The 57,671-nt window shown below is 68.2% G+C and carries 44 protein-coding genes, 1 tRNA gene, 3 rRNA genes, 2 pseudogenes and 1 riboswitch (2 of these 51 cut by a window edge); of the genes and pseudogenes, 27 read left to right on the plus strand and 23 right to left on the minus strand.

What is annotated here, in order from left to right:
• Positions 1-271 carry the final stretch of an MFS transporter gene (locus CDO52_RS02290; RefSeq protein ID WP_017621696.1) on the plus strand. It extends 1,196 nt beyond the left edge of the window, so the window shows 271 of its 1,467 coding nt (coding positions 1,197-1,467); the start codon falls outside the window, past its left edge; its stop codon occupies positions 269-271.
• 329 nt (positions 272-600) lie between these two features.
• Here the strand turns inward: CDO52_RS02290 and CDO52_RS02295 are convergent.
• A pseudogene (locus tag CDO52_RS02295) lies at positions 601-1,756 on the minus strand (IS30 family transposase).
• Positions 1,757-2,147: 391 nt separating this feature from the next.
• Between CDO52_RS02295 and CDO52_RS02300 the strand changes: the two are divergent.
• The 4 genes from CDO52_RS02300 (at position 2,148) to CDO52_RS02315 (ending at position 9,854) form a co-directional block, all read left to right on the plus strand.
• Complete coding sequence (locus CDO52_RS02300) at positions 2,148-2,705, plus strand: EF-hand domain-containing protein (RefSeq protein WP_017621697.1); 558 nt, start codon at positions 2,148-2,150, stop codon at positions 2,703-2,705.
• Positions 2,706-2,894: 189 nt separating this feature from the next.
• Entirely contained in the window at positions 2,895-4,259 is a 1,365-nt protein-coding gene (locus tag CDO52_RS02305; RefSeq protein ID WP_094932181.1) for an acyltransferase domain-containing protein, read from the plus strand.
• Between the two features lie 4 nt (positions 4,260-4,263).
• On the plus strand, positions 4,264-8,391 hold the full coding sequence (locus CDO52_RS02310) for an SDR family oxidoreductase (protein ID WP_020380416.1): 4,128 nt from the start codon (positions 4,264-4,266) through the stop codon (positions 8,389-8,391).
• Positions 8,388-9,854: an SDR family NAD(P)-dependent oxidoreductase gene (locus CDO52_RS02315; RefSeq protein ID WP_094932182.1), complete on the plus strand. Its 1,467-nt coding sequence runs from the start codon at positions 8,388-8,390 to the stop codon at positions 9,852-9,854. The genes CDO52_RS02310 and CDO52_RS02315 overlap by 4 nt, the downstream gene beginning before the upstream one ends.
• Here CDO52_RS02315 and CDO52_RS02320 read toward each other — a convergent pair.
• From CDO52_RS02320 to CDO52_RS29365, 3 genes are read right to left on the minus strand one after another with little or no spacing between them, the layout of a single operon-like run.
• The gene (locus CDO52_RS02320) at positions 9,805-11,097 is read right to left on the minus strand and encodes a thioester reductase domain-containing protein (RefSeq protein ID WP_157745384.1); all 1,293 of its coding nucleotides are present in this window, start codon (positions 11,095-11,097) and stop codon (positions 9,805-9,807) included. The two genes, CDO52_RS02315 and CDO52_RS02320, sit on opposite strands and share 50 nt — an antisense overlap.
• On the minus strand, positions 11,094-11,291 hold the full coding sequence (locus tag CDO52_RS27990) for a helix-turn-helix domain-containing protein (protein ID WP_017621700.1): 198 nt from the start codon (positions 11,289-11,291) through the stop codon (positions 11,094-11,096). The genes CDO52_RS02320 and CDO52_RS27990 overlap by 4 nt, the downstream gene beginning before the upstream one ends.
• A complete protein-coding gene (locus tag CDO52_RS29365) occupies positions 11,204-11,872 on the minus strand; it encodes an acyl-CoA thioesterase domain-containing protein (protein ID WP_394296743.1) in 669 nt (222 codons plus the stop codon). Before CDO52_RS29365 ends, CDO52_RS27990 begins: the two co-directional genes overlap by 88 nt.
• Before the next feature lie 325 nt (positions 11,873-12,197).
• On the opposite strand from CDO52_RS29365, the gene CDO52_RS27130 reads away from it, so the two are divergent.
• Both CDO52_RS27130 and CDO52_RS02330 read left to right on the plus strand, forming a co-directional pair.
• Positions 12,198-12,362, plus strand: a complete 165-nt coding sequence (locus CDO52_RS27130; RefSeq protein WP_017621701.1) for a hypothetical protein — start codon at positions 12,198-12,200, stop codon at positions 12,360-12,362.
• Positions 12,363-12,750: 388 nt separating this feature from the next.
• On the plus strand, positions 12,751-14,067 hold the full coding sequence (locus tag CDO52_RS02330; RefSeq protein ID WP_017621702.1) for a cryptochrome/photolyase family protein: 1,317 nt from the start codon (positions 12,751-12,753) through the stop codon (positions 14,065-14,067).
• Between the two features lie 84 nt (positions 14,068-14,151).
• Here CDO52_RS02330 and CDO52_RS02335 read toward each other — a convergent pair whose 3' ends face one another.
• Together CDO52_RS02335 and CDO52_RS02340 are read right to left on the minus strand one after the other, a co-directional pair.
• Positions 14,152-15,609, minus strand: a complete 1,458-nt coding sequence (locus CDO52_RS02335) for an SDR family oxidoreductase (RefSeq protein ID WP_017621703.1) — start codon at positions 15,607-15,609, stop codon at positions 14,152-14,154.
• A gap of 314 nt (positions 15,610-15,923) precedes the next feature.
• Entirely contained in the window at positions 15,924-16,523 is a 600-nt protein-coding gene (locus tag CDO52_RS02340) for a TetR/AcrR family transcriptional regulator (protein ID WP_017621704.1), read from the minus strand.
• A gap of 185 nt (positions 16,524-16,708) precedes the next feature.
• Here CDO52_RS02340 and CDO52_RS02345 point away from each other — a divergent pair, with 185 nt between their 5' ends.
• Positions 16,709-18,034 (plus strand): MFS transporter, encoded by a 1,326-nt coding sequence (locus CDO52_RS02345; RefSeq protein WP_017621705.1) that lies wholly within the window; start codon positions 16,709-16,711, stop codon positions 18,032-18,034.
• 90 nt (positions 18,035-18,124) lie between these two features.
• Here the strand turns inward: CDO52_RS02345 and wrbA are convergent, their stop codons facing one another.
• Positions 18,125-18,742: an NAD(P)H:quinone oxidoreductase gene (gene wrbA / locus CDO52_RS02350; protein ID WP_017621706.1), complete on the minus strand. Its 618-nt coding sequence runs from the start codon at positions 18,740-18,742 to the stop codon at positions 18,125-18,127.
• Between the two features lie 398 nt (positions 18,743-19,140).
• On the opposite strand from wrbA, the gene CDO52_RS02355 reads away from it, so the two are divergent.
• On the plus strand, positions 19,141-19,521 hold the full coding sequence (locus CDO52_RS02355) for a hypothetical protein (protein ID WP_017621707.1): 381 nt from the start codon (positions 19,141-19,143) through the stop codon (positions 19,519-19,521).
• 239 nt (positions 19,522-19,760) lie between these two features.
• Here CDO52_RS02355 and CDO52_RS02360 read toward each other — a convergent pair whose 3' ends face one another.
• Together CDO52_RS02360 and CDO52_RS02365 are read right to left on the minus strand one after the other, a co-directional pair.
• Positions 19,761-20,459 (minus strand): Crp/Fnr family transcriptional regulator, encoded by a 699-nt coding sequence (locus CDO52_RS02360; protein ID WP_017621708.1) that lies wholly within the window; start codon positions 20,457-20,459, stop codon positions 19,761-19,763.
• Positions 20,460-20,630: 171 nt separating this feature from the next.
• Positions 20,631-21,212, minus strand: a complete 582-nt coding sequence (locus tag CDO52_RS02365) for a hypothetical protein (protein WP_152471887.1) — start codon at positions 21,210-21,212, stop codon at positions 20,631-20,633.
• A gap of 73 nt (positions 21,213-21,285) precedes the next feature.
• Here CDO52_RS02365 and CDO52_RS02370 point away from each other — a divergent pair, with 73 nt between their 5' ends.
• From CDO52_RS02370 to CDO52_RS02390, 5 genes are all read left to right on the plus strand, one after another.
• Positions 21,286-22,791: a cellulase family glycosylhydrolase gene (locus CDO52_RS02370; protein ID WP_017621711.1), complete on the plus strand. Its 1,506-nt coding sequence runs from the start codon at positions 21,286-21,288 to the stop codon at positions 22,789-22,791.
• Positions 22,792-23,413: 622 nt separating this feature from the next.
• A 16S ribosomal RNA gene (locus CDO52_RS02375) occupies positions 23,414-24,941 on the plus strand.
• Between the two features lie 397 nt (positions 24,942-25,338).
• Positions 25,339-28,420, plus strand: a 23S ribosomal RNA gene (locus CDO52_RS02380).
• 170 nt (positions 28,421-28,590) lie between these two features.
• A 5S ribosomal RNA gene (gene rrf / locus CDO52_RS02385) occupies positions 28,591-28,706 on the plus strand.
• Together the 16S, 23S and 5S rRNA genes form the textbook arrangement of a ribosomal RNA operon.
• A gap of 136 nt (positions 28,707-28,842) precedes the next feature.
• The gene (locus CDO52_RS02390; RefSeq protein ID WP_152471913.1) at positions 28,843-29,670 is read left to right on the plus strand and encodes an STM3941 family protein; all 828 of its coding nucleotides are present in this window, start codon (positions 28,843-28,845) and stop codon (positions 29,668-29,670) included.
• 254 nt (positions 29,671-29,924) lie between these two features.
• Here CDO52_RS02390 and CDO52_RS02395 read toward each other — a convergent pair whose 3' ends face one another.
• The 4 genes from CDO52_RS02395 to CDO52_RS02410 form a co-directional block, all read right to left on the minus strand.
• Entirely contained in the window at positions 29,925-31,769 is a 1,845-nt protein-coding gene (locus CDO52_RS02395; protein ID WP_017621867.1) for a carbamoyltransferase family protein, read from the minus strand.
• 5 nt (positions 31,770-31,774) lie between these two features.
• Complete coding sequence (locus CDO52_RS02400; RefSeq protein WP_017621868.1) at positions 31,775-34,144, minus strand: iron-containing redox enzyme family protein; 2,370 nt, start codon at positions 34,142-34,144, stop codon at positions 31,775-31,777.
• Positions 34,145-34,296: 152 nt separating this feature from the next.
• Positions 34,297-35,349, minus strand: a complete 1,053-nt coding sequence (locus tag CDO52_RS02405) for an SGNH/GDSL hydrolase family protein (protein ID WP_017621869.1) — start codon at positions 35,347-35,349, stop codon at positions 34,297-34,299.
• Positions 35,350-35,572: 223 nt separating this feature from the next.
• Positions 35,573-36,172, minus strand: a complete 600-nt coding sequence (locus CDO52_RS02410; protein ID WP_051060951.1) for a helix-turn-helix domain-containing protein — start codon at positions 36,170-36,172, stop codon at positions 35,573-35,575.
• 80 nt (positions 36,173-36,252) lie between these two features.
• Here CDO52_RS02410 and CDO52_RS02415 point away from each other — a divergent pair, with 80 nt between their 5' ends.
• The 5 genes and pseudogenes from CDO52_RS02415 to CDO52_RS02440 all read left to right on the plus strand — a co-directional run bounded on the left by CDO52_RS02415 (position 36,253) and on the right by CDO52_RS02440 (position 40,561).
• Entirely contained in the window at positions 36,253-37,185 is a 933-nt protein-coding gene (locus CDO52_RS02415) for an NAD(P)/FAD-dependent oxidoreductase (RefSeq protein ID WP_017621871.1), read from the plus strand.
• On the plus strand, positions 37,185-38,099 hold the full coding sequence (locus CDO52_RS02420; protein ID WP_017621872.1) for a class I SAM-dependent methyltransferase: 915 nt from the start codon (positions 37,185-37,187) through the stop codon (positions 38,097-38,099). Before CDO52_RS02415 ends, CDO52_RS02420 begins: the two co-directional genes overlap by 1 nt.
• A 107-nt stretch (positions 38,100-38,206) precedes the next feature.
• Positions 38,207-39,158 (plus strand): annotated as a pseudogene (locus CDO52_RS02430) (helix-turn-helix transcriptional regulator).
• A 295-nt stretch (positions 39,159-39,453) separates the two neighbouring features.
• A complete protein-coding gene (locus CDO52_RS27995; protein WP_026126442.1) occupies positions 39,454-39,774 on the plus strand; it encodes a hypothetical protein in 321 nt (106 codons plus the stop codon).
• A 391-nt stretch (positions 39,775-40,165) separates the two neighbouring features.
• Positions 40,166-40,561 (plus strand): DUF6176 family protein, encoded by a 396-nt coding sequence (locus CDO52_RS02440; RefSeq protein WP_017621874.1) that lies wholly within the window; start codon positions 40,166-40,168, stop codon positions 40,559-40,561.
• 315 nt (positions 40,562-40,876) lie between these two features.
• Here the strand turns inward: CDO52_RS02440 and CDO52_RS02445 are convergent, their stop codons facing one another.
• Positions 40,877-41,185: a hypothetical protein gene (locus tag CDO52_RS02445; protein ID WP_017621876.1), complete on the minus strand. Its 309-nt coding sequence runs from the start codon at positions 41,183-41,185 to the stop codon at positions 40,877-40,879.
• Positions 41,186-41,332: 147 nt separating this feature from the next.
• Positions 41,333-41,398: riboswitch (guanidine-III (ykkC-III) riboswitch) on the plus strand.
• Positions 41,399-41,420: 22 nt separating this feature from the next.
• Here CDO52_RS02445 and CDO52_RS02450 point away from each other — a divergent pair.
• The 4 genes from CDO52_RS02450 to CDO52_RS02460 all read left to right on the plus strand — a co-directional run bounded on the left by CDO52_RS02450 (position 41,421) and on the right by CDO52_RS02460 (position 43,630).
• The gene (locus CDO52_RS02450; protein WP_017621877.1) at positions 41,421-41,735 is read left to right on the plus strand and encodes a DMT family transporter; all 315 of its coding nucleotides are present in this window, start codon (positions 41,421-41,423) and stop codon (positions 41,733-41,735) included.
• A gap of 347 nt (positions 41,736-42,082) precedes the next feature.
• A complete protein-coding gene (locus CDO52_RS02455; protein WP_083920158.1) occupies positions 42,083-42,916 on the plus strand; it encodes a helix-turn-helix domain-containing protein in 834 nt (277 codons plus the stop codon).
• A 343-nt stretch (positions 42,917-43,259) separates the two neighbouring features.
• Positions 43,260-43,382 carry a DLW-39 family protein gene (locus CDO52_RS28520; RefSeq protein WP_017595396.1) on the plus strand — a complete coding sequence of 41 codons (123 nt, stop codon included), beginning with the start codon at positions 43,260-43,262 and terminating at the stop codon, positions 43,380-43,382.
• Between the two features lie 175 nt (positions 43,383-43,557).
• Positions 43,558-43,630: transfer RNA gene (locus CDO52_RS02460), tRNA-Ala, on the plus strand.
• A 305-nt stretch (positions 43,631-43,935) separates the two neighbouring features.
• Here CDO52_RS02460 and CDO52_RS02465 read toward each other — a convergent pair.
• The gene (locus CDO52_RS02465) at positions 43,936-44,523 is read right to left on the minus strand and encodes a hypothetical protein (protein WP_152471915.1); all 588 of its coding nucleotides are present in this window, start codon (positions 44,521-44,523) and stop codon (positions 43,936-43,938) included.
• Positions 44,524-44,867: 344 nt separating this feature from the next.
• Between CDO52_RS02465 and CDO52_RS02470 the strand changes: the two genes are divergently transcribed.
• On the plus strand, positions 44,868-45,134 hold the full coding sequence (locus CDO52_RS02470; RefSeq protein WP_026126444.1) for a GntR family transcriptional regulator: 267 nt from the start codon (positions 44,868-44,870) through the stop codon (positions 45,132-45,134).
• 308 nt (positions 45,135-45,442) lie between these two features.
• A complete protein-coding gene (locus CDO52_RS02475) occupies positions 45,443-46,018 on the plus strand; it encodes a DUF1707 and DUF4870 domain-containing protein (RefSeq protein ID WP_051060953.1) in 576 nt (191 codons plus the stop codon).
• Between the two features lie 159 nt (positions 46,019-46,177).
• On the opposite strand, the gene CDO52_RS02480 is transcribed toward CDO52_RS02475, so the two are convergent.
• Positions 46,178-46,768: a hypothetical protein gene (locus CDO52_RS02480; protein ID WP_017621881.1), complete on the minus strand. Its 591-nt coding sequence runs from the start codon at positions 46,766-46,768 to the stop codon at positions 46,178-46,180.
• 313 nt (positions 46,769-47,081) lie between these two features.
• On the opposite strand from CDO52_RS02480, the gene CDO52_RS02485 reads away from it, so the two are divergent.
• Entirely contained in the window at positions 47,082-47,609 is a 528-nt protein-coding gene (locus CDO52_RS02485; RefSeq protein ID WP_017621882.1) for a peptidylprolyl isomerase, read from the plus strand.
• 10 nt (positions 47,610-47,619) lie between these two features.
• Complete coding sequence (locus CDO52_RS02490) at positions 47,620-48,480, plus strand: rhomboid family intramembrane serine protease (protein WP_026126446.1); 861 nt, start codon at positions 47,620-47,622, stop codon at positions 48,478-48,480.
• 223 nt (positions 48,481-48,703) lie between these two features.
• On the opposite strand, the gene CDO52_RS02495 is transcribed toward CDO52_RS02490, so the two are convergent.
• The 7 genes from CDO52_RS02495 to CDO52_RS02525 all read right to left on the minus strand — a co-directional run.
• On the minus strand, positions 48,704-48,958 hold the full coding sequence (locus CDO52_RS02495) for a cell division protein CrgA (protein WP_017621884.1): 255 nt from the start codon (positions 48,956-48,958) through the stop codon (positions 48,704-48,706).
• Positions 48,959-49,107: 149 nt separating this feature from the next.
• Positions 49,108-50,961, minus strand: a complete 1,854-nt coding sequence (pknB, locus tag CDO52_RS02500; protein WP_017621885.1) for a Stk1 family PASTA domain-containing Ser/Thr kinase — start codon at positions 50,959-50,961, stop codon at positions 49,108-49,110.
• A gap of 377 nt (positions 50,962-51,338) precedes the next feature.
• The gene (locus CDO52_RS02505) at positions 51,339-52,784 is read right to left on the minus strand and encodes a peptidoglycan D,D-transpeptidase FtsI family protein (protein ID WP_017621886.1); all 1,446 of its coding nucleotides are present in this window, start codon (positions 52,782-52,784) and stop codon (positions 51,339-51,341) included.
• Positions 52,781-54,127, minus strand: coding sequence for an FtsW/RodA/SpoVE family cell cycle protein (locus CDO52_RS02510; protein WP_094932789.1), 1,347 nt, complete (start codon positions 54,125-54,127; stop codon positions 52,781-52,783). The genes CDO52_RS02505 and CDO52_RS02510 overlap by 4 nt, the downstream gene beginning before the upstream one ends.
• 438 nt (positions 54,128-54,565) lie before the next feature.
• A complete protein-coding gene (locus CDO52_RS02515; protein WP_033302464.1) occupies positions 54,566-56,185 on the minus strand; it encodes a serine/threonine-protein kinase in 1,620 nt (539 codons plus the stop codon).
• Entirely contained in the window at positions 56,182-57,621 is a 1,440-nt protein-coding gene (locus CDO52_RS02520; RefSeq protein WP_017621915.1) for a peptidoglycan D,D-transpeptidase FtsI family protein, read from the minus strand. The genes CDO52_RS02515 and CDO52_RS02520 overlap by 4 nt, the downstream gene beginning before the upstream one ends.
• Positions 57,618-57,671: the 3' portion of an FtsW/RodA/SpoVE family cell cycle protein gene (locus CDO52_RS02525; RefSeq protein ID WP_094932184.1), read on the minus strand. 1,347 nt of this gene lie beyond the right edge of the window; 54 of the gene's 1,401 nt are visible here — the last part of the coding sequence; the start codon falls outside the window, past its right edge — the gene reads right to left on this strand; it ends in the stop codon at positions 57,618-57,620. Before CDO52_RS02525 ends, CDO52_RS02520 begins: the two co-directional genes overlap by 4 nt.

Genomic DNA, 57,671 nt, shown 5'->3' on the forward strand with positions numbered 1-57,671 from the left:
GGTCTCGCTGATGAGCACCGCCTTGTCCGGGGTGGAGCCGGCGGATGCGGGTGCGGCGTCCGGCGGCATCCTCACTGCGATCCAGGTCTCCGAGGCCGCCGGCGTGGCTGGTATCGGTGCGCTGTTCGCCGGCGTGGCTGTCGGTGGCGGCCAGGTGTACGGCTTCGCGGTTGCCTCCGTGGTGCTGACCGTGCTGTCGCTGCTGACGGCCGCGATGTTGAAGCTGCTGAGCAGCCCGCAGAAGGCGGCGGCCGCGGCCGACACGGCGTGACCCGGCGTCCGCACCGAGATGGCCCGCCGACGGGCCGTCCCGGGGCGGGCACGATGAAGCGGCGTGGCCGGGGTTGTTGGTGGCGCCTGTCGCCTGTCCCTCATCCGCCCTTTGGGGATCGCGCCGTCTCTGGTGGATTCGGAGGCGCAACGGTACGAGCAAGGCGCGGGCCATCGGTTGCGGACTGGTGGAACCAGGGGGCTCGCGCCCCCATGGACCCCCGGGCCCGCGTGGAATCTGGCGCGAACAATAACGCCAGCGAACTCCGCTCCCAGCTCAGAGGCCCCACGCGGTTGGGCGAATTCGAGGGGTCGTCGCAACACGTGAGGTCAGTTGCTCGCCGCGAGCAGCTTAGCCAGACGCTCGGCTGGGGTGTCCCAGTCGAGCGTCTTTCGCTGTTGGGAGTTGAGTTCGGCGGCGACGGCCTCCAGGTCCCCGCGCGTGTGCCCGGATAGGTCGGTGCCCTTCGGGAAGTACTGCCTGAGCAGACCGTTGGTGTTCTCGTTCGAGCCGCGCTGCCAGGGGCTGGCCGGGTCGCAGAAGAACACGGGTATGTCGGTGGCCGTGGTGAACTCGGTGTGCAGGTGCATCTCCGAGCCCTGATCCCAGGTCAGCGACCTACGGAGCTGCTTGGGCAGGGTGGAGGCCGCCTCGATCAGCGCGTTGCGGACCTGGGGCGGCCGGCGGCCGTGGGGCAGGTGGACCAGGGCCACGAAGCGCGTGGAGCGCTCGACCAGGGTGGCGATGGCCGACTTGTTCGCCTTGCCCAGGACCAGGTCGCCCTCCCAGTGGCCGGGCACGGCCCGGTCGGCTGCCTCGGGCGGGCGTTCGCTGATCATCACCATGTCCTTGGCCATGCGCGGCTGGCGTTTGTAGGCCTGGCGGCGCGGCCTGCGGTAGGCCCGGCCCGAGCGCAGGGTGCGTTCGATCTCGCGGCGCAGCTCCCCGCGGCCCTGGAAGGAGAGGGCCTGGTCGATGGTCTCGTGGCACACGTGCATCTCCGGGGAGTCGGGGAAGTCGCGTCGCAGCAGGCGGGAGATCTGCTCGGGGCTCCAGCGGCGGTGAAGGCGCTGCTGGATGTAGTCGCGCAGCGCGGGGTTGTTCTCGATCTTGCGGGGTTGGGGGCGCCGCTTGCGCTCATCGGCGCGGACCTGGGCGGCATGCGGCCCGTACCGGTAGGTCTTGGAGGCGGTGTAGTAGGAGCGGTTGCGGCGGACCTCGCGGCTGATGGTGGACGGACTCCTGCCCAGCTCGGCGGCGATGGCCCGCAGCGACACCTTCTCACGGAGCATGTCGGCGATGCGGACGCGCTCCTCGGGGCCGAGATAGGCGGAGGGCCTGAAGAGGGCCGCCCCCCGTTGCGGATGGGGGTGCGCCCTTCTTCAGGCCCTTGTGCGCTCGGCGTCCGTTGCGCCAGACCTTGCCGGTGCGCCGGTTGATGCCGACGTTCCGGCACGCCTCGGCGTTGCTGTAACCCTGCTCCATGAGCCGGAAGTATTCCTGCCGCTCACGGACCAGCTTCTTGCGGCCCTGCGGTAGCTGGCGCTCCTTGCGGATCTCGAAGCCGTCCATCGCATCCCTTCAGAGATGGTGTGTTGCGACGACCACTAGAACTCAAGTTGGCGCGCGGGGCCTTTCTTGGTGTCCGTACAGCGGCGAAATACTGCGATCGGCCTGGCTTTCGGTGGTGTTCACATCCCCGTGGATGGAGCCGCCCGAGATTCTGCAGCGCACGGATGGTCGCCGGGGTGTGCACCTCGGTGTCGGGGGCGTCGTGAACGCGGTCCGGGTGTTCTCCGTGGCGGTTGGGTGCGTTGGCGATACATTCTTCGGAGATCGTCGGACACCGCCCGCAATGATCCCCTAGCGTGGCCGCATGGACACACACTGTGCATCGCGTGAGCAGCGGTTGGACCGAGCATTTGGCCACCTCGACGTCGACGGCAACGGTTACGCCGAGCATGACGACCTGATCGCGTTGGCCGCCCGTCTGATGGCGGGGTTCCAGGAGACACCGGAGAGCGTCAAGGGGCGGTCGCTGCTCGACGGGTTCGAGACGTTCTGGCAGGCGCTCCTCGCCGCGATCGACCTTGATGGAGACCGGCGGATCAGCCCGGAGGAGTGGCGCCTCGGGATGGTGCGCGCGTTCGCCGACCAACCGGGCGACTTCGACCGCTGCTTCCGGCCTGCCGTGGTGGGTGCCCTGGCTTTGGCCGACACCGATGGGGACGGTGTCATCGACCCTGACGAGTGGCAGGTTTTCCAGCGTGCGTTCGGCACCTCCGAGGAGAACGCCGTGCTGTCGTTCGAGTGCCTGGACAGCGACGGCAACGGAACGCTCAGCGTCGATGAACTCGTCCAGTCCGCGCGGCAGTTCTACACCGGCGTTGACGAGGAGGCCGTCGGCAACTGGCTGTTCGGGCGCGTCGCGTAGCGACTGCTCACCGGTGCGGCCGAGGCGGAGCACTCCGCGGGGTGCTCCGCGGACTCGCCGACGAGGAATGAGGTCGGCTCCCGGTGCCGGATCCGCACCCGTCCGAGGTGCTGCGGGCGGGTGCTCTCGTGATGCCGCCAGTTCCTTCGCACGAACCACCCACCGAGCTGGATCTGAGGAAGCTGATACATGGATCGTGTCGCGTTCGTATGTCCTGGACAGGGGGCCTATTTCCGCCGAGCGGCCGAAGTGCTGTGGGACGCCGTTCCGGCCACCATCGAGGTGTTCGCGGAGATCGACCGCGTCGCCGCCGAGCTCGGGGAGGCACCCGTGCGGCCGGTCCTGTTCGGTACGGCCGCCTCCTCGATCGACGAGCTCGCCGAACAGTCTCCGGAGTCCCTGCAGCTCGCCCTGTACGGTCTCGCCGTCGCAGCCTTCCACGGGCTGCGCGAGCGCGGTGCGGTCCCGTGGGCGGTGATCGGGCACAGCATCGGCGAGATTCCGGCGCTGGTCTGCGCGGGCGCCTATACGGTCGCCGAGGGGGCCGAGATCTCCTGGCGCCGTGTCCGCGCGGTGCGGCGCCACGCCGGTGCGGGCACCATGCTGGCCATCGGTGCCGACGCCGAGGTGGCCGCGGCGCTGGTGCGCGCCGTCGACGATCCCCTGGCGGCCCTGGCGGTGCGCAGCGCTCCCCGGCAGAGCGTCGTCAGCGGTCCGCACGCCACCGTGACGACGATCGGGGAGCTGGCCGACTGGCTCGGCCGGTGGAACCGCCCGGTCGCCTCCCCCTTCGCGTTCCACAGCCCGCTGATGGCGGCGGCCGTGGAACCGTTCCGGTCCGACATCGAGCACATCCGGCAGAAGCCGCTGCGGACGGAGGTCTACTCCACCACGCTCGGGCGTCGGCTGACCGACGACGATCGGTTCGCCGATGTGCTGGCCTCGGGGCTGGTCCGGCGGTGCGATCTGCTGGGCGTCGTCCGCGAGGCGCACGCGCGCGGGGCGGGCGTGTTCGTCGAATGCGGCGCACGGGACATCCTGGCGCGCACCGTGCGCGAGATCGTGCCCGATGTGGCCACCGCCGCGTGCCTGGTTGAGAACGCCGACGCGGAGACCTCCCTGACCGCGGCCGCACGGACGGTCCGGCACTCCGGGCCCGGGACGGCCGCCTCCGGCACGACTCCCATCGAGAGGAACGACCGTCCGGAGCCCGCCGCCGATGCGCCGGAACGGCAGGACGCCCAACCGACGTCTGCCACGGCCGCCGCGCCTGCGGCGGACGCGGCGTCGGAGCCGCCCCCGACCGACCGCGCGTCGGTGCTCGCGGACGTCCGCGCGATGTACGCCACGGTCCTGGAGTATCCCGAAGAGGTCCTGGAAGAAGACGCCGACCTCGATGCCGACCTGGGGGTGGACTCGCTGAAGCAGACCGACCTCCTGGCTCGGGTGGCCAAGAAATACGGGTTCGCGCACCGGTCCACGGGGCTGCGGATGTCCGACTATCCGACCCTCGGCCGCATCGCCGACCTCGTCGCTGAGACGGGACGGGGCTGAGACCATGACCGACCGCAAGAACGACTTCGCCGGACGGCTCGTTCTGGTCACCGGCGGCGTGCGCGGGGCCGGAAAAGCGATGGCTGAGGAGTTCGCCCGCCGCGGAGCCGATCTGGTCCTCAACTACTTCCACGCCGTGGACGAGGCGGAGCAGACCAGGGAGGAGCTGACCGCGCTCGGTGCCCGGGTCCGGCTGATCCGGGCGTCGGTGGCCCGCCCCGAGCAGGTGGAGGCCATGTTCGAGACGGTCCGCACCGAGTACGGGCACCTCGACGTCCTGGTCAACAACGCTGCGGCCGGAGGGTTCGCGGAGCCGGAGGAGATCACCGAGCGCGACCTGGACCGCGCCTGGGCTACCAGCGTCAAGGGAAGTCTGTGGTGCTCCCGGCACGCCGCTCCCCTGATGGCGGCCCGCGGCACGGGAGCGATCGTGAACTGCTCCTCGATCGGGGTGAACCTGGTCCTGCGCCCCAGCTACCTCACCGTGGGGATCACCAAGGCCGCGGTCGAGTCGCTCACCCGCTACCTCGCCGCCGAGTACGCCTCCGACGGCATCCGGGTCAACACCGCGTCCGCCTCGCTGCTGGAGGGGCGGGCGATGACCCAGTTCCCCGACCACACCGAGTTCCAGCGGCAGATCACCGAGGGCGCCCCGCTGCGGCGCCTGCCCTCGGAGCGGGAGTACGCGGCCCTGGTCGCTTTCCTCGCCTCCGACGCCGCCTCCTGGATCACCGGGCAGGTGGTGACCGCTGACGGCGGTATCGGCCTGGGGAGCGGGATGCTCGGCGCGGGCTCCGGCGGACCGGCGGACGGTGCTGGGCGGGACCACCTCCCCGCCAGCAACCCCGAGTCGACGCAGGTCGCCCCGCCCGCCGTGGCTCTGACGCCGCGGCCGCAGGAGGACGAGGACGCCGTCGCCATCGTCGGCATGGGGGTGCTGACTCCCGGTGCCTCCGACACCGGTGCGCTGTGGCGCAGGCTCGTCGACGGGCGGCCGGCCTTCAGCGAGCCCGGGGACCGGTGGGACGCCGCATGCTTCTACGACGCCGATCCCACCGCCGAAGACCGCACCCACGCGAAGGTCACCGGGTTCGTCCACGGGACGGAGCCCGACCCCGATGCCGAGGCCGACTACGGGACCCGCTGGCTGCGCCAGGTGCTGCGCGAAGCCATGAACGGCTGGGCGCCCCGCGCGGGCGACCGGACCGCCTTCCTCCTCGGCCACAGCTCCACCGCCAGCGCGCACCTGGAAGAGGCGGTGGTGGCCCGCGGGTTCGCGCACCGGATGGCCGAGCATGGCGCGCCGCTGTCCGCGGACGAGCTGGCGGCGCTGGTGCGGTCGCACCTGCGTCTGGCCGGAGACCAGCCCGAGCGCTACCTGACGCACGTCATCGCCGCGGAGGCCTGCGCCGGGCTGCTGCCGGACGACACCGACCTCCTCACGGTCGACACCGCCTGCGCGTCGGCGCTGTACGCGGTGGACCTCGGCATGCGCGGTCTGCGCGAGGGCCGCTACGACGTCGCGGTCTGCGCGGGCGCCCACGTCTTCTCGGCTCGGGAGATGGTGCTGTTCGACACGGCCCGGACGATGTCGCGCACCGGCGATGTGCGGGCCTTCGACGTCGCCGCCGACGGGACGCTGTTCTCGGACGGTGCCGGGGTCGTCGTCCTCAAGAACCTGGCGCGGGCACGGGCCGACGGCGACGACATCCGGGGCGTCCTGCTGGGCGTGGGCTCCTCCAGTGACGGGAAGGGGCGCGCGATCTACGCGCCCAACCCCGGAGGCCAGGCGCGGGCGCTCCGCGGCGCCTTCGCCTCCAGCGGCGTCGACCCGCGTGACGTCGGCATGATCGTGGCGCACGCCACCGGTACGCCGGTAGGCGACGCCACCGAGCTCGCCACCCTCGCCGACCTCTACGCCGACAGCCCCGGATGCCCCGTGGTGTCGAACAAGTCCGTGGTCGGGCACCTCGCCTATGGCGCGGGAATCGTCTCGCTCGTGCACGCCCTGCTCGCGATGAAGCACGAGCGGATCCCCGCGCAGCACCGGTTCACCGAGCAGCCCAAGGACAGCCCCCTGGCGGACGGGCCGCTCACCGTACCGACCACCGACACGCCCTGGCCGCGGCGGGCCGACCGGCCGCGCATCGCCGCGGTCTCGGCGTTCGGCTTCGGCGGCGCCAACGCCCATCTGCACGTAGCCGACGCCCCGGTGGCGGCGCCGAACCACGGTCGACGGACCGACGACGCCGAGACCGACGCCCACGCCGACACTGCCGCTGCCGCTCACGCTGACACCGTCCTGGTCGGCTGGAGCGCCGACCTGCCGGGCGACCCGTCGCGGGACGACGTGACCGACTGGCTCATGGGGAGCGGCCCGGCCCCGGCGGCCGACTTCGGGGACCGTCCCCTCGTACCGCCGCCCAGTCGGGTGCGGCTGCCACCGCCGACGCTGCGCGCGATCGACCGCAGCCAGGTGCTCGCGGTACGCGGCGTGGGCGCGCTGCGCGACACCCTCGGCCCGGCGTGGGACCGGTTGCGTGAGCGCATGGGCGTGTTCGCCGCGAACGCCGGACCGACGCGGGCCGCGGTGATGTACGGCCTGCGGATCCGCCTGACCGACCTGGAACGCAACGTCGTCGCGGGGCGGCCGGAACTCGCCCAGCCGTTCGCTCGGCTCGCCGCCCAGGTGCGCGACCTGACCCCGACCGCCAGCGAGGACTCCGAACCCGGACTGCTGGCCAACATCATCTCCGGCCGCGTGGCCAACTACTACGACCTGCACGGTCCCAACCTGACCGTCGACACCGGCGACTCCGGCACGTTCGCGGCCGTCCGGACCGCAGCGGGCCATCTCCGCGACGGCGATGTGGATCTGGCCGTGGTGATCGGGGTCAACGGCAACGCCACGCCCGAGATGCGCTCGATCGTCGGCCGGGACCTGGCCGAGGGCGCGTTCTGCCTCGCGGTGACGCGGAGGGGCGTGGCCGAACGTGAGGGCCTGCCCGTCCTGGCGGTCCTCGGCGGCGAACCCGCGCCGAACAACGTGGACATGGCGGAGCTGGTCAGTCCCCTGCGTTCCGACGACCGCACGTACCTCGCGGCGGATTCGGCGATCGCGGTGCTGTCCGCCGCGCTGTCGGGACGGTCCGGCCTGATCAGTCGGCGCGACCCCTGGACCGGGCGCGTGTCCGGGCTGACGGTGCGATCCGCGATCGAGGCGCCGCGGTCGCCGGTGGTGCGCGAGGTCGCCTTCTCCCCGGAGCTCGACGACCATCTCCGCGTCCACACGTTCGCCGGCCGCCCCGCTGTTCCCGGAACGTTCCTGGTGGCGCACGCCGTGCTGGCGGCGGAGGAGCTCGTGCCTGGGCGAGTACCGACGGCCATCGAATCGGTGCGGTTCATCCGGTTCGTCCGCCCGGACCGCGGCGGCCTCTCCGGCGCTTTTCGGGTGACCGCGCGGGTGGCCGGCGGAACCGCCGCCTGCACCCGTGTGCGGGTCCGCGTCAGCGCGGACGTCACGGCGCCCAACGGAACCCTGCTGCAGGGCGATCGGACCCACGCCGAGATGGACGTGCTCATGGCCACCGAGCGGCCGACGGCGCCGGTCCGGCCGGAGGCGCCCGAGGAGGTCGGCGTTCCCGGCCTGGTGCCGCCCTACGTGGAGAACCCCGGGACCTGGATCCGCGGCCTCTTCGAGACGCTGGCGGACCCGCGCGTCCGTCCGAACGGCGTGTCGGCGCGTTTCCGGTTCACACCGGAACCCGGGTGCGAGCGGCTGCGCACATTCACCATCCCGGCGATGTTGCTGGACGGCATGCTCCAGGCGACCATGGTCCGCCCGGACACCGACCCGACGGCGCCGCTCCAGGCACCGCTGGGCATCGGGCGGGTCGCCCTCTACCATCCCGGCAACGACTTCGATCTGCCCGGAGACATCCGGGTGTTCTGTGACGGGCCGGGCGCCAGCGCCACGGGCGCCGAGGAGCGGACAGAGGACGGGCCCACGGCCACGTCCTGCACGGCGGTCGGCCCGGACGGCCGGGCGCTGGCCGAGATCAGCGGGGCGCGGCTGAGCGAGGTCGGGCAGGTCGCGCCCTCGTCCGCGCAGATGCGGGAGATGTCGGCGTGACCGAGGTCCACAACCTCGCCTTCGTCGACACGCCCCAGAGCCCCGGCGACCGTCGTCCGCTGGCGGCGGTCCCGCACCGGAGTGTGGTGCTGACCGACGATCCCGAACTCGCCGGACTGGTGCCGGGCGGGGACACCGAGGTCGCGGTGTGGGGCACGGACCTCGCACCGGCGAACGTCCCCGACACTGTGGCGGATCTCGGGTTCCGGCCCGCGCACCTGCGGGCCCTGCTCCGCCTTGACCGCGGAGCCGAGCCGACCGCCGCCCGCGCCTTGCACGATCTGACGTTCGCCGCGCTCCAGGGACTGCACGCGCGGCTGGAGTCGGTGGTGGTGCTGGTCGTCGGCGGTGTCGTCGATGGCCCGGACGGTGTCGTCCCCCGACCGGAAACGGGCCTGTTCGCGGGCCTGCTCCGGTCGGCGGCGCGGGAACTGCCCGATGCCTGGTGTGCGACCGTCCTGGCCGGAGACCTCCCGGCCGGGGACGCGCTGTCGCTGATGGCGGCGGAATCGACACGGCGGCAGGGGTGGTGGACGGTCGCTTACTCTGGTGGGCGCAGGTGGGAGCTGGCCATGCGTGCGCAGGAGCCGAGCCGGCCACCCGCCCTCCCCGCCCTGGGCGACGACGCGGTCGTGGTGGCCGTCGGCGGTGGGCGCGGTATCACCACGCACTGCCTGCGCGCCTTGATCCGACCGGGCCGCGGCCCGCACGTCTACCTCCTCGGCCGAACCGCCCCGCCCGCCGGGCCGACCGCGCCACCGCCGCCACTGGCCGACTTCCTGCGGGAACGACGGGTGACGCGTGGCCAAGCGCGCACCGCCGACCTGGTCGCCGAGCACCGCGCCCTGGTCCGCGCGGCCGAACTGCGCGCCACGCTCGACCGGCTCGGCGACCGGGCCCGCTACATCGCCTGCGACGTGGTCGATCCCGCGGCGGTCGCCGCCGCGGTGGAATCCGTCCTCGCCCGCCACGGCGGCGTGGACCTGCTCCTGTTCAGCGCCGGGGAGGTGGCCTCGGCGGCGCTGCCCGGCAAGGCTCCGGCCGACTTCAGGCGCGTCCGCGACACCAAGCTGATCGGCTACGCCAACCTGAAGCGGGCGCTCGCGGCCTGCCCGCCGCGTATCTGGTGCAACTTCAGCTCGATGTCGGCGCTCGTGGGAGTCGCGGGCGACACCGACTACGCGTCTGGCAGTGACTTCCTGCTCACCGCGGCGTGGTGGGCCAACCAGCGTGAGGGGCGCGACGAGTACAGCATCGCCTGGCCGGCGTGGGCCGAGGTCGGCATGGCCGCCGACCCGGCGGTCACGGCCGCCCTGCGCCGCCAGGGGGTCGAGGTCGGGCTCCACCCCGACGACGGCGCCGCCGTCTTCCGCCGACTGCTGGAGGCGGGCACACATCCGGCGACGGCACTGGTCAGCGCGGAGACGCAGGAGCGGGAACCGGTGGGAGCACGCCCCTGGTGACCAGGTGGTCGATCATGCGGGCGAAGAAGCCGCGATCCAGCGTTCGGAGTTCGAGTGCCACGCGGCCCCGGGTGGCGGACGAATCGACCCGGGGGATCCGGTGGTGCGGCTTGGTGGCCAGGAGGTGCTCGGCCACCTTCCAGACCGCCAGCATCACGAACGCGTCGGGCGAGTGCATCTCGTCGAACAGCAGTCGGCGCCATTCGGCCAGGCCGCAGCTGCGCAGCGGATAGCCGAGCGCACGGACGTGCTCGAAGACCTCCCCGAACGCCAGATGGTCGGCCTGCGTCAGGTGGAACGCCCGGTTCGCCGTGTCCGGCTGCCGTGAGAGCGCCACGACCATGCGGGCCGTGTCGTCGACGGTGCTCACCGTCGTGTCCCCGTCGCATTCGGGAGCCGCGCCCAACCGGATCACCGCCCGCAGCAGGCGGGCGACGAAGTCGTTGTCGGCGCAGCGGCCGGTGGCGCTGTGCCCCAGGATGATGCCGGGTCGGTAGAACGTCACGGGGGTGTTCCAGGCACGCGCGAGCGCTTCGGCCTCCGATTTGGTGCGCGTGTAGCCGATACCGCCCGCGTAGTCCGGCCGGACGGCGGTGGCCTCGTCGATGGCGTCCAGGCCTTCGGCACGCGCGTTGATGAACACGCCCTGCGTCGACACCAGATGCACCGGGATGCGACGGCCGTCATGTGTGGCCAGGGCGAGGACGGCGCGTGTCCCGTCGATATTCGTGGGCGCGAGTTCCGTGAAGTCCGCGGCGAGATTCACCGAAGCCGCGCAGTGGTAGATCGCCGTGATTCGATGGCAGAGCCGCGTATATTCGTCCGGTGAAAGTCCGAAATGAGGATCGAGCAGATTTCCGTGGACCACTTTCAACCGGTCGGAGCGCGGTAGGCCGATCCGATCCGAACCGGCGCGAAATCGCTGCTCGGCGCCGCTTCTGCTACGTCCTCGAACGAGGCAGAGCACGGTCGAGGATGTCTGGCGGAGTAGCTCGCCGGCGAGATAGCCGCCCAGAAAACCGGTCGCACCGGTCAGCAATACCTCATCGGGCATGTCCCGCAGTGTAGGTCGGAGCGCGCCGCGCTGTCCGGGTATTGGAGAAATTGCGAAAGCAGCACGAATTCTGGTAGCGGATGTCCGCCGCGCCCAATGCCGGTGCCCCCCATCACGGGTCTCGCGCGTGCTGTGGCGGAGGCGCGCGCCTGTGCGTGATGACGTCGACCGTCGGCGAATCCCGGTCACGCACATCGTCCGCGGAAGTGGCGAGCCAGTTCGACCCGCGAGGTCAGGTCGAGCTTCCGGAAGATGTGCCGCAGGTGGTAGTTGACCGTGTGCGGCGAGCGGGAGATCAACCTGGCCACCTGCGGGTTGGTCTTGCCCTCCGCCACCAGGAGCGCGACCCGGAGTTCCGCCTCGGTGAGCCGGTCCGCCTCCACCTCGCGTGTGTGCGGCGCGCGCGGCCACGGTCGCGAGGATCGGATGTGCCGGGTTTCGCGCTGCGAGGCGCTCGGCCGCCCGTACGACCGTTGAGGCGAGCGAGAACTCCCCGGCGGCGCGCGCGAGGTGGACCAGGCTCGCGGCGGCGCTGTGGTCCCCCACGAAGAGGAGGGGTGAGGTGGACAGGTCCCCGTGGCGCGCCGCGAGCAGGTCGATGGCGGCGTAAGGGTGCAGCCGCGCCAACGCCACCCGGAAGTCGCCCCATTCCTGGTGGACCGAAGGGCTCGCGGAGACGGTCGAGAGCGCCGGCCACGGCCTTGTATCTCCACATGCGGGCGAGCTCCACGGCTCTGTCGTGGTGCAGGAGTGTCCCGGACAGAAGATCCGTCCGATGCGTTGAGTGCTCCACCGAGGTCCGGACCGTAAGGTCATCCACCGGAATCTGCCCGAGCAGTTCGAATGCCACACGAGCCGGACGGAAATCCGGACGGTGGTGGTCGTTCAGCATTTGCGTCGGCAGCAGCGCGGAGGGAGGCCCGGCATGCTGTGCTTTCGCCTCCAGAGCCCGGCTGCCGACCACGTGCTGGCATACGTCGTGTCGTCGATTCGTTCATAGAACGAGTCGGCGACCAATGGCGCGTCCCCCCGGTTGCTTCACCGCGCTCCCCTTTTTCAACGAACCTTGCTGTGAGGCTAGTTCCGCTTTCTTGGCTGCGGAACTACTCGTTTGAGTAGGGCTGAGTGGGAGCTACTCGAACGAGTAGTTCCGTGTGCGGGATTTCTGTTAATTCACTGAGGTGATCCCGTGTGATGAACGTGGAGGTGCGCTGTCCGATCTCACCCAGCGGGAGCGGAGCAGGACGCGGGCGCTGGGTCTGCTACGCGACATCAGCCATGATCCGAGGGTGTCCGAGACCGACCGGCTGGAGGCCGCGACGGTGCTCTTCAAGAGCGATCGGGAACTGCGGGAACCGGCCCTGCGCTCTCTGCGGGAAATCGCGGTTTTGCTTGACCCCCTCGGGGCGAGGGTCAACGGGTTTGCTCCGCTCTGCGGTGACTTCCGGTTCTGACACCGCGATATCCCAGCGTCGCATGCGCCGGAGCTGACGGAATTACCGGACACTCTCATCTGGCGAGAGCGTCAGGTCTGAATGCTCTGAAAGTCTGCAAGGGTGAGCCCCAGGTTCAAGTCCTGGTACGCCCACACAGCTCAGAGGCCCCACGCGGTGACGTACGGGGCTTTCTTGGTGCCGTACCCCGGCCGCCTATGACAACCGGATCTCCTCCGGCGCTATCGACATCGCTGTGGACACCGTTTCCGCGCCTCTTCAACGCGTCCATGGGTGGCGGGGCGCGTCCGCCGCTCACCCGTCCTCGCAGGTGTGCCCGGCGGCGCTCGACATCCGAGCTTCCTGCGGCTGTACTGGGTACCATTCGGGCTGCGGAGCAGGAGTACGTATGCGTCCGATCATTGTCTTGTTCACTCGGGACCTGCGGGTTCGCGACCATCCGGCGCTGGCCGCGGCGGCTGACCGGGGTGCCCCTGTGGTGCCGCTGTTCGTCGTCGATCCCGCGATCACTTCCCGCGCCGCGCGCAACCGGATCGCGTATCTGTGCGAGGCTCTCGCCGGTCTTCGGGGCGCGCTCCGTGCGGTGGGCGGGGGGCTGGTCCTGCGCTGCGGCGATACGGTCCGCGAGGCGCTATGCCTCGCCCACGAGACAGGTGCCGGACGCATCCATCTGAGTGCCGATGTGAGCGCGCTCGCCGCCGCGCGTTCGGCGCGATTGCGCCGCGAGGCGGCCGCTGTTGGCGTCGAGGTCGCGGAGTTTCCCGGGGTGACGGTCGTTGCCCCGGGCGAGCTGGTCCCGGCGGGTGGTGACCACTACAAGGTCTTCACCCCCTTCTGGCGCGCATGGGAGGCGCACCGGTGGCGCGACGTGGTGGCAGCGCCGAGGCTCCTCAGCTTGCCCACGGGAGTCTCCGAAGGCGGCACTCCCGAGGACGCGCTTAAGGGCGCGGGCGTCGGCGAACTGTCCCCATCCCGGCAGCCCGGCGGCGAGCAGGAGGCACGGCGCCGACTGAGTGCGTGGCTCTCCAACGGGTGCTCCTCCTATGAGCGACTCCACGACGACCTCGCTGCGGCCGCCACCTCCCGGCTCAGCGCCGACCTGCGGTTCGGTTGCCTGTCCCCTGTGGAAACCGCGCGAGCCGCCCTTGAGCACCCCGGCGGCCGGTCCTGGGTCCGCCAACTCGCCTGGCGGGATTTCCACCACCAGGTCACCGCGGCCTTCCCCGGCATCGCCGTGCGCGATTACCGGCCGCGCGACGTGCGGTGGCGCGACGACGAAGACGCCCTCGAGGCGTGGCGCGGTGGCCGAACAGGCGTCCCGATCGTGGACGCGGGCATGCGCCAGCTCGTGGCGGAGGGGTTCATGCACAATCGCGCCCGCATGATCGCGGCGGCGTTCCTCACGCGGCACTTGCGCCTGCACTGGCGGCACGGCGCTGCCCACTTCCACGCGTTGCTCACCGACGGGGACGTCGCCGACAACTGCGGCAACTGGCAGTGGGTGGCCGGCACCGGAAACGACACCCGGCCCAACCGGAGATTCAACCTGCTGCGGCAGTCCAGGAGATTCGACCGGGACGGCGACTACATCCGGCGCCACGTCGCCGAGCTCGCCGGTCTCTCCGGTCCCGACATCCACGCACCTTGGCGGGCGCGGACCCCACCGGTCGACTATCCGATACCGCTGACGGACCTCGGGGAGTGAGCCGGGGACCAGGCAGCACCCCACACGCGGCCCGAGGAGCGAGGTTCGCGTGGGGGACGGCGAGCCGCCACCGCCAACCGGGCTTCAGTCCGCCGACTCGTCCGCCTCCGCCGCGGCGGCCATGTTGTCCGCCATCGCCCCGAAGACCACGCCATGGAACGGCGCAATGCCCCACCAGTAGGCCTGGCCCGCCAGCCCGCGGGGGTGGAACACCGCCCGCTGCCGCAGAACGGCGGACCGGTCGCCCGGCTCCACCCGCAGCTCCAGCCAGGCAAGACCAGGCAACCGCATCTCGGCGCGCAGCCGCAGCAGCCGACCGGGATCGATCTCCTCGACCCGCCAGAAGTCCACGGAGTCGCCCACCCGCAGCCGCTCCGGGTCCCGCCGTCCCCGGCGCAGCCCCACGCCCCCGACCAGACGGTCGAACCAACCGCGCGCCGCCCATGCCATCGGCCACGAGTACCACCCCCGTTCCCCTCCGATCCCCTCGATGACGCGCCACAATGCCTCGGGAGGGGCGTTGACCTCGCGTCGCCGCTCGTCCACGTAGAGGGAGCCGCCCGTCCAGCCCGGATCGGTGGGCAGCGGTTCGGACGGCGCGTTCGGCCAGCCCGCAGACGACCACCGCGTGTCGACCCTGGCCTCGCGGACGCGGCACAGGGCGAGCCGCACCGCCTCGTCAAACCCCAGGCGCTCGTGATCGTCGACCATGTCCGCCAGTTCGTCCTCTGCGCATACGACCTCGTTCCGCAGCGAGTCCACCAACGGCCGGGCGATGGAGCCGGGAACCGGGGTGACGAGTCCGACCCACAGGCTCGAGAGGCGGGGCGTGAGGACCGGCAGCGGGAGGATGACCCGCCTGCGGACGCCGGCGGCGCGCGCAAAGCGCTGGATCATCTCCGCATAGGTGAGGACATCGGGGCCTCCGATGTCGAAGGCGCGGTTGACGTCGGGAGGCAGCTGAGCCGACTCCACCAGCAGGCGCAGCACATCGCGCACGGCGATCGGTTGAACGCGGGTTCTCACCCAGCGGGGAGTCGTCATGATCGGCAGCCGCTCGGTGAGGTAGCGGAGCATTTCGAACGATGCCGAGCCTGACCCGATGATGACGGCAGCGCGCAGCACGGCCGTAGGAACCGGCGACTCGAGCAGGATCTGTCCGACCTTGTCCCGCGAGGCCAGGTGGGCCGACAACCGCTCGCCTCGTGGCGTGAGCCCGCCCAAATAGACGTTGCGGCACACTCCGGCGCGGGCGGCGGCGTCGGCGAAGTTGCGCGCCCCCTGCTCGTCACGTTCGCGGAAGTCCCCACCGCCCATCGAATGTATGAGGTAGTAGGCGGTGTCGATACCACTCAGCACGGGGTCGAGGCTTGCGGGATCGAGCACGTCGCCGGGGACCGCCTCGACCCTGCTCCGCCATGGCAGGTCCCGCAGCTTGCCGGGAGAGCGGGCCATGCATCGCACGTCGTGCCCGGCGTCGAGCAGCTCTGGGACCAGGCGCCCGCCGATATAGCCGGTCGCCCCTGTGACGAGTACGCGCATGCCGTCCCCCGTCCCGGCTTCCCCGGATGCTTGCGGCCCGGAGGATGCGCCGCCAGCGGCGCCGCCCGCCGCACTTCCTGCTCCCTGGCCGCGGATATACCCATTGGCCGCGCGGAACTACCCAGGCACCACAGTCTCCTCCCGCCCCGAGGGCAGCTGCGCGCGGAAGCCATGGCGCCGTGTGAATCTCACGCGGACTAACGGTCGTCCGTGGTTCTTCAAGCACTACGGGTGGCCGTTTCGGACACCTGTCGTGAGCGCGACGCGGCGCCTCTACCTGATGGGGGCGGTCGATGTGACGCGTCGGCGAGTGGTCAGTGCGCGACCACGAGGGCGGCGAGCAGGGATTGGGTGAGGCGGGCCCGGTATCCCTCGTCGACGGGGCCATTGGCGGTCAGGAGGCGGAAGAAGAGCGGGGCGCCGAGGAGGTCGGCTGCGAGGGTGCGGTCGAGGTCGGGTGAGAGTTCGCCGCGGGTGACGGCTCGGTCGAGGATGGCGTCGACGGTGGCGTGGAGGGGAACGTCGATGGCCGTGCGCATGGCCTCCGACAGCGCCGGGTTGTGACCGGCCTCGGCGAGGAGGTCGAGCAGGATGCGGCGGATCTGGGGGCGGTCGAGGATGCCGACGGATTCCGCGACCAGGGAGGCGACGTCGCCCCGGAGGGACCCGGTGTCCGCCGGTGCTGGAAGTTCGTCGCGGGCGGCGGTGGACACCAGGTCGATCAGCATCTGGTCCTTGGACGACCATCGCCGATACAGGGCGGCCTTGCCGACTCCCGCTCGCCGTGCGACGGCGTCCATGGACATGCGTGCGCAGCCGGTCTCGGCCAACTCCTCGAAGACCGCGCACCGGATCGTCGCGGTCACGCTTTCCCGCAGCAGGGCGCTTCCCCGCGGCTGGTTGGCTCTCGGCATAGGCGCAGGATATTCCAGAACGGAACCGTTGCGTTCCGAAGGTTTCGCGGTTACTGTCCGGTAGTTAAGAACGGAACCGATCCGTTCCGTGAGCACACGGAAGGGAACCGGATGAGACCCCCGCCCCCACACCGACCGTTCCCTCCCCCCGACCTCCCCGAGCACATCCCCGGGAGGCGGATGTGATGAGCGCACGCGCAGGTCCCCGCGGCGTCCTCACCCTTCTCGTCGTCTTCATGGTCATCAACTTCGCGGACAAGGCGGTCCTCGGACTGACCGCGGACTCGATCATGGAGGAGCTGCACCTCTCCGCCACCCAGTTCGGAACAGTGGCGGGCTCCTTCTATCTGCTGTTCAGCGTCTCGGCGCTGCTGGTGGGATTCATGGGCGACCGGATAGGGGCCCGACCGCTGCTCGCCGGGCTGGTGCTCGTCTGGTCGGTGGCCCAGCTGCCGATCCTGATCCCCACGGCCGGTTTCGGCTTCCTGCTGGCGACGCGTGTGCTTCTGGGCGCCGGAGAAGGCCCGGGCTTCCCGCTGGCCAACCACACCGCGTTCACCCATTTCCCCCCGGATCGGAGGTCGCTCCCCGCCGCGATGGTCACCATGGGCGGCGCCTTCGGCGCGATCGTCGGCGGTCCCCTGACGATCCTGATCTCCGAAGTGCTCGGCTGGCGCGCCGCGTTCGGTGCGCTCGGTGTGGCCGGACTGCTATGGCTGGTGGCCTGGCTCCGGTACGGCGGCAGCGGCCCCTATGGCGCCTCGGGAGAGACGCCGGCGGCCGCCGGGACACCGGCGGTGACCGGGGGGCCGTCGCAGGCATCGATGCCTGACCGCGTGCCCTACCTGCGCATTCTCACCACGGGAACGTGGATCGGCGCGACCTTCGCGACGGCGACCGTCCTGTGGGCCCTGGCGCTCGCGCTGGCGTGGATTCCTGTCTACTTGGAAGACGAGATCGGCCTCAACAAGGCCGGGCTGAGCCTGGCCATCGGCCTCCCCAGCCTGTGCGCGATCGTCCTCGTGCTCGTTGGCGGCGGTCTGGCGCAGCGGCTGATCAGCCGGGGCGTCTCCTACCGGGTCGCGCAGGGCGTGGTGGGAGGGACAGCCGTCACGGTGGGCGGCCTGTTCATGCTCGGGATGACCCGGGTCGAGGCGGTCCCGCTCGTCCTGCTGTGCTTCGGCGTCGGCTTCGCCATCGGCAATACGCAGACCCCGCTCTCCAACGCCGCGATCTCCCATGTGTGCCCGGAGCGCCAGCGAAGCGCCGTGCTCGGCGCGTCCTACGCGGCGGCCACGATGTCCAGCGTGCTCGCCCCATATGTCACCGGCCGGATCATCGACGCGGCGCCGTCCCAGGCTGTCGGCTTCTCCCTGTCCTTCGACCTCGCGGCGCTGCTGCTGCTCGCGGGCGGCCTGGCCGCCTTCCTCCTCATCCGGCCGGACCGAGACGCGGCGGCGCTGCGCCGACCAGCGGATCCGGAAGCGGAATCCGCCGGGTTGACGCGGTGAGCGGGATCCGCCGGACGTGCCAGGTGACCGGCGGATCCCGCTTCCTGCGAGTGCGCGTTGCGGGCGGTGCGGGACAGGACCTGAAGGGGACTAGAGGGACGCGTCGGCCTTCAGCGCACGCGCCACGCGGACGACGCGCTTGGCCTGCACCTGGGCGGCCGTGCGCGTGGTGTCGTCCACGGGGTTGTTGCCCTGGGCGTCCACGTGCGAGGTGCCATAGGGGTTGCCGTCGGCGAACTTGCTGGCGTCCGTGTAGCCGGGCGGGACGATGAATCCGCCGAAGTGGTAGAAGGTGTTCGACAGCGCGAGGAGGGTGGACTCCTGGCCGCCGTGCAGGGTGGCCGAGGAGGTGAAGGCGCTGTACACCTTGTCGGCGAGCTGCCCCTGCGCCCACTGCCCGCCGAGCGCGTCGATGAACTGCTTGAGCTGCGACGACACGTTCCCGAACCGGGTCGGCGAACCGAAAATGACCGCATCGGCCCACACGACGTCGTCGGCCGCGGCCTCGGACACGTCCTTGGTCGCCTCGACGTTGGCGGCCCAGGCCGGGTTGCTCTCGATGGCGGCGGCCGGGGCGAGCTCGGCCACCTTGCGCAGGCGCACCTCGGCGCCTTCCTTCTCCGCGGTCTCGGCGATCTCGCGAGCGATCTCGTAACCAGTGCCGGTCGACGAGTAGTAGATGACGCTCAGCTTCACGGTCTCGCTCATGGATGTGCCCCTTCTTGTGAACGTGGGAGTCGCGGTGCGACAAACTGTCTTCCTGGAAAGATAATTTGTATGTATCTATTTGGCCACCCCGAGCGGGCGGATGTGACGAGCATCATGGGTTCTACCTGCGCTGATGACGGTGCCTGGTGCGTCGGGTTCCGCGGCTGTCGCGCCCTTCCCCGGGGCCGCGACGGTCACGCAGAGAGGAGCGCGGAAAGCGGTGAAGCGCCGTCAGGGGAGCAGGCGAACCGGAGGGGTGGGGGTGGGCGTCATGTGTTTGGGAGGCGTGGCTGAGTTTCGGCGGCGTGATCCGACGGACGAGGGAGTCCGGACCGACGGACTCGGAGTAGGGAGGCACTGACGGCATGCGTGGACCCCGACCTGCAACCGCTATTGGAATGATCAGCCCTCTGGCGGCTGCGGCCCTGCTGGCCTCTTGTTCCGCTGAGACGCAGGAAGCGCACTACGACGATTTGGAGGAAGCGCGCGCGGAAGGCGCGGTGGATCAGGGCTGGATCCCCGAGTGGGTGCCCGAGGAGGCACGGAACATCCAGGAGATGCACGACCTCGACACCAACGCGCAGCTGCTGGCATTCACAGTCGGGTCCCGCACGATGCCGGAGCCCTGCGAGGAGCTGGCGGTCGATCCGGAAGGCCCGAGCTTGTCGGCCGACTGGTTCCCGCGGAGACCCGGATCTCTGACCAAGCAGTGCGGAGAATTCCACGCGGTGCTGAACGATGGCAGGATCCACGCCTGGACGAACGGGGGCGCCGGCTGACCGTGTGGGACGGTGTTGGGCGCGTCGAGGGAGGAGGGCGGTGAGCGTCGGCATCACGCCAACGCGACATCGCCGCAAGGTGGCATCGCGACATCGCGCCAAGCCGAGATCCCGGCAAACGGAGATCGCGACGAAGCGACAGGCCGTTCTGTCGACACATCATCTTGTTGATGCGGGACACGCTCAGCACACGCTCGGGGACCGCCGAGCCACGGAGAGAACCGCCACTCCCCCGCCTCTCACGCGACACCCGCCGGCGATCTGTGCCCGCCGTCGGCAAACGCGACGAGCCCCAGAGGGTCGATGACCACGACCTGCCCGCGCCGCAACCGCACCAGCCCGCAGTCGGCGAGTTCGCCGAGCGCCTTGGTGGTGCGCTCCCGCGTGGTGCCGGTCAGGCGGGCCAGTTGCTCATGCGTGAGTCGGATCTCCTGGCCCGAGTTGCCGGTGGGTGCGATGAGGGTGGACAGCGTCTTGGCCGTCCGCTCAGCCACAGACTTGCATGCCATGTCGACAAGGCGCTGTTCCAGCTGCGTGAGCCGTGCCCCCAGCTGTTCGGCGATGCGGGTGGCGATCCTGGGATCCGAGAGTAGAAGGCCGCGCACGTCGTCATGGCTCATCAGGTGGAGGACGCTCTCGTCCAGGGCCTCCGCCCAGGTGCCGCCCATGTGCAGCCCGAGCACCTCCATCTCGCCGAATATGGCGCCCGACCCCATGAGCCCCGTCGTCACCGTGCGCCCGTCGTCCGCCACCCGGTACAGCCGGACCCGGCCACGCTTCACGATGTACATCGTCTCGGCGCGGTCGCGTGGCGAGTAGATCGTCTCCCCGGCCGGTAGGGAACGCGTCGGTGCCTGCGCACCGATCGACGCCATCTCCGTGTCGGTGAGGTCTTGGAAGACGGCTACCTCAGATGAACACCAGTGATCGTGCGCCATCGTGCACCACGGCTCCTCGCTCGGCGCAGCCGTTCCAACATCGATCTTCCTTGACTTCACCTGCCCTGTCCAGGGCTGGTGACCAGGTGGAAGGGGGCGCGAGGAGGGTGTAGAGAAGGCGGCGGTTGGCGGAGATAGGGCGGCGCGGGATTCGGACGGGAGGTTCCGCCGTCACGCCGTCGGTGTCGTCGGCGCTGCTGGGGTCCGAGACGCGCCTCGACCAATGGCGACACCTGCGGCTATACCGGGTATCCACCCGAGCGCAGCCCCCCAGACGGTGCCGCTGAGCATGCCTACGACGACGATCGCGCCGTATCCGACGAGTCCGAAGCCCATCGTCGCGCCGACCGCGACCGCGCGGAGGGTGTTGGCGGTCACCGCCCCCAGAACGAATCCCACCCATGCCGACAGACCGGCGCGCACACGGCCGACTGCGGGGCGGCGCGTAAGGGCGCGTCGCGTCCAGGCACCGGTGACCGTGGTGAGCGCGACCACTGCGATGACCTCGATGGTGAGGGCGTCCCAGCCTTGTTCACCGAACGGGGTGACGCGCAGCCGGGGCAGGCCGAACGGGGCACCCAGCGTCGATGGAGCCACGAGCCAGGGGAATCGCGCCGTCAGCGCCGTTATCACCCATGTGCTTCCGAAGAGGAGGCAGATCCCGAGCGTGGCCACGACCGCGGCGGCGGTCGCCGATGCCGGGGAGGAGGAGAGGGAGACGGAGGGGAGGGGGATATTGCGAAACGATTTCACGTTCTGGATGATAGTGACCTACGTCTCATCGAGATAGCCCCCGCCTTCTCCACCCCACGAAGGATCGCCGTCCATGAAGCGTCCCCCCTGGCCCGTTCTCGCCCTCGTTCTGGTTCTGGTCGGAGGCTCCCTCGCCGTCGTGACCCGCCCTTCTCCCGAAGGTCCCCGCTACATCACCGACGATCAGGGGCGGGCGATCACCCTCCACGGTTTCAACACCGCGGGATCGACGAAGGGCGATCCGGACGCGATGCCGTGGATCGAGGAGCAGGACGTCGAGAGCGAGTACGAGCAGATGGGCACCAACTTCGTTCGATTCCTGCTGCAGTGGAGAGCGTTGGAACCGGAACCAGGCGAATACGACGAGGAGTACCTCGATGCCGTGGCCGAACGCGTCTCCTGGTACGCCGAGAGGGACTACCACGTGCTCCTGGATATGCACCAGGACTTGTGGGGCCAGGGGATAACGGAGGCGGGCAGGGTCGGCAACGGCGCACCGGAGTGGGGGACCCATACCGATGGCCTGCCGGTCGAGGAGCAGGAGCAATGGGAACTCGTCTACCTCGAACCCGGGACGATGCGCTCCTTCGACCACTTCTGGAACACCACCGGAGAGCATCCGGAGCTGATGGACCACTACGTGCGGGCCTGGCGCCACGTGGCCGATCGTTTCGCCGACGAGCCGGCGGTGCTCGGCTACGACCTGATGAACGAACCATGGGGCGGCACTCTTCAGGGTCCGGACTTCGAGAAGGGGCCGCTGGCCGAGCTCTACCGGCGCAGCATCACGGCCATCAGGGAGGTCGACAACGACTCCTGGATCTTCGTCGAACCGCAGGCCGTCGGGATCAACTGGGGTCTGCCGTCGGCACTCCCCCACCTCGACGACCCGCGCGAAGGCAAACCGCGCATCGTGTACGCACCGCACATCTACCCGCTGCCGATGGACATGGGCGAGTCGTATGGCGGGGATGAGAACGGAGGTGGGGATGGGCGAAGTGGCCGCGGTGAGTCAAGCCGCGTGTGGATCGACCGCAGCATCAGCCTCTGGCGAAGGAATGTCCTCGCGACCGCGGACCGGCTCGAGGCGCCGATCGTTCTCGGTGAGTTCGGCCTGGATACGAGCAGCCCGGGCGCGATGGAGTATGTCGAGCGGATGCTTGCGGTAACGGATGAGATCGGGGCGGGAAGGGCCTACTGGTCCAACGACCTCGACGGGTGGGGTCCGTGGGCGGGCCGTGCGGATGGGGGCGAAGAGCGGGCAGTGGTACCGGGTCCGCTCGTCGACGTGATGAATCGTCCCTATCCGCGGGCGATCGCGGGCGAGCCGCTGGCCGTGCACTACGACAGGCCCACCCAGACGCTGACCGTGTCGTTCGCGGAGAAGAACGACGGAAGCGTCACTGGGCCGACAGAAATCTACGTTCCGGAAGGCGGGTTTCCAGGGGGAGGCAGCATCACATCCAGCGATCCCGAAGGAAGCTGGTCAGGGGAGTGGGACGCTGATCGCAGGGTGTGGGAGGTTGAGTCAGCTCCCTACCTGCAGGAACATGAGCTGGTCGTATCGCCTGCCAACTAGGACGGCGGTAGCGCCGGATGCCCGCGAGGGTCGATGTGTCCCACATCACTTCGAATTTGGTTGGTTGAGTCGGAGGCGCGGACTACAGTGGTTCGGGTCGCCTTGAAGCAGCCGGTTCGTCCGGTGCTCGGGGCGGCGGTCTTCTTTCCGGTCGCACGCGGGCCTGGCCCGGTGGGAGCGGCCGCTCTTCGCACGGTTCGACGCACGGATTTCGCCTGGCATACTGGCGTGTGCCCGGACAGCAATTCCGTGTCGGAAATCGTGTGCGGGCGGGTTTTATCGGGAGAGCGAACGCGAAACCGCCGATTTGGCGGGGCCCGCAGCCACCTGATAAAGTGAAGACACAACAAAGCGGAACGCACCGCCTCAACAGAAAAGCCAGACCAGGCAAATGACAGGTCGGCTCGTATGGGATGAGCGGTTGTTTCTTGAGAACTCAACAGCGCGTGTTTGTTTTTCTTTCAGCCAAGTTTGTTTTGGCCCCTTTTGAGCACACGGAACCCTTGGTGGTTGCGGGGTGCTCGGGGTTCCTTTGATTGGCCATGATGCGAGTCATGGTCGGTCAGGGTTATCTCTTCCAGGTTTACCCGCCATGCTTCGGCACGGCCGGGTTGTTTGGCCTTTGATGGAGAGTTTGATCCTGGCTCAGGACGAACGCTGGCGGCGTGCTTAACACATGCAAGTCGAGCGGTAAGGCCCCTTCGGGGTACACGAGCGGCGAACGGGTGAGTAACACGTGAGCAACCTGCCCCTGACTCTGGATAAGCCGTGGAAACGCGGTCTAATACCGGATACGACACCCTGCCGCATGGCGGGGTGTGGAAAGTACTTGTCGGTTGGGGATGGGCTCGCGGCCTATCAGCTTGTTGGTGGGGTGAAGGCCTACCAAGGCGATTACGGGTAGCCGGCCTGAGAGGGCGACCGGCCACACTGGGACTGAGACACGGCCCAGACTCCTGCGGGAGGCAGCAGTGGGGAATCTTGCGCAATGGGCGAAAGCCTGACGCAGCGACGCCGCGTGGGGATGACGGCCTTCGGGTTGTAAACCTCTTTTACCACTCACGCAGGCCCGGGTTTTCTTGGGTTGACGGTAGGTGGGAATAAGGACCGGCTAACTACGTGCCAGCAGCCGCGGTAATACGTAGGGTCCGAGCGTTGTCCGGAATTATTGGGCGTAAAGAGCTCGTAGGCGGTGTGTCGCGTCTGCTGTGAAAGGCTGGGGCTTAACCCTGGTTTTGCAGTGGATACGGGCATGCTAGAGGTAGGTAGGGGAGACTGGAATTCCTGGTGTAGCGGTGAAATGCGCAGATATCAGGAGGAACACCGGTGGCGAAGGCGGGTCTCTGGGCCTTACCTGACGCTGAGGAGCGAAAGCGTGGGGAGCGAACAGGATTAGATACCCTGGTAGTCCACGCCGTAAACGTTGGGCGCTAGGTGTGGGGGCTTTCCACGGTTCCCGTGCCGTAGCTAACGCATTAAGCGCCCCGCCTGGGGAGTACGGCCGCAAGGCTAAAACTCAAAGGAATTGACGGGGCCCGCACAAGCGGCGGAGCATGTTGCTTAATTCGACGCAACGCGAAGAACCTTACCAAGGTTTGACATCACCGGTAAACCATCGGAGACGGTGGGTCCTTTTGGGATCGGTGACAGGTGGTGCATGGCTGTCGTCAGCTCGTGTCGTGAGATGTTGGGTTAAGTCCCGCAACGAGCGCAACCCTTGTTCCATGTTGCCAGCACGTGATGGTGGGGACTCATGGGAGACTGCCGGGTCAACTCGGAGGAAGGTGGGGATGACGTCAAGTCATCATGCCCCTTATGTCTTGGGCTGCAAACATGCTACAATGGCCGGTACAGTGGGCGTGCGATGCCGTGAGGTGGAGCGAATCCCTAAAAGCCGGTCTCAGTTCGGATTGGGGTCTGCAACTCGACCCATGAAGGTGGAGTCGCTAGTAATCGCGGATCAGCAGTGCCGCGGTGAATACGTTCCCGGGCCTTGTACACACCGCCCGTCACGTCATGAAAGTCGGCAACACCCGAAACCTGCGGCCTAACCAGCTTGCTGGGGGGAGTGGGTGAAGGTGGGGCTGGCGATTGGGACGAAGTCGTAACAAGGTAGCCGTACCGGAAGGTGCGGCTGGATCACCTCCTTTCTAAGGAGTCTTATGGGCTGGTCGTGACATCGGCTGTTGTGGTCGGTGGCGGTCGGCGGACTCGAAAGTGGACCCGCGTTGGTCGTCCTGGATTCGCTCCGGGTTGGCAGGCGTGGGATGGCTGAACTGAAGAACGAACTTCCGCACCTCGTCCTGGAAGAGGGGGTGCGGGCGCGCTGTTGGGTGTCTGAGGATGCAACCGCTGGTTGTGTTCCTGGGTGCCACCCTGACGAAGACCCGCGTGGTCGCCTCGTCTCGCTGGTGCTGGTCGGCTGTTTCTCGGTTGGCTGGTGGTGCAGCGGGTGAGGGGTTTGATCGCAGTGTGCGGTGTTGTGGTTGGGTGTGTGGCTGGTGTTTTGATTCGTGGATAGTGTGCGCGAGCATCTTGTATCTGTGGTGGCCAAGTTAGTGTGGCATACGGTGGATGCCTTGGCACCAGGCGCCGATGAAGGACGTGGGAGGCCGCGATAGGCCGCGGGGAGCTGTCAACCGAGCTGTGATCCGTGGGTGTCCGAATGGGGGAACCTAGCCCGAGTTGTGTCGGGTTGCCGCCGTCTGAATGTATAGGGCGGTTGGTGGTGACGCGGGAAGTGAAACATCTCAGTACCCGTAGGAAGAGAAAACAACAGTGATTCCCTGAGTAGTGGTGAGCGAAAGGGGATGGTGGCTAAACCGTGCGCGTGTGATAGACGGCAGTTGTTGCGTGTGCGGGGTTGTGGGATGTGCATGTTCGGGTCTGCCGGCCCGGAGCATTGATGCCGTAGCTAGTTGAAACCGTTGGGAAGCGGTACCGGAGTGGGTGAGAGTCCCGTAGATGAAGGTTACGGCTAAATGTTTGCATTTTCCCGAGTAGCGCGGAGCCCGAGGAATTCCGTGTGAATCTGGCAGGACCACCTGTCAAGCCTGAATACGTCCTGGTGACCGATAGTGCACAAGTACCGTGAGGGAAAGGTGAAAAGTGCCCGGTGAGGGGTCGTGAAATAGTACCTGAAACCGTGTGCTGTCAAGCCGTCAGAGCTCCTGCTTGCAGGGGTGATGGCGTGCCTTTTGAAGAATGAGCCTGCGAGTTATGGTGTGTGGCGAGGTTAACCCGGGTGGGGTAGCCGTAGCGAAAGCGAGTCTGAAGAGGGCGAACATAGTCGCATGCTGTAGACCCGAAGCGGGTGATCTACCCATGGCCAGGGTGAAGCGGCTGTAAGAGGTCGTGGAGGCCCGAACCCACCAGGGTTGAAAACCTGGGGATGAGCTGTGGGTAGGGGTGAAAGGCCAATCAAACTCCGTGATAGCTGGTTCTCCCGAAATGCATTTAGGTGCAGCGTCGTGTGTTGCTTGCCGGAGGTAGAGCGACTGGTTGGCTGATGGGCCCGACAAGGTTACTGAGGTCAGCTAAACTCCGAATGCCGGTTTAAGTTATAGCGCGGCAGTGAGACTGCGGGGATAAGCTTCGTAGTCGAGAGGGAAACAGCCCAGATCATCAGCTAAGGCCCCTAAGCGTGTGCTAAGTGGGAAAGGTTGTGGAGTTGCTGAGACAACCAGGAGGTTGGCTTAGAAGCAGCCATCCTTTAAAGAGTGCGTAATAGCTCACTGGTCAAGTGATTCTGCGCCGATAATGTAGCGGGGCTGAAGCACACCGCCGAAGCTGTGAAGCCCGGGCTTAGGTCCGGGTTGGTAGGGGAGCGTCGTGCGTCCGGTGAAGCCTCGGGGTGACCTAGGGGTGGAGGGTGTGCGAGTGAGAATGCAGGCATGAGTAGCGAAACACACGTGAGAAACGTGTGCGCCGATTGACTAAGGGTTCCTGGGGCAGGTTAATCCGCCCAGGGTGAGTCGGGGCCTAAGGCGAGGCCGACAGGCGTAGTCGATGGATAACGGGTTGATATTCCCGTACCCGTTCACACGCGCCCAGTACCGAGTCCTTTGATGCTAACCACCACTGAAGCGGTGGTGTGCCTTCGGGTGCGCTGTCGTGGAGGCGTGGGACCCAGGAGGGTAGTAGGTAAGTGATGGGGTGACGCAGGAGGGTAGCTCTACCGGGCGGTGGTTGTCCCGGATAAGCGTGTAGCCCGAGAGATAGGCAAATCCGTCTCTCGTTACATGGGTGAGGCGTGATGTCGAGCCGTTTGTGGTGAAGTGAGTGATCCCGTGCTGTCGAGAAAAGCCTCTAGCGAGTGTGTGGGCGGCCCGTACCCGAAACCGACGCAGGTGGTCTGGTAGAGAATACCGAGGCGTTCGGGTGAACCATGGTTAAGGAACTCGGCAAATTGTCCCCGTAACTTTGGGAGAAGGGGAGCCCTGTCTGGTGATGGCCTTTGCGGTCTGAGCTGGGTGGGGTCGCAGATACCAGGGGGAAGCGACTGTTTATTAAAAACACAGGTCCGTGCGAAGTCGTAAGACGCGGTATACGGACTGACGCCTGCCCGGTGCTGGAACGTTAAGAGGACCGGTTAGACGCGTTTACGTGTCGAGGCTGGGAATCTAAGCGCCAGTAAACGGCGGTGGTAACTATAACCATCCTAAGGTAGCGAAATTCCTTGTCGGGTAAGTTCCGACCTGCACGAATGGCGTAACGACTTCCCGCTGTCTCAACCATGGGCCCGGTGAAATTGCACTACGAGTAAAGATGCTCGTTTCGCGCAGCAGGACGGAAAGACCCCGGGACCTTCACTATAGCTTGACATTGGTGTTTGGGATGGTTTGTGTAGGATAGGTGGGAGCCGGTGAAGCCGCCACGCTAGTGGTGGTGGAGGCGTTGGTGAAATACCACTCTGGCTGTTTCGGGCATCTAACCCGCACCCGTGATCCGGGTGGGGACAGTGTCTGGTGGGTAGTTTAACTGGGGCGGTTGCCTCCTAAAGGGTAACGGAGGCGCCCAAAGGTTCCCTCGGCCTGGTTGGCAATCAGGTGGTGAGTGTAAGTGCACAAGGGAGCTTGACTGTGAGACGGACGTGTCGAGCAGGTGCGAAAGCAGGGACTAGTGATCCGGCACCGGCGTGTGGAAGCGGTGTCGCTCAACGGCTAAAAGGTACCCCGGGGATAACAGGCTGATCTTCCCAAGAGTCCGTATCGACGGGATGGTTTGGCACCTCGATGTCGGCTCGTCGCATCCTGGGCTGGAGTTGGTCCAAGGGTTGGGCTGTTCGCCCATTAAAGCGGCACGCGAGCTGGGTTTAGAACGTCGTGAGACAGTTCGGTCCCTATCCGCTGTGCGCGTTGGAGACTTGAGAAGGGCTGTCCCTAGTACGAGAGGACCGGGACGGACGAACCTCTGGTGTGCCAGTTGTTCCGCCAGGAGCATGGCTGGTTGGCTACGTTCGGGAGGGATAACCGCTGAAAGCATCTAAGTGGGAAGCTTGCTTCGAGATGAGGTCTCCTGCCCTAAGAGGGGTAAGGCTCCCAGTAGACGACTGGGTTGATAGGCCGGGTGTGGAAGCCTTGTGAGGGGTGGAGCTGACCGGTACTAATCGGCCGAGGGCTTGTCCACCGCAGATGGCTGGGTGCTCGCGCACACTATTTCATCACTCTTGAAGGTAGGGGTGGTGGAGCGTGATGATCGCACACGAATCGTTTTTGTTCTTTTTCATATGGTTGCCGCTCGTTGCGGCCCTTGGTTTTCCCGACACGGATCGTGTGGTTCGTGGTTTGGGGTTAGGGTTGCGGTGGTTTTTGCGAGGGGTCACACCCGGTCTCATTTCGAACCCGGTCGTTAAGTTCCTCAGCGCCGATGGTACTGCCTCCATGGTGGGGTGGGAGAGTAGGACGCCGCCGCGCATTCTTTGAGGGAGGGGGATCACCCGTTGGGTGGTCCCCCTCCTTTTTTGTTGCCCGGGTTTGTGAATGTGTGAATACAAGACCGGGGCGGTGACGCCGAGGGCGTGATCGTGGGAGCTCTCGCGCAATGGTCGGGATGGCATCCCTGCTGGCTTCGGCCTACCGTAACGTCATGCGGAGCAAAGCGGGGACTGTCCTGGCGTTCGTTGTGATGACCGTTCTGTCCGGATTATTGGCGCTCGCGGGCGACGTGAGCGGGTACTTCGGTCTGCTGTTCTTCGGCGGACTGGGTGTGGTCTACCTAATCATCAGTCGTCGTCCGAGGCGGGCACCCGTAGCGGCTGATGACAGCGGCATCGTCTCCGGTACTCACGTCACACTGTCGGGTGCCAATCGGTACACGACACAGACTGTGGGCATGGTGTTTCCCGGGAGACAGGGTTTCGCGCTCGCTGTGACTGTGGGTTCGGCGATCTTTGTGGCCGCGGGGGTCGTGTTCGTGGTCGTGGGGATGACCTCGACGATGGAGTCGCCCGGGCTGACGCCCTCGGTAGCTTTCATTATCGGTATCGGAGCGGTGTCGATCGCCTTCTTTGGGCTGTGCGGGGTCCTGGGGCTCAGATCGCTACTCGGCGTTTCCGGCGGTATCGCGCTATTGCCCGAGGGAATCTATGTCCAGGCGCCCGCTGGCCGGGCGTGGGTTCGCTGGCAGGATCTCGCTGGTGCTTATGTCGGGTACACCCAAGGCCAAGCCCACATCGCACTCTGCGCCAAAACCTCGGACGCGATCGAGCTCAGCGGGCTGAACCAGCGGCTCCACGGCCTCAACCGCAAGTACTTCGGCATGGACGTCGGTTATCCGGGACAGTACCTCCACGTAAGTCCCGACACAGTGGTCTCGGCCATCCACTACTACTGGCAGAATCCGCAGGCGCGGGAGCAGCTGCCCGACCTTCGGAATTAGGATATTGAATCGTTGTTAGGCGGGTTGCTTTCCACATGTACCCAGTAGCTCTGGACCGAGGCATCACGCTGCCGGTGCAGTGGGTCGTGGAACAGTCGGATGGCCAATCCGACAGGCGTTACGATGGCGAAGTACATGATGAATAGAAGTACATTTCTGGCGACTCGGTATCCGGTGTCCAGCATGACTATCCTCGGTTATCAGAAGGCGGCGTAATGGATGCGTTCCATGCCAGATAATGGGGTTGATCAGCCTTAGTCCAGCGGGATCTCGGACCGCCAGTTGCTTTCCTCGGACCATTCCGGCTGGGCGCCCTTTTCCAGGAGGAACTCCCCCAGCGCCAGCACGTCGATGTCAGTACGCATGAAGCAGCGGTACGCGTCTTCCGGCGACGCGACGATGGGTTCGCCTCGGACGTTGAATGACGTGTTGACCAGGACCGGGACACCGGTCAGAGCCTTGAAGTCGGTCAGGAGGCGGTGCACCATCGGGTTTTCCGCGCTCCCGACGGTTTGTACACGTGCGGACATGTCGACATGCGTCACTGCCGGGATCGTCGACCGCACGGTGTGGAGCCGTTCGCGGATGTCGGCGTCCTCCGGTTCGTCGATATTGAGCCGCTGCTCCTCGGAGACGTTCGAGACGACGAGCATGTAGGGGCTGGGCTGACGGATATCGAAGTACTCCTCGGCATCTTCCTCCAGCACGATCGGAGCGAAAGGCCGGAACGACTCCCTGAATTTGATCTTCAGGTTCATTACCGACTGCATGTCCGGGCTCCTGGCGTCGCCGAGTATCGACCGCGCTCCGAGCGCCCGAGGGCCGAACTCCATCCTCCCCTGGAACCACCCGACGACCTTGCCTTCAGCGAGGTCCCGGGCGACCCGCCGCGACAGGTCGTCGCTGCCCAGGCGTTCATATGGGTAGCCGTTCCGATCCAGGTAGGCCTGGATGCGTTCGCTGTCGTATTCGGGTCCCAAAAACGCCCCGCGCATGGCGTCGCGACCGTGCGCGACGTGCGGTCTGTCCCGTCCTCGGGCGTGCGAGCTGAGGAGCGCCGCGCCGAGCGCTCCCCCCGCATCACCGGCCGCGGGCTGCACCCACACCTCGTCGAAGGTCCCGTCCTCGACGATCCGACCATTCGCCACGCAGTTCAGGGCGACACCGCCCGCGAGGCAGAGTCGAGACTCGCCCGTCATCGTGCGGGCTGCTCGCGCCAGGCGGAGCATGATGTCTTCGGTGACCTCTTGGACCGAGGCCGCCAGGTCGAACTCGCGCTGCGTCAGCGGCCCTTCCGGCTCTCTCCTCGGGCCTCCGAACACTTCCTCGAAGGCGCGGCCGGTCATCACCTCCCCGTAATGGAACTCGAAGTAGGCCATGTTGAGCCGGAACGAGCCGTCGGGCCGCATGTCGACCAGCCTGTCGCGGATCACATCTGCGAATCGCGGCTCTCCGTAGGGCGCCAGCCCCATGACCTTGTACTCCCCCGAGTCGACCTTGAATCCGCAGAAGTGCGTGAACGCCGAGTAGAGCATGCCCAGCGAGTGCGGGAAGCGCAGCTCGGCGACCGGCTTCACCGGCTCCGCTCGGTCCGCCGCTCCCCGCCAGATCGAGGTGGTCGTCCACTCCCCCACCCCGTCCACGCACAGCACCACCGCCGACTCGTACGGACTGGGCAGGAACGCCGAGGCCGCGTGCGACGCGTGGTGCGTGAACACGTCGATCCGAGGCACGGCCCCCAGATCCATCGCCGTCAGCTGCTCCCGCACGGTGTCCACCGCCCGCGACTTCCACCCGGCCCACTCCGGGATCACCCGCCGGAACGACCCGAATCCCCGGGGCGCGATTCCCGCGTAGGTCCGCAGGATCCGCTGGAACTTCAAAGACGAGTCCTCGTAGTAGGCCACCGCGTCGAGGTCGTCCAGCTTTACGCCCGCCTCTTCGAGGCAGTAGCCGACCGCCCCGTGCGGGAACGAGGGGTCGTGCCGCCGCCTGCTGAACCGTTCCTCCTGCGCCGCAGCGACGACGGTGCCGCCGTCGACAAGCGCGGCAGCGCTGTCGTGGTAGAACGCGGAGATCCCCAGGACCAGGTCGGACACTCGCCTCAACTCCTCGATCCGAGCAGACGGCCGCGCGCGCTCGCGGTGGTGACGACCCCGCTCGCGTAAACCCGGGCCATGAGCGTCGTGGGCGGGGTGAGCGAGCGGTGGCCCACCCGGATCCTGTCCCACATCTCGGGTTCCTTTCCCGGCCCCACCACCGTCGGCAGGTAGGCCATGTAGTTGTCGATGGCGTCGATGGCCCATGCCGAATGGCCGGTGGAGACGTTGTCGATGGTGTTGTGGAGATCGACGAACTGTGTGCTGTATCCGTAGTGCTGGAGGGCGACGCGCCCGCTGCGGTAGCCCCCGCCCACGCCGGACAGCTCCATCGCCAGATTGAGCCCGAGGATCTCTGGCATGAACGTCCTCGGGAAGCGCGAGATGCACAGCCAGTAGACCGGCAGCGCGAACGACGCGTCGTGGAAACCCGGCCAGTCGGCGAACTCCCGCGATGACGTCGGAGGGAGCTCGATGTCCATCTCTCGGAGCAGGTTCCGGTAGATAAGCGGGTGGTTGAGGCGGATCTCCCCGTTGCCCAGCTCGTCCCAGTAGGTCTGGAAGAGAAAGTGTCCGACCCCGGACGACGCGTGGTCATAGTCGGTGAACCCCTGCAGCCAGCCTCCGTCGATGAGGATGAGCGGGGCGAGCTGCAGTGTGGAGTCGATGAGGTCCTCGCGTGCGGGGATCGGCGTCTCGCCGTCGTCGTACTCCGCTCCGTGTCGCGCGTGCTGGTCGCCGAGCCAGGTGCGCAGCCCCTGCTCGCGGTCCCAGCGGTGGGGCAGCTGGTTCGGTGCGTGGGCGAGACGGTAGCGGGACCGGGCCAGCCAGCGGGTCGCGTAGGCGTAGGCGAGGTCGCGGAGGTTGCCGGTGGGGTCCTCCCGGTTCAGCAGCGCGTGGTAGGCGTCCCGTAGCGACCGCCCACCGATGGTGCCCGACACCGGGACGCCGCCCGAGGGCGAAGGGACGGGCGGAGGTCCGGCCGAGACAGCGGCCGCGGGGCTGGGCTCGTTCGCTTCCCGTCCGCGCCGGTCCGCTCCTCGCTCCGCTTCCGCGCGACGCGGTTCGTCCGGCCGGTACCAGCCGTGTTGGGCCTCGCGCAGTTCCGCGTGTTCCGGGGGCTCCTCGTCCGGGCTCCGGTGCAGGACCGAGCCCGGGTCGGGCAGCGACTCGATCCACGCGCGGATGACGACGACATCGGTGTCGGTGAACACACGGAACATCGGCCCCTTCTCACCGATCAGCCCGCGGATCAGCGGGCTGGCGTCGGGCCTCCCCGGCTTCACCAGATGGCTGCGGGCGAGTGCGCCCAGGAATGCGGTGGGGCCGGCGTCCAGATTCTGGAACCACTCGCTGAGCGGTAGGCCTTCCAGGTAGAACTCGCGGTGGTAGACGGCGGCTTGGCGCGCCCGTGTGCAGATGAGCCGCCACATGTCGTAGTCGGGGTGGTGGGTCAGGGTGAGTTCGCCGAGCAGCCGGTCGCACCACTCGCTCAGCTCCGCCAGTGCCCAGTGGAAGCCGTTCCGAAAGCGGGCGGCCTGCGCGGGCGTTTCGGCCTCGGAGAGGAAAGCTTCGGCCGCTGCCGAGGACCGTTCCAGCGCCGAGGCGTCGTCTTCAGGCCGTCCTGAGCCGACATCCAACGCGAGCGGGTCCGCGTGGACGGCCAGGTCCCCGCTGACGGCGGCGATCGGCGGCAGACATCCGACCGCGCGCAGGCACAGGTCGGCGCCGAGGATCTCGGCGCGAAACGCGTCGGGGCGCCGGCTCATCCCGAGCAGCAGGGCCGGTAGGCGAAAGCTCTCGGAGGCCACCCGGTCGCTGGTCGCCAGCCGGATCGGCGTCGTGGCCGCGTCCTCCACGCCGTGGCGCCGCATCAGCTCCCGGTACATGTCGCCGCGACTGGCGTCCGCTCGGCCCACGCCCACATCCGAGGCGTACAGCGCGAGAACGCGCAGAACAGCTTCCGTCTCGGCGTTTCCGGCGCTCGACAGCCACTGCAGCCACGCACCGGCGTTGAGGTTCAGCGGCGCGCAGTCGAGCAGCACGCGCTGGACGAGCGTCGCGCGATCGCCCGTGCCGAAGGCGCGCCGGTACCGCTCGGTCGTGGTCGCCGACCACTCGCGCGCCGCGCTGATCAGCGCCGCGAGGTCGGTCGGGGCTGGCCCCGGTTCGGCATGTGCCGCCGCGTCCTCACCCGAAGGGGTGTCGTCGGGACCACCGGCCCCGACGTGGGAGAGCGCGGCTCGGATCGCGCGGAACCCCGCGTCGGCGGGATCGGTGCCGAACCACGCCTCGGGGTCGAGGGCGGCCAGGTACAGCCGCCGGTACTCCTCGATCCCGGGCGTCGCTCCGGAGGATTCGGTGAGCGTGTTCATGACCGGCCGCCCGGATCAGAACATCGGGTAGACGGTCGAGTCCCGTTTCTTTTTCTTCCGCCGTCGTTTGACGATCGCGATGAGCTTGCGCAGGAACGACATGCCTGATCCCCGTTTCCCCGTAGTTGCGTACCGTCGGGCCGTGGTGATGTTCAGCTGAGATCGAGCCGGGACATGATGATCTCGGCCGCGAATTGGTTTCCGTCGTCGTTCAAGTGGACCCGGTCGACGAAGAGCCACCGGTCCGCGTATTCCGGTTCGGAGAATGCCGAGTTGAGGTCCAGGAAGGGGATATACCGCTCCTTGCATACCTTTTCCAAGCGGTCGGCGTAGGGGCTGTGGACCGCGGCGTCGAACCCCGGCTTGAACAGTTCCCAGGCGTTGTACTGTTCGCTGTCCATCGCCTCGAACAGGGCGGTCTCCTCGGGCGTGTACGTCTTCCGAGTCCACGGTGCGGTGGGCTGGAGCACGAAGTGGATGCGCGCCCCCCGGTCCGCGACGCAGGCGCGGATGCGGTCGAGGTCCACCGCGGTGTTCGCGGCGGCGATGTCCATCCGTTCGTCGAGCTCGGGCCCGGCCTGCTCCTCCGTGTCGTCGCTGGCCGGGGCGTTACGTATGGCGTCCACCAGGCGCCCGGGGCTCCATCGCGGCCGCGGGTCCACATTCCCCTGGATCTTGCGGAAGTGCTGCTCGGAGAAGAAGAACTCGCCGTAGCCGTGCGCGGGCTGCGGTAGCCCGGCGATCACCAGGTTGTTCAGTCCGGACAGCACGACCACGTCGCGGATCTCGGGCATGCGGTGGCGGTGCAGCAGCAGGAGCAGGGCCTCCTGCGTGGAGTTGAATCCGGGGGCGCCCAGGTTGAGCCAGGGGCGGCGGGACCGGGCGGGGGCGCTGCGCGACGCCGGCGACAGCTGCGACATGCGCGAGGAGATGGTGTGCGCGTCGCTGCTCGCGCCGTACCCGAACGCGATGGAGCCGCCCAGGACGATATTCACCGGGCCATCGGGCATGGCGCCGCCCGGTGAGCAGGGGCCCTCAGCGGTGACGGAGGAGCGGAATCCGCAGCTGTCCGTGGTGAGGACGCGCGACCGGTAATTCGGCCGGTTGAAGAGCATGAGATAGGGGACCCAGTGCAGCTCCCCGTTGTTGGAAACATACTCCACATAGCTCTGCAGCTGCGGAGCGAAGTCGGTATTCCCGTTCAACAAGCCCTCCTCGCGAATATCGGCCGTACACATGTGGCATGCGGGTGACCACTCACGGGGATGGCGTCCGCGGGCCGATGGGGGCGGACCGCGGATGGTGTTGTTCGGTTGCAGTCGTGCAGTTTCGGATAAAGGAGAGAGGGACGTCGGGCGCAACGATTCCTCAACGGGAACGATAGTTGAGAATCCGCCTGTGGGAACCCCTATATTCGACGGATATCCCCTACCGCTCCGGCCCTTCGGGACGATCCCCCTCGGTGCGCCGCTGGGGCCGCGCGCGGACGTGCATCCGTTCGCCCTGCGGCCCGAACAGGCTGAGCACCTCCACCGGCGCCTCCCCGGTGCTGCCGAACCAGTGCGGCAGGCGCGTGTCGAACTCGGCCACCTCCCCCGCCGTGAGCACGAGGTCGTGCTCGGCGAGCACCAGCCGCAGCTTGCCGCTGAGAACGTACATCCACTCGTAGCCCTCGTGCGTACACGGCTCGGGTGTGCTGCGCGTAGTGCCGATGACCATCTTGTAGGTCTGCACCCCGCCTGGCTGCTGGGTCAGCGGCACCACCGTCGAGTCCCCGCGCTTGATCGGCTTCAGCCGCACCCGCGGGTCACCGACCGGAGGCGCGCCCACCAGCTCGTCCAGCGGAACCTGGTGGGCGTGGGCGATCGGGAGGAGCAGCTCCAGGCTCGGTTTCCGCTGCCCCGACTCCAGCCGGGACAGCGTGCTGACCGAGATCCCGGTGGTCTCCGACAGCGCCGCAAGCGTGCAGTCGCGCTGCTGCCGGATGCGTTTGAGCCGTGGTCCAACAGCGGCGAGCACATCATCCATTCCTCTATTGCAGAAATAGCAACAAGGTTTGTCAACCCGCCACCTCGCGGCGCATGGTCGACGCCAGGAGGTGGTCAGCTGTGGAAAGTCAAGAAGACGTCGTCGTCATCGGGGGCGGCGCCGGTGGACTCAACGCCGCGCTCATCCTGGCCCGAGCCCGCCGCCGGGTGCTGGTGGTCGACCGGGGCAACCCGCGCAACGCGCCCGCGCGGCAGGTGCACGGGTTCGTCTCCCGGGACGGCACACCGCCGGGCGAACTGCTGGCGGTCGGCCGGGCGGAGGTCGAGCGCTACGGCGGGCGGATCGTCGCGGACGAGGTGCGCGCGGTGCGGCGCATCGACATCAGGTCCGGCGAGGCGGAGTCTGAAGGTGGCTTCGAGGTCGAGCTGTCCGACCGCACCGTGCGGACGCGGCGCGTGATCGCGGCGACCGGACTGCGCGACGCCCTGCCCGACCTGCCCGGCCTTCGGGAACGATGGGCGCTGGACGTACTGCACTGCCCGTACTGCCACGGGTGGGAAGTCCGCGACCGGCCGCTGGGCGTGCTCGGCTGGCAGCCGATGGCGGTGCACCAGGCGCTGCTGGTCCGCCAGCTCTCGGACGACGTGGTGTTCTTCGCCGAGGTGCTCGACGACGAGGGCCGCGCCAAGCTGGCCGCGCGCGGTGTACGGATCGTGGACGCCGATGTCAGCGGGCTGGTCGTCAAGGACGACGAGCTTCGCGGCGTGCGGCTGGCGGACGGGACCACGGTGGCGCGGTCCGCGCTCTTCGTGCCGCCCCGCTTCGTGCCCAACGACGCGCCGCTCGCCGGCCTGGGCTGCGAACGCGACGACAGCGGTCGGCTCCGCGTCGACCCCGGCGGGCGCACCAGCGTGCCCGGTGTGTGGGCGGTCGGCAATCTGGTGGAGCCTGGCGCCCTGGTGGTGACCGCGGCGGCGGCCGGGGCGAAGGCAGCGCTCACGGTCAACACGGACCTGGTCGAGGAAGATCTGCGGGAGAGGGAGCGGGTGTGATGAGCACGAACGGTCACCACGAGCATGACCACCACAAGAACGGACAGCACCACGGTCACGGTCACGGCCATGGGCACAGCGACGCGGACGTGGACTGGGCGGCCATGGCCGCCCTGCTGGAGCTGGAGGGCGAGACCCACAGCCCGTACGTGCGGCAGGCCCTCGCGGAGCTGGAGCACCTGTCCCCGCGGAGGATCCTGGACATCGGCAGCGGCCCGGGCGTCGCGGCGTGCCAGTTCGCGTCGGCGTTTCCGCGGGCCGACGTCACTGCCGTCGACGGCGCGCCGGAACTGCTGACGCGCGCCGAGGAACGGGCCAAGCGGCTCGGCGTCCGGCTGGCGACACGGACGGCCGAGTTTCCGGGCGGTCTCGCCGACCTGGGATCCGCCGACGTCGTGTGGTCGGCGCAGGTCGTGCACCACGTCGGCGACCAGCAGGCCGCTCTCCACCGGCTGGCCGGGTTGGTCACCCCCGGCGGTGCCCTGGCCATTGTCGAGGGCGGGCTCCCGTCCCGCTATCTCCCGCGTGACCTGGGCTTCGGCCGTCCCGGCCTGCAGTTCCGCCTGGACGCTGCGATGGCCGACCGGTTCAGCCAGATGCGGGACGAGCTGCCCGGATCGGTCGCGGTGGCCGAGGACTGGCCCGGCATGCTGCGCGCCGCCGGACTCACCGAGGTGCGGAGCCGGACCTTTCTCGTCGACCGCCCGGCACCGCTGGACGACGGGGCGCGGCGGTTCGTGCGCGGGGTGCTGGAGCGGTACCGCGAGGCCGTCGGTGAACTCCTGGAGGCCGACGACCTGGCGACGCTGGACCGGCTGCTCGACCCGGCCGACGCCGCGGGCATCGACCGGCGGGAGGACGTGTTCCTGCTGGCGGCGAAGACCGTGCACTACGGTCGTCGGCCCGCGCACTGACGGCACTGGCAGCGCCGACAGGACCGGCGCGACTGACACGACGGGACCAGCGTAGAGGGAGGGGTTCGCGGTCACTTCCTGTCCGCGATCTGCGGGAGGCTAGTCGCATGTCCGATACATCGACGCGCCTCCTGCGGCTCCTCTCCCTCCTGACAGTCCCGCCGCGACTGGTCGTGCGCGGACCTCGCCGAGCGGCTCGGGGTGACGGCGCGGACGGTCCGGCGGGACGTGCAGCGGCTGCGCGACCTCGGCTACCCCGTGCACGGCACGCCCGGGGTTGCCGGAGGCTACCGGCTGGGCGCGGGAGCCGTGCTGCCGCCGCTGCTACTCGACGACGACGAGGCCGTGGCCGTCGCGGTCGGCCTGCGCACAGCGGCCGGGGGATCCGTCTCCGGCATCGAGGAGACCTCGGTGCGGGCGATGGCCAAGCTGGAGCAGGTGCTGCCCACGCGACTGCGGCGCCGGGCGAACGCCCTGCACACCTTCACCGTGCCGCTGCTGCGGTCGGCGGCGACCGTGGACGCCGAGGTCCTCACCGTGATCGCGGGAGCGTGCCGAGACTCCGAGCGGGTGCGGTTCGGCTACCGAAACCACATAGGCGAGGAGTCCCGGCGCGTTGTGGAGCCGCATCGGCTGGTCAACGCGTCCGGCCGGTGGTACCTGCTGGCCTGGGACGTCGACCGGGACGACTGGCGGACCTTCCGCGTCGACCGGATTCAGCCGCCGCTGTCCACGGGGCCGCGCGTCGCCCCGCGCACGCCGCCCGAGGACGCGGGCGATGTCGTGCGGCGGGGCGTGTCGAGCGATGCCTACGACTACCAGGCGCGAGTGATCCTGCGCGTCCCGCTCGCCGAGGCCGAGGAGCGGGTGTCGGCGCTGTCGGGCGTGCTGAGGCCCATCGACGCGACGTCGTGTGAGCTCCGCACTGGCGCGGCGACGCTCGACATGCTCGCGATCCACCTGGTCATGATGGGCTTCGATTTCGAGGTCCTGGAACCCGCCGAACTCGTGGACCGCATCCGGGCGATGGCGGATCGACTCGGTCGCGCGGTGCGGTGAGCGGGCGTGGGGCCGCGCTGCGCACCGGGTCGACTGGACGCGATGTCGACACATCGCTCGGTCACCATGTCTGCCGTCCAGGGGCCAACGGCTCGTCGGAGGATGACCGAATCCGGTCCGGTCGACCTTGTCCCCGCCGACTACAGCTCCGACAACGGGCAGTGGGTCGGCCTGCCCGGCCGCCGGATGTGGGCGCTGCGCGCCACCCTGCCGTTGGCCATCCCCAGCTATGTCGCGGCGTTCGTGTGGATCTCCGTTTTCCCGGGGCTCCACGGGTTTCCCGGGCGCGGCCATCGTGCTGACCCTGCGCTGCTTCCCCTACGTCTTCCTGCCGGTCACCGCTGCCCTGGAACGGGCCACGCTGCGCCAGGAGGTGCGCGACGTGCTGCGCGCCGCCGGGATGACGGCGCTGCTGGTGACGCTCGACCGCGAGGAGGCGATGTCGATCGCGGACCTGGTGGCGTTGATGCGCGGCGGCCGCGTCGCCCAGACGGCTCCGCCGCGCGAGGTGTACGAGCGGCCCGCCGACGCCGAGCTGGCCGCCTACATGGGGAGACCGTCGTCCTGCCGGGCGAGTTCCGCGATGGGCGGGTGTGGTGCGCCCTGGGACGGCTGATCCCGGCCGAGGGCGCCTGCCGGTCCAACGGGCGGTGCGACGTGGTGCTGCGGCCTGAGCAGCTGGTCCTGGGGCTGGATGAGGGCGCGCTGGCCGTGGTCAAGGACGTCACCTTCGCCGGGCACGACACCGTGGTGGAGCTGGCGCTGGTCGGGGACGGCGGGAGCTGTGGGCGCGCTCGCACCAGTACCCGGCACCGGCTGTGGGCGATGCGGTCCGCGTGCGGCTCGCCGGAACGGCGGCGTGCTTCCCCGCGCGCGAGATACCGGTGTGACAGCGGACGCGCCCGCGCGGCAGAATCGAAAGCCGCCGTCGTCACTGGGACACCGTCCTGGGAGACCCCGTCCGAACGCCGACCGGTCGTCCCGCGATCTCACGGGAGAGGACGCCCATGCCGGAGCAACGCCCCGCCACGTTCCCACCCGGTCTCAATGTCGAGCTGACCCGGCACCGCATCCGCCCCGGCCGCCGGGCCGAGTTCGACGCGTGGATGCGGATGCTGGAGGAGCGCCAGGAGGAGTGCGTGGCCACCCTGGACGTCGAGCGCATGGCGGTCGAGTGCGTCTTCTCCTTCACCGACGAGAACGGCGACTGGATCTTCTGGCTGGAGATCTCCGGGGAGGGTGGCGGCGGGTTGGACGCGGACCGTCCCATCGACCGCGACCACGCGGCCTACGCGCGCCGGGCCAAGATCCCCGGGCACGAGCGTGCCGAGCCCCGGTTGCTGCTGCTTCCCGAGCCGGTGCGGGAGGCGATCATGTCTTGGGCGGTGCCCGAGCGGCTGTAGCGGCGCGCGCGGCCCGAGCTGTGAGGAAGGCGTCCCCGGGGCGCCCGGGCACGACGTGATCCGCGGAGGGCGGCACCCTCCGCGGGGAGTGCTGTGGTGGCTACTCTTCTTCGGAATCCACTCCGGCGGGGGACTCCATCAGCTGGCGCAGCAGCGCCATGAACTCTTCGTCGCTCATCGCGGCCCAGTCCACACGCTCGTTCATGGTGAGCGATTTCCCCAGGTTCAAGATCGATAAGCCTGAGGCGCCGTATCACAACGGAGAAATCTGCGTGAACGGCGGGATTGCCGAGGCGTGAAATGGGCCGAAGAGCGTCAGATCCTACGATTTACCGACGCGCGGCACTGCGGGCAGCGGCAGCGCTTGTTATAACCCGTGACCGTTCCGTGCGGCAGATCGGGATCGCGTTCGGCGGTGAGGGTCGCGTCGAGTTGCTCGCCGAAGTGGCTGAGGATGCGCGCGGCGGAGAAGACGCGCTGCGGGCTCACCCCCAACTCGCGGGCGGCATCGTCGATGTGCATGCCCTTGCGCAGCTTGGCGATCAACCGCGATCGGGTGGAGGGCGGCAGCTCCTCCTCGGCGTTCGCGATCAGCTGCTCGGTGTCGTCAATCGGATAGCTCATTGGGTTCCTAGCGTGTACAGGGGGTTCATACCCCCGGCAATCCACCCTGCATCGTACGCGCTTTCCTGCGACGGGGGCGGTGGTGGCGGGGATCACCGGGTCAGGAGGATGCGCGGCCGTCCTCCGCTGTGTTGTCATCTATGTCATTGGCGGTGCCCAGTAAGCCCGCCCCGGACGAGGTGCGCCGTACCCGGCACGACAAGACGGCGCGGACCTTGGAAGGACGGGGTGCGTCATGGCGTGGGTACTGCTGGTTCTGTCCGGCCTGCTGGAGACCGTGTGGGCGACCGCCCTCGCGGCGTCGCAGGGGTTCAGTCGTCTCTGGCCGTCGGTCGTCTTCCTTGTCGCGCTCGTGCTGAGCATGTCCGGGCTGGCGCTGGCTTTGCGCTCCATTCCGGTCGGCACGGGATACGCGTTGTGGGTGGGCATCGGCGCGGTCGGTACGGCCATCGTCGGGATGACGTGGCTGGGTGAGGGCGTGAGCGTGGCCCGGGTCGTCTGCCTGATGCTGATCATCAGCGGCATCGTGGGCCTCAAGCTCCTGCACTGACCCCCGCTCCTGCACCGACCGCCGCACTGTCAGCGTCGACCGGCGCGCGGTCCGACGGGCCCGCGCGCCATGTCGACGGAACGTCGCCAAATGCGGTCGGCCGGAGTATGCATCCCCGGCGGGCCGGAATTCGAGCCAGTGCAACGGGCGATTACCGGTCGCCACCTGAGTCACGCTGGTCATCTCCCCTCCCGCGAACTGGGTGGTCGAGCGGGGGTGATGACTTCGATGAACAAAGAAAAGCCGCCGATCGTGGGCCGATTTCTAGAAACGCATTGCTAGAGGCTAGGTCAAGTGCTTCTCTAGTTGCTACAGGACCGGTACTCAGCGTGTACGGATAAGACGCCATGACGAGCCCCACTGTTCGACGCCGCCGCCTCTCCGCAGAACTGCGTCGGCGGCGTGTCCAAGCCGGAATGACACTCAGTGACGTTGCCGATGTGCTCGAATGGTCGCCCGCCAAACTCGGGCATATCGAGACAGGGATCCGCAAGTGGCCGTCGGTCATGGAGGTCTCCGCACTGCTCAAGCTCTACGGGGTGACGGGCGGACAACGCGAGGCGATCCTCACGATGGTCCGAGAATCCCGCCTGCGCCCGTGGTGGACCGAGTACGAGGACGTCCTCTCCTCCGCCTACGTCGGTAACGAGGCCGGCGCGATCGCGATCGACACCTACGCCGGGATGCTGGTCCCCGACCTGCTCCAGGTTCCGGAGTACACCGCCGCCATGGCTCGATCCCAGGGACGCGGCGAGCGCGCCGCCGAGCGGATGGTCGCGGCCTTCCTCAAGCGCCAGGAGGTGCTCGACCGCGACAACCTCCAGCGCTACCACGCCGTCCTGGAGGAGGACGCGCTGCGGCGGGCGGGTTCCGACCCCGACTTGCTCCACACACAGCTGCGCCGCCTCATCGAACTGGCGCGGGAGCACGACCGCGTCACCATCCAACTGCTGCCCACGGCGGCGGGCCTGCACGCCGGGTCCGCCGGGCCGTTCACCGTGCTGGAGTTCGACGAGGGCGAAGCCTCCCTGGCCTTCGTCGACGCCACCCACGGCGGCGGCATCGTGGAGTCCGAGGAGGCGGTCAAGGACTGCCAGCAGGTCTGGCGCCAGGTAGTCGCCACCGCGATCTCCCCGGAGGACACCGTCACCACCCTGAAACGCCTGTCCCTGCTGACCTGAGTGGTTGACCTGAGCGTGGGGACGACACGCCCGTACCGGCCGGATTTGGCCGGACCGGCCCGATGCGGTGCAGGTCGGAAAGGCGAGAACAAGGCGGGAACACTGTCCTCGGCTGGCCGAAGAGTGCCGAAACACACCGGGAGACGGGGGAGTGGGCGCCCGTGTTGCTAGTCTGCAGGGAGACAACCCCATAAAGTTCTCTAGTGACGCCTACCGCTCGGTAGACGGGGAGACGCCCGGCCGCTCGTCCAAGGATTGGGCAGCGTCGGACCCCACCCGGTCTGAAGAGTCGCGTGACGTCAACCGACCCGTGTATCCGTGATTCAAGAAAGGGTCCAACACCGTGAAGAAGATCATCGTCCTGGTGCTGGTGGCCCTCGGGGCGTTCGCCGTCTATCGCAAGATCCAGGCCGACCGCGCCGAGCTCGACCTGTGGACGGAAGCCACGGCGGCCAGCGAAAACTAGAAACACCACTGGTCGTCAGCCACGGCACGTCCGACGTGCCAGTGGCTGTCGACTGTTGTCCCAGGGGCCGTGGGCGGACGTTCGTCCCCTTGCGGCGCCCGCGCCTCTCGGGCCAGCCACGAAAACCGGCACCGGGTTACTCCGGCAGGGCGGTATGCTCTGATCAGCCGCGCCTGGGGCCATAGCTCAGCTGGCAGAGCGCCGGTTTTGCATACCGGAGGTCAGGGGTTCGACTCCCCTTGGCTCCACTCACGTTGACGCAGGTCAACACAGCGAGAACGGCCACTCTCGGCGTACGCGGAGAGTGGCCGTTGCACCTTCATCGCACCTCGTTCGGCGGGACGCCGCACCTCCGCACACGCAGTGGTCGACTCACGTGGGTCGGGGCGGCGCGAGCTCCGCTGCTTCGCCGTTGAATGCACCACAAGGGCCTCCGGACTTCCTTCAGGTGTTGACCTTAAGGATCCACACCTGTGTCGGGGCCCTTCCTTATTGGCAGCTCGCCGGGCTGTCACCAAGCTCTCTGGTCAGTGCAGCTAGGACGGGGCTCGTCCTATTGGTCGTCGGGGTCGACCATGCCCGCGTAGGAGAGAGTGCTCGTCTTGCCGGTGCTCCACTTGACCTGAAGCGTGTCCTTGGCGGTGAGGCTGGCTGAGCCGCTGTAGGTAGTGCCTTCTGCTTCGGGGTTGGTCAGATCGGCGCACGTCACGGTGAAGTCGAATGGCGGTTCGGTCTGGGGGTCGAATGGACCTTTGCAGATCTGGATCATGCCGTTGGCGCTCGGGTCGTCGGTGGTCGGGTCACCGAGCAGGCCCACCTCACCGTCCTCCTCGAACTGGAGGTAGGTGATGCTGGCGGTGTTGGTGCCGCTCCCGTCGGGCATCCATGACCCCAACACCCCCTTCTCGGGCGCCTCGGGCTCTGAGTCCTCGCCCTTGTTCTCGTTTTCGGCCTGTTCCTTGTCGTCCGAGCCGTCGTCCGCGCTCTCGTCGTGCTCGTCGTTGCGGAGGTCATCCGTCTGGGCAGGAGAGGGGGAGGCAGACCCCTCGGATTCACCACCATCGGCTGACTGCATCATGCCGCATCCCGAGGCGGTGAGCAGGACGATCGCCAGCAAGGCGGCAGGCTGAAGAAGACGCACGGGGGCTACCTTCACTTTCGTTGTTGGGGGTGGGACTTCCATCCTGATAGCCACGCCGCCCTATTTTGCCCGGAGAAGTTCCAGCTTGACCGATTGTGAGCAGTGGCACAGCGGCGAGGGCCCGCGCACCACCTCCTGTCTGGGAGACAGAGGGGGCGCGGGCTTCCGTATTCGCGGACGAGCGCGTGGTGGGCTTCGTCGCGTGGGGCGCGTAGGCGGATGATGCGGCCGCCGAGTCCGCGGATGGTGAAGCGCTCTCTTTTACGATAGCCTCACTGGTAGCGATACGTACAGCAACGTATCTCTTAGAGTCCCTTGGTGGAGACACTTCTAGCGTCGTGGCCATGGAGTTCGGCCCAGATGACCAGATTGATTACGACGGTCCGGTGACGCCGTACCGGCAGCTTGCGGAGATCCTGCGTGCGCGGATCGCCCGTGGCGATTGGGCGCCGAACCGCGCGATTCCTTCGGAAGCGCGCTTGGTCCAGGAGTACGGGCCAGCGCGGACAACCGTCCGGCGTGCCATCAAGGTGCTGGTGGAGGAGGGTGTCTTGTTCGTTGTTCCGCAGCGCGGCACGTTCGTTGCCGAGCGCTCCTCCGAAGGCCAATAGTCAGGGGCTCCCGCCAGGGACACTCGGCGTGGGTACGTCTGCTGTGAGGCGTCAGGAGTCGTGGCGCTCCCAAATTCCGCACAGCTGCGGCCGCGGTTGCGACTATGGTCGGTGCCTATCCATGGGCGAACCAGGGTCCGCTCAGGGCGATCCCCCATGGTTTGTCTGGCTCTGGGGGCGCATCATGGAGGGGTATGGGCGGGAGCGTGTTGTCCGGCCGGGCTCCGAGGCACGGCGATTGGCGAGGAGTGAGCGTGGCAGTGCATGATCCAATGTCCGCACCGGGCCAGGATGGGCGTGGGGGACGTGTGCCCGACCGGTTTCGGGGGCCTGCCCAGCCTGCCATCCGACTCACGCATGCCGACCGTGATGCCGCTGCCGAGACGCTGAAAGAGGCTTTCGCCGAGGGGCAACTGGACGACGACGAGTTCGAGGAGCGCCTTGGGCTCGCGATGAAGGCGAAGTTCCCGGCCGAACTGGAGCCGCTGCTGAGCGACATCGTGCCGCGGCAGACGGGGGCGGCGGCCCCGCCTCCGCGGTCCGACGTGCCCGAGGCGCCGCCGACCGGGTCCGAGCGGCTGTGGGCGGCTGGTGGGCACGTGTCCGGGTATTTCCTCTTCCCCTTGGGGCCGCTCCTCGTGTTGCTCGCCAACGGCAACACCTCACCCTTCGTGCGGCGGCACGCCGTCGAAGCGCTGAACTACCAGCTGACCTTCCTGATCGGGACGATCGTGATGCTCGGCCTGTGGTGGTTGGTCATCCCGGTCCTGGTCTGGATCCCGATGTTCCTCGGGTGGATCTTCATGCCGGTCATCGCAGGCTTCGTCGGGTTGGCCGGCGGACGTTGGAAGTACCCGTTCACCTGGCGGCCGGTCCGGGAGTGAGCGGCTCCGTGGTCAGCTTTCCCCCGCCTGCCGTCCCCGCGGTCGCCGTCTCCGCCGCTCTCATCGTCGCCACCGGTCCCGCGGCCGCGGCCGTACCACCGTAGGGCCACCGGCCGCGGGATCGGCGCGAGGCGCTGGTCACCGGACCGGTGGGCGCCGTCACTTCTTGACGCGGCCGTTCAGTTCCTGGGCCGCCTCCTCCTTCGCTTCCTGCGCCTTCTCTTCCGCCTCTTCCTTCACATCCGAGGCGGCCTTGGTGACCTTCTCCTTGGCTTCCTGCGCCTTGCCGACGATCTGGTCGCGGGTTTCGCGTACCTGCTCGCGGGCTTGGTCGAGGTTCTCCTGCCACTCGGCGTCCTGCGACGCCTGGCGCAGCTTCAGCACGCCGTACAGCGCCGCCGCACCCAGGGTGGCGACTCCCGCGAAGATGACGAAGCGCGGAACGCGGCGGGTGTTCTGGCGAGCGGTGATGAGGCCGCGGCGCGCCCTGCTCGGCTCCACGCGCGCGGCCGCCGCGGTGAGCAGGTCGGCGACGCGAGGAGCGACGGTGTCCTCGACACGGTGTGCGGCGGTCTCCAGCCGCGGAGCCGTCCAGCCTCGTGCCTTCAGCACGCGTCGGCCGGCCCTCTCCCTGGCCTGGTCAGCGTAGGGTCCGAGCCGCTCGGCCTGCTCACGAGCGACTTCCTGGAGGCGGAGCATGGCCGCCTCGGCCTCGGCGTTTCGCACGCGGCGCTTGAGCTTCCTGCGCACAATGACCTCCCATGCGGTAATGGATGTGGGTAGCTCCCTGCCCGTTCGTGCTGGGTCCTATGCCTCGCGGACCTGCGCGGATGGATCGGGTGCGGCCGTTATCCCTGTGTTATCTCCCCTGGTATCTCAACATACGTCCACTCCGTCCGCGAAACGACGGTTCGACACGCGACGCCGCGCTCACCCCGATCCAACTCCCGCACTCCGTGGGACGGCTCGGCGCGGCATGACCGATCGTGCCGGGGAAGCGGCCCGCGCGTGACGACGCCGGGTAACGTGGGACCGCACGCAATCGCAACGGAAAGGCACCCAGGTGTCCGAAGTCAACGGCCGACTCCACGCACGGCTGAACACCACCAAGGGAACGATCGTCGTCAAGCTCTTCGCGGAGGAGTCGCCCGAGACGGTCGAGAACTTCGTCGGTCTCGCCGAGGGCACGAAGCAGTGGATGGATCCCACCACGGGTAAGCCCACCACCGCCAAGCTCTACGACGGCACGATCTTCCACCGGGTCATCGACAAGTTCATGGTCCAGGGCGGCGACCCGCTGGGGAACGGCCGCGGTGGCCCCGGCTACAAGTTCAAGGACGAGTTCGGCTCCGGTCTGAAGTTCGACCGCCCCCACCTGCTGGCGATGGCGAACGCCGGCCCCAACACCAACGGCTCGCAGTTCTTCATCACCGTTGGCACGCCCGACTGGCTCAACAACAAGCACACGATCTTCGGTGAGGTCGTGGAGGGCGGCGACGTCGTCGAGACCATCTCCAAGGTGGCGACCAACCCGCAGGACCGCCCGCTGGAGGACGTCGTGATCACGTCCGTCGAGATCGAGCGGGGCTAGGACCGGCCGTATGAGCCTCCCCCCGACTCCCCGGCCCGGATCCGGGCCAGGGGAGAACGCCATCCCCACCTGCTTTCGGCACCCGGACCGGGAGACCTATGTCCGGTGCACCCGGTGTGAGCGGCCCATCTGTCCGGACTGCATGCGTGACGCCGCCGTCGGGTTCCACTGCGTGGAGTGCGTCGCCGAGGGACAGAAGTCCGTGCGCCAGGCGCGCACCGCGTTCGGCGGAAAGGTCGTGCAGGGCCCCTATGTGACCTGGGCGCTGCTGGCCCTCATCGGCGTTGTGTTCCTGGCGCAGACGGCCAATTCGCAACTGACGGTCGACTTCGGGATGCACGGCGGGGCCGCGATGGCGGCAGGCGAGTGGTACCGACTCATCACCGCTGCCTTCCTGCACGGCAACGTGATGCACCTGCTGTTCAACGGCTTCGCCCTGTACGTCATCGGACAGCAGCTGGAGTCGTGGCTCGGCCACGTCCGCTACCTGTCCCTGTGGGTGCTCAGCGCCATCGGTGGTTCGGTGCTCACCCTGCTGGCCGAGCCGACCCAGCTCTCGGTCGGTGCGTCGGGCGCGATCTTCGGCCTGTTCGGCGCGGTATTCGTGATCGGTCGGCGGCTCGGGCTGGACACGCGCGCCATCGTCGGCCTGCTCGCGGTCAACCTGCTGATCACGTTCCTGGTCCCGAACATCTCCTGGACCGGACACATCGGCGGACTGGTGACCGGACTCGCCCTGGCGGGGGTCTACGCCTACCTGCCGTGGGGGTCGGGGAAGAACCGTACGGCTGTCCACGCCGCGGCGACCGGCGCGTGCGCGCTGGTGCTGGCGGCTCTTGCCTACGGCGGCATGGTGTTCTGGATGGGCTGACCGAGCGCCGACTCCGTCGCCACACCACGCCTGAGGGCCGGGGAACGATCATCGTTCCCCGGCCCTCACGTCGTGCTCCCACGGAAACACGTGGGGTAAGATTTCGGTGCGCAGGACGCAACTCCCCACAGGCTGTGGATAACCCTGTGGATACAGCGCTCACCGGTTGTTGTGAATGTCCCAATTACCCTGTCTGACCAGGGGAAACCTCGGGAAGCAGCCGTCAGTGCCAGCGTGTGGACAAGATGACGCAAATGATGATTCCGCCGAACCCGATGGCCAGGTTCCAGTTGCCCAGGTCCTGCATGACGGGCACCATCGTCCCGGCGATGTAGTACACCGCGATCCACAAGATGCCGAGAATGCCGAACCCAAGCATGGTCGGCACCAGCCACCGCGGGCTGACCTTCGGCTTCGCCGCCGAGGGCGGTGGCGTGTAGACGGCCTTCTTCTTGCGATCGTTGCGGGACTTGGGCACGGTCGCTGCTCCAAAACGAATCGGCCGGAACTTACGCCTGAAGAGTACCCCAGTCTACGCCCTCAGCAGCGGTCGGCGTACCGCAGGTCCGCCGACCGCCACTGGCGGCTGTCGCGCCGAGGCGCCTCAGCAGGGGCCCTGACCAGCGACTATTCGCGGCTGCGGAACGGGTACTGCCACCAGGGCGAGCCCTGGTCCTCGCCGCCCTGGTCGCCTCCGCCGCCGTTACCGCCGTTACCGCCGTCGCCGAAGGGCGGGAAGCCCCCGTCCTCGTTGCCGTTGCCATCGCCGCCGTTACCGTCGCCGTCGGTCGGGGAAGGGGAATCGGTCGGCTCGTCCGGCTTCTTTTTGGCGATCACCACGTTGACCGTGCTGTTGGGATCGACCTCGGTGCCGCTCGCCGGATCCTGGCGGATCACCTGGCCCTCGGGCTCGTCGCTCTCCTCCTCGGTGAACGACCCGCTGAGGTTGCGGTCCTTCAAGGCCGACTCCGCCTGGTCCTTGGTCATCCCGCTCAGGTCGGGGACCTTCACCTTCTCTGGACCGCTGGATATCCAAAGGTCGACCTTGCTGCCGGGGTCGGCCGATGTTCCGCCCTCGGGGGACGTCCGGGTGACGTTCCCCTCGGAAATCGAGGACGAGGGTTCGTTCTGCTGATTCCCGATCTTGAAGCCCTCGTTCTGCAGCTCTGCTGTCGCCTCACTTCGCGGCATCCCCGTCACGTCGGGGACCTGCACTGAACCGGGGCCCTTGGAGATGTACAACGTGATCTTGGTGTCCGGGGTGGCCTCCCGACCCGCCGCCGGATCGGTGCGGATCGCGTCGCCCTTCTCGACCTCGTCGTCGTTCTCCTCCTCGGTCGTGATGTCCGAGAAGCCCTCCTTCTTCAGCGCCTGCTCCGCCTCGGACTGGGACATGTTCTTGACGTCCGGGATCTCGGCGGTCTCCGCCGGCGGTTGGTTGAACACCCAGAACAGAACCCCGAACGCGGCGATGACGGCGAGCGCGAGCGTCACCCACAGGGCCGCCTTCTTGCCGTTGCCGCGGCGCTCGTCCTCGTAGCCGTAGTCGTCGTAATCGTCATAGCCGTCGTCGCGACCGTCGTCGACCGGGTCCAGGGCAGTCGTCGCCCCGGCCGCCGCCATGGCCGCGGCCGAGGTCGGCATGCCCTGTATCCCCCGCTGGATGTCCTGGCTCATCTCCTCGGCGCTCTGGTACCGCTCGTCGCGGTCCTTGGCCATGGCGCGTAGCGTGACGTCTTCCAGCCACTCGGGGATCTCCGGGTCGAGCTCGGTCGGGGGGACGGGCTCCTCGCGGACGTGCTGGTAGGCGATGGATACGGGGGAGTCGCCGGTGAACGGGGGACGGCCCGTGAGCAGCTCGTAGAGCACACAGCCGGTCGAGTAGAGGTCGCTGCGGGCATCCACCCGCTCGCCGCGGGCCTGCTCGGGGGACAGGTACTGGGCCGTGCCGATGACCTGCGACGTCTGGGTCATCGTGGCCTGGTTGTCGTCCATCGACCGCGCGATGCCGAAGTCCATCACCTTGACCTCGGCCTGCCGGGTCAGCATGACGTTGGCCGGCTTGATGTCGCGGTGCACGATGCCGCTGCGGTGGCTGTACTCGAGGGCCCGCAGGATGCCGTCGGCGATCTCGGCGCAGCGCTCGGGCAGCAGCCGCCGGTCGTCGTCGAGTAGTTCCTTGAGCGTGCGCCCGTCGACGTACTCCATGACGATGAAGGGGATGGAGACGTCGTCGACCATGTCCTCGCCGGTGTCGTACACGGCGATGATCGAGGGGTGGTTCAACGACGCGGCGGACTGCGCCTCGCGTCGGAACCTGGCCTGGAACGTGTGGTCGCGGGCCATGTCATGGCGGAGCGTCTTTACGGCCACCATGCGGTCCAGACGCAGGTCGCGGGCTCGATAGACCTCGGCCATGCCACCGCGCCCGATGACACCGTCGAGTTCGTAGCGGCCGCCGAGTAGCCGTGGCTGGGACATGTCGTGAACTGTTCCTCGTATCTCCGCGGTGGCGGTGGTGGTCCGCCGTCACCTGGTGAGTTCTCGTGCCTGGTGCCTTACCACTCGTCTTCCACAGCCGGATCCGCGTCCGCGGACCTCGTGGCGGCGCGAGCTTGCGCTGTACCATCCTGGATGTTCGCCGCGTCCGATGGCACCCGAATCCCGCCGATCGGTACCGGAGTGTAGTTCTCCGACGGTCAGCTTATCGGAGTGCACCTAACGCCTCGCGGATCACCTGGCTCACCACAGACAACTCGGCGGTTTGTCCCCGCGGCCGTCCGGGTGTCCGTTCTTCCTGCTTGTGGGGGGTTGCCCGCCTCGACGCTACCCGGTCAGCAAGCACTAGCCGGTCAGCATTAGCCGGTCAGCACTGCCTCCATCATCGACTTGGCGATGGGTGCGGCCAGCGTTCCCCCGCTGCCGCCGCCGTTCTCGACCACGACCGCCACGGCGATCTCCGGATCGTCGGCGGGGGCGAAGGAGATGAACCAGTTGTGCGTCGGTCCGGCGTTCTCGGCGGTCCCGGTCTTGCCCGCCACCTCGATTCCCGGGATGGCCCCGCTGCGCCCGGACCCCTCGGCGCCCTCGGTGACAGCGACCATCATCCGCGTCAGCTGCTCGGCGGTCTGTGAGCTCACCGCGTCGCTGTACTTCCGCGGAGTCGTCTGGACGATCGTCTCCAGATCGGCGTCGGTGGCACGGTCCACGAGGTAGGGCTTCATGACGTCGCCGTCGTTGGCGACCCCCGCCGCGACCATCGCCATCTGCAGCGGCGTGGCCCGCACGTCGAACTGGCCGATGCCCGTCTGGGCGAGACTGCTGCCGCCCATCCCCGCGGGGTAGACGCTCTCCGCGACCGGAGAGGGGATCTCCAGGTCCTCCCGGCCGAAGCCGAACGCCTCGGCCTGCTCGCGCATCCTGTCCTCGCCGAGCGTCAGCGCCCAGTTGGCCATCGAGGTGTTGCAGGAGATCTCGATGGAGTGCGCCAGTGTGTCCGGGGAACCCCCGTTGCACGGTCCGCTGAACGCGTTGGGCAGGGTCCCGCCCTGCGGAAGGTCGAGCACGGCCGGGGCCGGCTGGGTGGACTCGGGGGTGGCTCCGTCCTCCAGTGCCGCAGCTGCGGTGACGACCTTGAAGACCGAACCGGGCGGGTAGGTCTCGTTGAACGCACGGTTGAGCAGCGGCTGGCTGTCCGCTTCCGACAGCTCCTCCCAGCGCGCCGCCGCTGCCTCCGCCTCGGTCACACTGGTCACCTCGGCGGGGTCGAAGACGGGCACGGAGTACGCGGCCAGCACCGCCCCGCTCGACGGGTCCAGCGCGACGGCCGCCCCGTTGCGCCCCAGCTGGGCGAGGCCGTCCCGGGCGGCCCGCTGCACGCGAGGATCGATGGTCATCTCGACGGTCGCGCCGGTGCGGGGTTCGCCCGTGAGGATGTCGATGAAGTTCCGCACCGCCAGCCGGTCGTCGGTTCCGTTGAGCAGCTTGTTCTCGCTCGCCTCGATACCGGACTCTCCGGTGGTCCGGAAGGTGCCCACGACATGCGCGTACAGCGTCCCCTCGGGGTACTCGCGCTGGTACTGCACGGTGTTGCCGTCCTCGAAGGGCGTGGAGAAGGCGACCCTCGACTCCCCGATAACGATGGGCCCGCGCGGCTCCCGCAACCGGTCGAGGTAGCGCCGCGTGTTGTGCGGGCTCTCCCGCAGCTCCTCGGCCTGGAACCCCTGGATCCACGTGACGTTGAGCAGCAGCACGACGAACAGCGCCATGACGAACACCGACAGCCGGCGGATGGACTGGTTCATCGCGAGATCACCTGGGTCGCGCCCTCGTCCTGGATGGCCTGCGGGGCCGGTTTGCGCGCGTTGTTGCTCATCCGCACCAGCAGCGCGAGGATGATCCAACTCGACAGCAGCGCCGAGCCGCCCTTGGCCACGAACGGAATGGTCGCGCCGGTCAGCGGGATGACCCGGGTGACGCCCCCGATGACGACGAACGTCTGGAACCCCAGGAGGAAGGCCAGGCCCGAGGCGCACATCTTGACGAACAGCTCTTGGGACGCCAGAGCGGTCCGCAGCCCCCGCTCGACCAGCAGCGCCAGGACCAGCAGCATCGTCATGACCCCGGTGAGGCCGAGCTCCTCACCGAAGGCGGAGAAGATGAAGTCGTTCTGGACCTCGGGAACGAACCCCGGCTGCCCGCCGCCCAGCCCCGTGCCCAGCACACCGCCCTGGGCCATCGCGAACAGGCCGCGGACCAGCTGCTCGCTGTTGGCACCGATCGGGCCGTCGATGTTGCCGGGCGCGAACGGATGCAGCCACGTGTCGACCCGGACGGCGAAGTGCGAGACGACGAAGTAGAGCAGGTAGCAGGCGGCGAAGAAGGGCACCAGGCCGAGGACGAGCCATGACGCCCGCTGCGTCGCGACGTAGACCATCGCCAGGAACGTGCCGAACAGCAGCAGCGCCGTGCCCAGGTCGTTCATCAGACCAACCAGCACAATGATGCAGAAGCCCCACATGAACGCCATCGGGGCGGTGTCCCGAAGCCGGGGCAGGCCCAGGACCTTCACCGGCCCCACCTTGAACTGCCGGTTGACCAGGGACAGCGCATCCCGCTTCGCCACCATGTACCCGGCCAGGAAGATGATCAGCGCGATCTTGGCGAACTCCGAGGGCTGCAGCGCGGTGAAGCCGACGTTCAGCCACTGCCGGGCGCCGTTGACGGTCCTGCCGATGGGGTCGGGGAGCAGCGGCAGCAGAAGCAGCACGATCGCCCCCACCGCCATGATGTAGGGGTAGCGCTGCAGCTTCCGCGGGTCCCTCAGAAAGAACACGACCCCGGCGAAGACCGCCATGCTGATCGCGGTGAGCACCAGCTGGTTCGACGCGCTGCCCTTGTCGGTATCGCCGGTGGCCTCGAACAGCCGCCAGAGCATGGCGATGCCCAGGCCGTTGAGCAGCACGGCCAGCGGCAGCAGAAGTGGGTCGGACCACGGCGCGAAGAAGCGGATGAAGACGTGGGCCAGCAGCGCCAGCCCGCCGAAGAGCCCGCCATAGAAGAAGAGGCCGGGCGGCATCTCGCCGTTGCGTGTGAGGCTCACCTCGATCATGGCGCCGAGCGTCAGGGCGATGGCGAACAGCGTCATCACCAGTTCGGCGTTGCGCCGTTTCACCGGTGGGAGTGCGGTAGGAGCTTCAGCCACAACGGCCTCCGCGAGGGCTTGCGCCGACCGGGGTGCCCTCTCCGATCGGCTCGTGGCCGTTCGGCCATGCCGAGATCCGCTTACAGGGATCTATGTATCCCTACCCGGCGCGTTCTAAGCCTTGGACCTCCCGTGCCCGGCAACGAGGGCGACCCCTGAGACGCGTGCGGTGAATCGTGTCCTGATCGCGACCAATGCCCCGTCGCTTGCGCCCGGCTTGCCACAAGTTCCCCGCGTTGATCACGGTGAGGAGCCGGGTTCTGTCCGTTATGCCGGGAGAATTCCCGTGGTCATCGCGGGAGACGGCCATACGACAGTGGGCGAGCGCCGCCCTAAGGGGCCGTGCTCGCCCACCGCGAGTTGTCGTTGCCGAACGGGTCCTTAAAGCGTCCCTCCGGGGTCGCTCATCCCGGAATCGCCGCCGCTCCCGCTGTCGGATCCGCCGTTGTCGCCGCCGCCGTCTCCGCCACCGTTGTCGCCCCCGTTGCCGGAGTCGCCGTTACCGCCGCCGTTACCGTTGTCGCCGCCATTGCCGGGCTCGGTGGTGCTGTCGCCGCTGTCCGAACCGCCGTCGTCGTCCGGCTGGTCACCGGGACCGGGCGAGCTTCCGGTGCCCGGGCTCATGCTTTTCTCGGAGCCGGGCGACTGGCTCTGGCCACCGGTGTCGCGCTCGGGCTCCTGGTAGCCGCCGGGGTCGCTGTCCTGCTCCGGCTGCTGCTCGACCACCGGCGGCGGCGACTTGTCCTGGGAGGGCGAGGGGCTGGACTCTGTGGAAGGGCTCAGGCCCTGCTCGACTACGGGTCGGCCCTTGGCCTCCTGGTTGTTCCACAGGCTGCCCGCGATGGCCACACCCACGACCACGATCACCGCGGCGACGACCGCGGCGATGACGATCGGTGGGCTCGGCCGCCCGCGCCGACCGGTCCGTCGCCCGCCGGAGGGCGGAAGCGGCTGGACGCGGTCACCACCGTCATCGGCGCCACGCGCAGACGCAGCCCCAGTGGCCGCGTAACTGCCGGTACGGGAGGCGGCGGGAACGGCGCCCGACGCCTGCGGCGACGTCTCGCCGTTCGCGCCGAACACGGCGGTCTGCCCGGGGTCGGCGATGTTCATGGCGGTCGTCGCGCCGCCCTGGTCCGAGTCGACGACGCCGCGCAGCCGCTGAGCGGCTTGGGCGACCTCGCCCGCCGATCCCGGCCGGTTGGCCGGGTCCTTCTCCAGCAGTCCGAGGACGAACGCGCGCAGCGCCTCCGGGATGTCCTCCGGGAGCGGTGGCGGAGGTTCGCGGGTGTGCGCCAGGGCCAGCGCCAGCGGGGTGTCCGAGGTGAACGGGGGCCGTCCGGCCAGGCACTCGTAGGCCACCACGCCGAGCGCGTAGATGTCGGACGCGCACGTCGCGGGACGCCCGGAGGCCTGCTCGGGGGAGATGTACTGGGCGGTGCCCATGACCATGCCGGTCTGGGTCAGGGTCACCGACTCGTTGCCTCGGGCGATGCCGAAGTCGGTCAGCTTGACCGCGCCGTCCTCGGTCACCAGCAGGTTGCCCGGCTTGATGTCGCGGTGGATCACCCCGCGCACGTGCGCGGCGGCCAGCGCCGCAGCGGACTGGCTGATGATGTCGAGGGTGATGCTGGGCTCTAGGCCCTCGTTGCGCTTGAGAATGGAGGACAGCGGTTCGCCGGGGACCAGCTCCATGACGATGAAGGCCCGGTCGTCCTGCTCGCCGTAGTCGTACACCTGGGCGATGCCCGGGTGCGACAGACCCGCCGTGATCCGCCCCTCGGTGCGGAACCGCTCCCGGGCGGTGGGCTCCGCCATCTGCGCCGGGTGTAGCAGCTTCACCGCGACCGAGCGGTTGAGCAGGCTGTCGGTCGCCTGCCATACGGCGCCCATGCCGCCCGACCCGATCTGCTCGTTCAGCCGGTAGCGGCCGTTGAGGATGAGGTCCTGGAGATCGCTGGAACCGGAGGGTCCCGGGGAGTCCGCTCCGTTGTCGCTCACTCGTTGATCACCGCCTCCATCATCTTCTTTGCGATGGGAGCGGCGAGCTTGCCGCCGCTGACGTTGCCGCGCTCCACGACGACCGCCACGGCGATCTGCGGGTCGTCGGCGGGCGCGAAGGAGATGAACCAGTTGTGCGTAGAGCCGTCGCCGACCTCGGCGGTACCGGTCTTGCCGGCCACCTTGACGCCGGGGATGGCGCCTTGCGGACCCGACGCGTCCGGGCCCTCGGTGACCAGGACCATCATCTGCTTCAGGTACTCCGCGGTCTGGGCGCTGACGGCGGTGGAGAGTCTCTCCTGCTGGGCCGACTCGACGACGGACAGGTCGGCGTCCTTGACCGAATCCACCAGGTAGGGCTTCATGACCTCGCCGTCGTTGGCGATGCCCGAGGCGACCATGGCCATCTGCAGCGGGGTCGCCTCGTTGTTCGCCTGGCCGATCCCGGCGCGCCCCAGGGTGTTGCGGTCGGTCTCGGCCGGGGCGAGGCTCTCCGTGACGGGAAGGGGCGTCTTGATCTCATCGCCGTTGAAGCCGAACGCCGACGCCTGGTCGGACAGCTTCTGGCCGCCCACCTTGATCGCCCAGTTGGCCATCGAGGTGTTGCAGGACTGCTCGATGGAGTGCGCCAGCGAGTCGGGGGAACCCCCGTTGCACGGCCCATTCCAGGCGTTGGGCAGCGGAGCGCCCAGGTCCAGCGAGGCGGGGGCGTCCATGGTGGACTCCGGCGTCGCCCCGTCCTCCAGGGCGGCGGCCGCCGTGATCACCTTGAAGGTCGAGCCCGGCGGGTAGCGCTCGTTGAACGCCCGGTTGAGCAGCGGCCTGTTCTCGCTCTCCTGCAGCTCCTGCCACTTCTTCAGGGAGCCCTCGGCATCGGTGACGCTGGTCACCTCGTTGGGGTCGAAGGTGGGGACGCTGGCGGAGGCGAGGATGGCGCCGGTCTTCGGGTTGAGCGCGACCGCGGCGCCGTTCTTGCCGAGCGCGCTGAGCCCGTCCAGCGCGGCCTTCTGCACCTTGGGGTTGATGGTCAGCTCGACACTGGCGCCCTGCTTCTCCTCGCCGGTGAGGGTGTCGACGAAGTTCCGCACGGCGAGCCGGTCGTCGTCACCGGTGAGCAGGGCGTTCTGCGCCTCCTCGATGCCGGTGGCGCCGCTGGTGGAGAACGTGCCCACGACGTGGGCGTACAGCGGCCCCTCGGGGTAGGTGCGCTGGAGGTCGTCGCTGTCGCCGCCCACCGGTTCGGACTTGGCGACCTCCTCCTTGCCGATGACGATCGAGCCGCGCGGCTCCGTCAACCGGTCGACGTACTGCCGGTTGTTGTGCGGGTTGGTGCGCAGCGCCTCCGCCTGGAACACCTGGATCCACGTGACGTTGAGCAGCAGCACGCCGAACAGGGCCAGCGCGAAGACGGCGAGGCGGCGGATCGGTGTGTTCATCGCGAGATCACCTGTGTCATGCCTTCGTCCTGGATGGCCTGGGGCGCCGG

Origin of the sequence: Nocardiopsis gilva YIM 90087, assembly GCF_002263495.1 — a bacterium.
Classification (GTDB): domain Bacteria; phylum Actinomycetota; class Actinomycetes; order Streptosporangiales; family Streptosporangiaceae; genus Nocardiopsis_C; species Nocardiopsis_C gilva.

Excerpts from the sequence above, each read along its gene's own strand:
- CDO52_RS02300 (WP_017621697.1), top strand. The coding sequence starts at position 2,148 with ATGGACACACACTGTGCATCGCGTGAGCAGCGGTTGGACCGAGCATTT.
- CDO52_RS02305 (WP_094932181.1), top strand. The coding sequence starts at position 2,895 with ATGGATCGTGTCGCGTTCGTATGTCCTGGACAGGGGGCCTATTTCCGC.
- CDO52_RS02310 (WP_020380416.1), top strand. The coding sequence starts at position 4,264 with ATGACCGACCGCAAGAACGACTTCGCCGGACGGCTCGTTCTGGTCACC.
- CDO52_RS02330 (WP_017621702.1), top strand. The coding sequence starts at position 12,751 with ATGCGTCCGATCATTGTCTTGTTCACTCGGGACCTGCGGGTTCGCGAC.
- CDO52_RS02335 (WP_017621703.1), bottom strand. The coding sequence starts at position 15,609 with ATGCGCGTACTCGTCACAGGGGCGACCGGCTATATCGGCGGGCGCCTG.
- CDO52_RS02340 (WP_017621704.1), bottom strand. The coding sequence starts at position 16,523 with ATGCCGAGAGCCAACCAGCCGCGGGGAAGCGCCCTGCTGCGGGAAAGC.
- CDO52_RS02345 (WP_017621705.1), top strand. The coding sequence starts at position 16,709 with ATGAGCGCACGCGCAGGTCCCCGCGGCGTCCTCACCCTTCTCGTCGTC.
- wrbA (WP_017621706.1), bottom strand. The coding sequence starts at position 18,742 with ATGAGCGAGACCGTGAAGCTGAGCGTCATCTACTACTCGTCGACCGGC.
- CDO52_RS02355 (WP_017621707.1), top strand. The coding sequence starts at position 19,141 with ATGATCAGCCCTCTGGCGGCTGCGGCCCTGCTGGCCTCTTGTTCCGCT.
- CDO52_RS02360 (WP_017621708.1), bottom strand. The coding sequence starts at position 20,459 with ATGGCGCACGATCACTGGTGTTCATCTGAGGTAGCCGTCTTCCAAGAC.
- CDO52_RS02370 (WP_017621711.1), top strand. The coding sequence starts at position 21,286 with ATGAAGCGTCCCCCCTGGCCCGTTCTCGCCCTCGTTCTGGTTCTGGTC.
- CDO52_RS02390 (WP_152471913.1), top strand. The coding sequence starts at position 28,843 with ATGGCATCCCTGCTGGCTTCGGCCTACCGTAACGTCATGCGGAGCAAA.
- CDO52_RS02400 (WP_017621868.1), bottom strand. The coding sequence starts at position 34,144 with ATGAACACGCTCACCGAATCCTCCGGAGCGACGCCCGGGATCGAGGAG.
- CDO52_RS02410 (WP_051060951.1), bottom strand. The coding sequence starts at position 36,172 with ATGGATGATGTGCTCGCCGCTGTTGGACCACGGCTCAAACGCATCCGG.
- CDO52_RS02420 (WP_017621872.1), top strand. The coding sequence starts at position 37,185 with ATGAGCACGAACGGTCACCACGAGCATGACCACCACAAGAACGGACAG.
- CDO52_RS02440 (WP_017621874.1), top strand. The coding sequence starts at position 40,166 with ATGCCGGAGCAACGCCCCGCCACGTTCCCACCCGGTCTCAATGTCGAG.
- CDO52_RS02445 (WP_017621876.1), bottom strand. The coding sequence starts at position 41,185 with ATGAGCTATCCGATTGACGACACCGAGCAGCTGATCGCGAACGCCGAG.
- CDO52_RS02450 (WP_017621877.1), top strand. The coding sequence starts at position 41,421 with ATGGCGTGGGTACTGCTGGTTCTGTCCGGCCTGCTGGAGACCGTGTGG.
- CDO52_RS02455 (WP_083920158.1), top strand. The coding sequence starts at position 42,083 with ATGACGAGCCCCACTGTTCGACGCCGCCGCCTCTCCGCAGAACTGCGT.
- CDO52_RS02470 (WP_026126444.1), top strand. The coding sequence starts at position 44,868 with ATGGAGTTCGGCCCAGATGACCAGATTGATTACGACGGTCCGGTGACG.
- CDO52_RS02490 (WP_026126446.1), top strand. The coding sequence starts at position 47,620 with ATGAGCCTCCCCCCGACTCCCCGGCCCGGATCCGGGCCAGGGGAGAAC.
- pknB (WP_017621885.1), bottom strand. The coding sequence starts at position 50,961 with ATGTCCCAGCCACGGCTACTCGGCGGCCGCTACGAACTCGACGGTGTC.
- CDO52_RS02505 (WP_017621886.1), bottom strand. The coding sequence starts at position 52,784 with ATGAACCAGTCCATCCGCCGGCTGTCGGTGTTCGTCATGGCGCTGTTC.
- CDO52_RS02510 (WP_094932789.1), bottom strand. The coding sequence starts at position 54,127 with ATGACGCTGTTCGCCATCGCCCTGACGCTCGGCGCCATGATCGAGGTG.
- CDO52_RS02520 (WP_017621915.1), bottom strand. The coding sequence starts at position 57,621 with ATGAACACACCGATCCGCCGCCTCGCCGTCTTCGCGCTGGCCCTGTTC.